Genomic DNA, 57,671 nt, shown 5'->3' with positions numbered 1-57,671 from the left:
CATGGGCGGTATCGGCTATCTGGTCCTGCCCGTGGCACAATTTCCCGACATCACCCCACCGGTTGTCAGTGTGTCCACAACGTATACCGGTGCAAACGCCGAAACTGTTGAAAATACCGTCGCTGCGCCAATTGAAGCGCAGGTAAACGGCGTGGATGACATGATCTATATGACGTCCACGTCTTCGGACAACGGTAGCTATTCGCTGAATATTACCTTCGAAGTGGGAACCGACCCAGACATCGCCTCAGTCAACGTGCAGAACCGCGTGGCGCAGGCGATGTCCTCGCTTCCGGCCGAGGTGACGTCATCGGGTGTGGTCACGCAAAAGGCGTCGACCAACATGCTGTTGCTGGTCACTCTGACCTCGCCGAATGGTACTTATGACAGTGTGTTCTTGTCGAACTATGCGTCGATCAACCTCAAAGACGCGTTGGCGCGTATTCAAGGTGTCGGCAAGGCGGACGTTCTGACCAATCTGGAATATGCCATGCGGATCTGGATGGACCCGGATCAGATGGCGGCTTTGTCGATCACGCCGGGCGACGTGATCAACGCCATTCGCGAGCAAAACGTCGAAGTATCGGCAGGGTCAATCGGGGCGCCTCCGGTTCCTGAAGGGCAAACCTTTCAGTACACGATCAAGACCAAGGGTCGTCTGACCTCGGCCGATGAATTCGGAGAGATTGTCATTCGCACCGGCGATGCAGGGTCAATCGTTCGGGTCAGGGATATTGCACGTGTGGAACTGGGCGCAGAATACTATGCGGCCTCGGGTTTTTTCGACAGCGTTCCAGCAACTGTTCTCGGCATCTACCAAGCCCCCGGTGCAAACGCGCTGGCGGTCTCTGAACGCGTTGAGGCAGAGCTTGAGCGCCTATCGCGCACATTCCCATCCGATGTGGAATATGGCGTCCCCTTCAACACCACGGACTTTGTGGAACAATCCCTGAATGATGTGGTCTCAACCCTGATTTTGACCTTCACCCTGGTCATTTCCGTTGTGTTCGTCTTCCTTGGCAGCTGGCGCGCGACAATTATTCCCGCGGTCGCAATCCCGGTCTCACTGATCGGGACATTCGCATTCCTGCTGTTGTTCGGAATGTCGTTGAACACAATCTCGCTGTTCGCCCTGGTTCTGGCTATCGGGATCGTGGTGGACGATGCAATTGTTGTTGTCGAAAACGTTGAACGGATCATCGCAGAGGAAGGGTTGCCGCCCGCCGAGGCAACCCGAAAGGCGATGGGGCAGATTACTGGCCCGGTCATCGCAACCACGTTGGTTCTGCTGGCCGTGTTTGTGCCGGTGACGTTCATGCCCGGCATCTCAGGGCGGCTGTATTCACAGTTCGCCGTGACGATCTCAACCGCGGTTGTGATCTCATCCATCAACGCGCTGACGCTGTCTCCAGCCTTGTGCGGGCTGGTTCTGCGGGCACGTTCCGGTCCCCCCAAAGGGCTGTTGGCCGTCTTCGAAAACTTCATCGGCACCGTTCGGGGCGGCTATGTCGCAATTGTTCGTAAACTGCTGATCCTGCCTGTTATTGGACTTGGCATCATCGTCGCGTTGGCAATGGGCGGCGGGACGATCATGTCGAACACATCCAGTGGCTTCCTGCCGCTTGAGGATAACGGATATCTTTTCGTCGACATCCAACTGCCCGATGCGGCCACGTTGGAACGGACCGAGGTCGTCTCGGCCCGTTTGGATGAGCAGATTCAGCAAATCCCCGGTGTATCAAGTACAGTTCTCATCAACGGCTACTCGATGCTGAACGGGACCATCACCAACGGAGCCGCAATCTTTGTAAACCTCATCAACTGGGACGAGCGTCAGGAGGAAGACCTGAGCGCCAACGCGATTCTTGCGAAAATCCTGGCCATTGCCAACGGTGAGTCCGCGGCCTCGGTCGTTGCGTTCAATCCGCCACCCATTCAGGGTCTGGGCATGTCGGCCGGTGTTGAAATGGAGGTCCAGCAAACCGGTGGCGGGTCGCCGCAGGATTTGGCTGCGGCCGTGGGATCGTTTGTCTACGCGGCGAACCAGAGACCCGAGATCGGTCAGTCTTACACGACGTTCCGGGCAAACGTGCCGCAGTTGTTTGTTGATCTGGACCGCGAGAAAGCCAAAACGCTGCAAGTGTCGGTGGCCGAAGTATTCCAGACCATGCAGGCGCAATTGGGTTCGTACTACGTGAACGACTTCAACCTGTTCGGTAGGGTCTATCGCGTGATGATCCAGGCCGACGGCAGTTATCGCGACAATGTCGAGGATATCTCGAACCTTTATGTTCGTTCCACGACGGGTGAGATGGTTCCTCTGGGAACACTGGTCGATGTAGAAAACGTATTAGGCCCAGTTCTGCTGAAACGGCACAACCTGTTCCGCTCAGCCACTGTTACGGCAGTTCCTGCGCCAGGTCTTTCAACGGGTGACGCCATCGCCGTGATGACCGAAGAATCCACGACCGCCCTGCCCCCGGGTTACGCGTTCGAATGGACAGGTACCGCGCAACAGCAATTGGCGACGGGCGGGCTTGTCGTTGTGATCCTGGGTCTTGCGATCATGTTCGGATATCTCTTCCTAGTTGGCCAATACGAAAGTTGGAGCATGCCGGTTTCCATCCTGCTTTCGGTAATCGTTGCCCTATTCGGCGCGGTGGCTGCGGTTGCTGTCGTTGGCAGCGATATCAACCTGTATACTCAGATTGGGATGATCATGCTTGTCGGCCTCGCATCGAAGAACGGCATTCTGATCGTCGAGTTCGCGATGGAGCAACGGGCCCAAGGTTTGTCGATCAAAGAGGCCGCCGCCGAAGCCGCGTTTCAGCGTTTCCGCGCGGTGATGATGACCGCATTGTCGTTCCTGCTGGGTGTGGTCCCGCTGCTGGCGGCCAGCGGTGCAGGCGCGGCCAGCCAGAAGGCCATCGGCGTGGCCGTGTTTGGTGGAATGCTGGCAGCAACGCTGGTTGGCGTCATTCTGGTGCCGGTTCTATACGCGTTGATGCAAAGCCTCAGGGAATGGATCAAGGGGTCAAAGAACGATCCCGGACCATCCGAGGAAACAGCCTAGGCTTAACGAAAAACCCCGCCTGTCTGGCGGGGTTTTTTCTAGGCGGCAGCTTGCCTACGTTGGTCCATCCAATCCTGAATGCGCGCGACCTGATCTGCACTTAGTCGCAGACCAAGCTTGTTGCGACGCCAAACGACATCTTCGGCCATACGCGCATACTCTTTGTCCATCAGCCATTGCAGTTCCCGCGCGGTCAGCGTAGCGCCAAAATCTTCTCCCAAATCCGCGGCGGTTTTCGCATCCTCCAAAATATCTCGAGCCTCGGTCCCATAGGCCCGTACAAGGCGTTCGGCCCAAGCGCGGTCCAAGAAGACAAAATCTTCCTCTAGACCGGCGACCAAATCCTGCACCCCATCAACCGAAAAGTCTCCTCCGGGTAAGGCAACGCCTGCGGTCCACGGGCCGGGCAGATCCGGAAAATACTCGGCCACTTTCTTAAGCGCGCATTCCGCCAACCGTCGATAAGTTGTGATCTTGCCGCCAAAGACATTCAGCACGGGCGCCCCACCCTGCGCATCGACTTTAAGCGTATAGTCCCGTGTCGCCGCAGTCGCGCTGCTGGCACCGTCATCATAGAGCGGCCGCACCCCGGAATAGGTCCAGACGATCTCATCGCGCGTCACAGGGGTTTTGAAGTACTTCGTGGCGAAGGCGCACAGATACTCTTGTTCTGCTTCGGTACAGACTGGAAGCTCGGACGGGTCCGGATGATCCTGATCTGTTGTCCCGATCAGGGTGTAGTCACGCTCGTACGGAATGGCAAAAATGATCCGGCCATCCTCCCCCTGGAAGAAATAGCATTTGTCGTGGTCGAACAGTCTGCGCGTTACGATATGGCTGCCGCGAACCAATCGGACACCTTCACGCGAGTTCACACGGATTTTCGTCTGGATAATGTCGCCAACCCAGGGACCACCCGCGTTGATCAGCATCTTTGCCTTGATCACCCGCGTTTCTTCACTGTCCCGATTGCGAACCGTAACCTGCCATAGATTGCCAATGCGCTCGGCTGACAGAACCTCGGTTCGAACCATGATCTTTGCACCGCGCGCCTCAGCGTCGCGGGCATTAAGTACGACCAGCCGTGAATCTTCGATCCAGCAATCCGAATACTCATAGGCGGTTTCGAACTTGTCCTGCAAAGGCCGCCCCTCAGGCGCGCTTTTTAGATCCAACGAAGCAGTTCCGGGCAGGATTTTTCGCCCACCCAGATGGTCATACATGAACAATCCCAACCGGATCAGCCAAGCCGGGCGGCGTCCTTTCATCCAGGGCATCACAGTACTCAGAAGGCGCGAGGTTGGCGTTTCGGAATCAAAGCGCATATCCGCGTGATACGGAAGGACAAAGCGCATCGGCCAACTGATATGCGGCATCGCCCGCAGCAGGGTTTCGCGTTCGATCAAAGCCTCGCGGACAAGGCGGAACTCAAAATACTCAAGATACCGCAACCCACCATGAAACAACTTGGTTGACGCAGACGACGTCGCCGACGCCAGATCGTTCATCTCAGCCAGCGCCACCGAAAGCCCGCGCCCAGCCGCATCCCGCGCGATGCCGCAGCCGTTGATACCGCCGCCAATGATGAAAAGGTCGAAAACCTGTTCGTTTGTCTGTTCCATAGCTGGATGATTCCCACTTCAAAGCGAAACGCGCGCTCATTAACCGTATCGACCCTCGTTTGGTCAATGCTATTCTTCGTTTATGTTCGTTATGCCGCAATTTGAGGATAAATCTACGGCTGAAGGTGAAGATTATGTTGCGCCTCTAGCAAAAACGAACATAAACGAACCCAAGCAGTAGGAGCAAACCGTGTCCCTTTCCTTTCGACAGTCGGATATCCTGAACATTGCCCGGCAAGACGGACGTGTGATGGTCGAAGACCTTGCCGCTCGGTTCGATGTCACGGTTCAGACCATCCGCCGCGACCTGTCCGAACTGGCGGATATAGGGAAACTGGACCGCGTTCATGGCGGTGCCGTTTTACGCTCGGGCGTTTCCAATATCGGCTACGAAGACCGCCGCGCAATGAACGCCGAGTCCAAAGCCCTGATCGCGCAGCACTGTGCACAGGATATCCCCGATGGTGCATCGATTTTCCTGAACATCGGCACCTCAACCGAGGCGGTAGCCCGACAATTGTTGGGACACAAAGACCTGATGGTGGTGACCAATAACATGAATGTCGCCAACATACTGGTCGATAACCCCAACTGTCAGATCGTTGTGGCGAGCGGTGTTTTGCGGCGATCAGATGGGGGGTTGGTCGGCAATCTGACGGTCGCAACCATCGAGCAGTTCAAATTCGACTTCGCGATCATTGGATGTTCTGCCCTGGATACTGCCGGAGACCTGTTGGATTTTGACTTTCAAGAGGTGCGCGTCAGTCAGACCATCATCGCTCAAGCCCGCCGGACATGTTTGGTGGCAGATCAAACCAAGTTTCAACGCACTGCGCCCGCAAAGATAGCCTCGCTGTCTGACTTGGATACGTTCTACACGGATCAACCTCTGCCCACAGGACTGGCGGAAAAATGCACGGAGTGGCAAACGCAGGTAAAGATCTGCTCCTGAGCTCCGGGTTGTTTCAACGCGCATGAAAGACAGTCCGGCTTTATTGCCGGTACGTACCTACAAGCTACAAATTCATTGACGAACGCGGCTGCAACGGCTGAGATTGGGGCAACCTTCCCGAAAGGAGGCTTACCCATGGGGTTACTAGGGCAGTCGCTGGACTATTATGACTATCTGACGTTTCTGGCGCTGATACTTTTGCTCGCCGCAATTATGGCGCTGTTTCTATTCCTCATGGGCCTGCCGGGGCGCATAGCGATCAAACGTAATCATCCACACGCAGAATCCGTGAAGATCATGGGATGGATGGGGTTCTTAGCCATCGTCCCATGGGTCCACGCCTTTATCTGGGCATTTCATGACAGCGCCACCGTAGATATCCGCCGAATGCCAGATGATGAGCGGGACGCTGTTCGCAAAGAGATCAAGCGACTTGGCGGAACCCTGACCGATGAATACAGCGACCCGCTGGATCCTGAACAGACCAAGAAAAGCTAAGGCCAAAGGAAGTCAAAAAATATGTTTGTCGCCCTAGGCATTACACTATTCTACCTGATTTTCGTCTGGTTCATTTTTTTCAAAGCGAAATGGCTCAAGTTCAACATCGCCTGGGGGATCGTATCTTTTTGGGTCGGCGCGCATCTGTTGTTGGTTTTCTTGGTTGCTCTGCGTTTTTTTCAGCCATTTTCGATCGACAGCCACGTTGTTCGCTCGACCATCCAGATTGTTCCACGTCTGACCGAACCAACAATACTCAGCGAAGTGTTGGTTGAACCAAATACCGAGGTGAAGAAAGGCGACCCCCTTTATCGCTTTGACGACACGGTCTTTTCATTAGAAGTGGCCGAGGCCAGCGCGCAGCTTGTTGCGGCCGAGCAGAACGCCAAAATCCTTGAACAGGACGTGATAGCGGCATCCGAAGCCATTGAACGCGCCAATGCGCAGCTGGCCTATGCGCTGACCCAGCAGGCACGGTACGAAAACCTCGTACCCGCTGGCGGCGCGCGGCAGGATGAACTGGATCGATGGAACGAGCAGGTCACAGAAGATCAGGCACTGGTCAAGGAAGCCGAAGCAAATCTGGAAAAGGCACGGCTGGCGCAAGAGTCACAGATTGACGGCGTGAATACAGGTATCCTGCAGGCGCAGGCGCAGTTGGACAAAGCGCAGTATTTTCTCGACAACACGGTGATCTACGCACCCGAAGACGGCATGATTGTGTCACAACAAGCTCGCCCGGGCCTCGTTGTGGGCGACATTCGGCTGGGCGCAATTGCCAGTTTTGTCACCAAGGACAACCCGTACATCCTGGCGACATATCGCCAGCAAAACCTGAAATTCGTAGAACCGGGGCAAGAGGTTGAGGTGGCGCTTGATCTCTATCCCGGTGAGATACTGACAGGAAAGGTCGAGGCGATCTGGTGGGCGACACGCCAAGGTCAATACCTGCCCTCGGGCCGCCTGCCCGGCTTCGAGATTCCGAAGCTACCGGGACGCATTGCGGTGCAAATTTCGGTCGATGTCCCGGATAGCCACACCCTTCCAGCCGGCGGGCATGCCGCAGTTGCCATCTATACCGGCCAAGGCAAAAGTTTCGAGTTCCTGAGGCGCATCAATATCCGCCTCTACTCTTTCGCCAATTTCATCCGACCATTGGATATCTGAGGAAATGCCATGATCCGGGCCAGACTTCATAGCAGACTGATCGGCACCGTCCTGTGTGGGGCGATTCTGGCAGGATGCGCTCCGGTTGGGCCTGATTTTGTGCGCCCGAATTCTCCGGTCGTGAAGGAATGGATTGAGGTGAACAGTCCCAGCGCAGGTCCAAGCGGGCTAACCTCGCGCAGTGCTCCGGTGGTGAGATGGTGGGAAACCTTCAACGACCCAACGCTGAATAAGCTGATCGCCGAAGCCTATGCCCAAAACCTCGACCTGCAAGTTGCTGGTGCTCGCGTATTACAAGCACGCGCACAACTGGGTATCGCTTTTGGTGAATTGTATCCTCAATCGCAGGCGATCGGCGGCTCAATCGAACGGCGGCAGCTCAGCGACAACTTGGGACCGATCTCGGATATTCAGAGGATTATTCCTCTGGACACCGAGTTTTCAACCTCACAGGTTGGCTTCGACGCACAATGGGAGTTGGACGTCTGGGGCCAGCAACGGCGCGGCGTTCAGGCGGCGCGCTCTAATCTGGCGTTGCAAGTTGCCAATTATGACGACGCGCTTGTGACACTGACGGGGGATGTGGCTGCGCTTTACGTCAATATCCGGGCATTGCAGGAATCTCTGGCCATCGCGCGCGAAAATATCCAATTGCAACAGGAATCCGCCGATCTGACTCAGTTGCGTTTCAACAACGGAATCACGACCGAGTTGGACGTGCAGGAATCCACCGCCCTGCTGAACAACACAAAAGCACTGGTACCGGAAATCGAAAGCGATCTGCAACAGGCCAAGAATGCGCTTGCAGTTCTGCTTGGGACCACACCTTCCCGAATGACAGGTCTGCTGGGCAATTCGGGTCGGATTCCATCGGCCCGCACCAACGTCGCTGTTGGCGTTCCAGCCGAGTTGCTTCGCCGTCGCCCGGATGTGCGCGCAGCTGAGCTTGCGGCAGCCACCCAATCAGCCCAAGTCGGGATCGCGATGGCCGATCTCTACCCGCAGTTCGTTCTGTCGGGGGCGATTGGATTACAGGCCTCGGGCGGGCGGGATCTGTTTTCATCCGCCAGCTCAACCGGGTTGGCCAACGCCGGGGTAGTTTGGAATGTTTTGAATTATGGTCGAATTCAGAACAACGTACGTGCGCAGGATGCGGCGTATCAGGCTTTGATAGCCAACTATCAGAACACTGTTCTGACCGCGTATTCCGAAGTGGAAAGCGCGATGGTGGCGTATGCACAGTCTCGCAAGCAAGTCGGCTTTTATGAAAACAGTGTCGCGGCTTCGCGCAAGGCCGCGCAGATTGCGGTGGATCAATATCGCGATGGAATTGCCGACTATTCTCGCATCCTGAATACGCAGACCGTGCTGCTGCGGTCTCAGGCCAATCTGATCGCGTCTCGGCAGCAGGTATCCAGCAATCTGGTCGCTGTATACAAGGGGCTCGGTGGCGGCTGGCAAATACGGCAGAGTCAGGAATTCCTTCCCGAAACAGTGCTAACCGAAATGGCGTATCGCACCGACTGGGGCGACCTGCTGCAAAACACGCCCACCCGCGCCAGTCTCAACTAGCTGCTATTTCGTCAGGCCGCGCAGACCACCCGAGACAAGAACGTTCACCTCGTACAATATCCGGGGCGCTGCCAATCCGCCTGGGCTGGCCAGATAGTTCGGGCTCCATTCCGGGTCGAATTTTTGTTTGAAGGAGCGCAACCCCTCAAAATGATAGAACTGTTCACCATGTTCATAAACAAAACCGCCGACGCGGTTCCAGAATGAGGCAAGCTGCCGACTTTCGATCCCTGAAAACGGTGCAGCCCCCAGTGAAAACCACTGAAACCCCTGCTCGGCCCCCCATGACATCATTTCAGCAAACAAAGCATCCATGACAAAGCTGGGACTGTCGGGCTCATACCGCATCAGGTCCAGTGACAGTTCGGATTTATGACCGCCTTGGAACAAATTGGCAAAGGCAACAATCTGACCCGTATCCCCATTGCGCAGCACAGCGTGATCAAAATACGAAAGGTATTCATCATCAAAGCCGCCAAGGGCAAAGCCTTTCTCTGCGCCCGCCTTGTTTTCAAGCCAGTCGTCTGACACCTTGCGCAGTTCGGGCAGGATCGCGGCCAGTTTTTCTTTCGGGATGATTTCAAACACATACCCCTCCCGCTCAGCCCGGTTCTTTGCCTGTCGGAACCGCTTGCGGGATTTCCCATCGAGCGAAAAGTCTTTTAGCGGCACCCGTGCGACCTCACCGATTTTCAGAATAGACAGGCCAAGGTCCAGGAATGTCGGCAGGTATTTGGTAGAAACGCTGTAGAATGCGCAAAGCTTACCTTCCCGGTCCGCCATCTCGCGCAGTTGCCAGATCAGCTGCTTACCTGTCGTTTCGTCGCCTACAGGCTCACCCTTGCTGATTAACGCGTTTCCGGTGTCAGCGTAGGCCAGAAACGCGCTATCGTCCGGCGCGATCAGGAACTGTTTGTCTCCGGTCAACGAAATCTGCGCCTCGGTATCTTCGCTTTCTAACGCCAAACGTTCCACCACTGGTGGTATTTCAGTCCGTACTGGCTGAGGTATTTCCCGCCCGAACAAAGAGTTAACAGCAACAACGCCAACAATGACCGCGACCACGAGGCTAGAGCGCAAAAAGCGCGAGGCGTCACCACTCCAGGCGAATTCCCACCACAATGCGTTCTGGTACTCGACATGCGAATAGGCAAATAACCCGATCCAGAAGATCACTGCCAACAAGGCGATCACGCTGACCAGCCACGGAATGTTCAGTCGAAAAATTGAGGCACCGCTGACGCGATAGAACGCATCGCGAAACGTGGCGAGCACGGCAGTAGAGACCAGCATGCCGATGGCTTCATGCGTATCCAACCCCTTGGTCAAAGAGGCAACGCATCCAGCCACCATCAGCAGCATCGCAACGACCCAAGCGCGATAAAGTTTGCGGAACAACCCGCGAGAGACCAGGATCAGCAAAACGCCGACAGTGCTGCCCGCCAGATGTGACGCCTCGACAAAGGACAGCGGCAGGACGTCACGCAGCACGCCAAGGCCTTGGCTGCTGGACGGCAAGGCCCCCGAAACCAGCAGAATGATCCCCGCCACGGCAGTCACACCTGCTGCAACCATAGGAACGATCGGCCGTATCGCACGGTAGATCCATATTGCTGCACCGCTGATGTGATGGCGGTGCGTCAGCGCCGAGGCCACAGCAATCGCAAGGCTTGCAACAGCAAAGGGTAGAAACGTGTAAACCAACCGATACAGCAGCAAGGCCGCGATGACGTCAGACCTGCCAGAGGCACCCAGACCTGCGATCAATGTCGCCTCGAACGCGCCAATTCCGCCGGGCGCGTGGCTGAGAATGCCGACTGCAATCGCGCCTATGAAAATCGTAAAGAAATAGGGATACCCGACCCCCAGATCATTGGGGAACAAGGTATACAGCACCATCGAAGCGCCAAACAGGTCTCCGATTGCGGCCAGGGTTAGCAGGCCGGCGAGTTTGCCGCCCGGCAGGTTGAACCCGAACCCGCCATAGGCAAGCTTACGTCCGCCCTTTGCAAGCCAGATGAACAGCGCTGCAAGTGCGGCAAGCAAGCACATCCCGATCACGGTCTCGGTCGTATCGCTGATCGGCAAAATCTTTGATATTCCATCCGGGTGCAGAGTGAACAAAATGCCCAGCAAAAGCACCAGCCCGGACCAAAACGCGATCCATGACGTCGCAATGACACCCGCAACACGGCTAAGGTCCAGCCCAAGCGAGGCATAGATGCGGTAGCGGATCGCTGTTCCGGTGATGTACGAGAATCCAAGGCAGTTGGACACGGCATACCCGCTTGCCCCGGCCATTCCCGCAACGGTCAGAGGCACCTCTCCCTTTGCTACGCTCTGCACGGCGAATACGTCATACATGGACAGCGACAAGAAGCTGAAACAGGTCCAGCCCAAGGCGATTGCCAAGACTGTCCAATGCGTATTCGCCACATCCGCCTGAACGTCGGCCCATTTTACATGCTCGGACAGTTCATGCAGAACGACAAGCGCGATCAGTGTGACCAGTATCGGGACCGAAATCCGCACTGCGGGCTTTTCCAGAAACCCGGCCGCGCGCTCGGCAAGACGTACAGCCCAAAGCTCTTTGTCAGTCTCCTGCGTGGTCATGGTCTTCCCCTGCTCTGAGGCACTGCAACGATCCCGCGCGCGGATGGGCGACGCCGGGCAACTCTTGCACAAATTCCTTAAAGCTCAAAACACTGCGATGGTTCAGACACGACCTTTTCGCGTGGATAGAAGCAGATTGGTCTCGGACCGGGTGATCCCCTCCATCCGTCGGATCAGGAAAAGAACTTCGTCAAGTTCGGCGAGGGTCTCGGTCCCGATCTCGGCGATCAGGTCCCAACTGCCGTTTGTTGTATGCACGGCGCGTACTTGGCGCAGGGCGGCAATGCGTGCCATCGTTCGCTCGGTCCCGCGGCCTTCGATCTCAAGCATCATCAGGCCACGCACAGGGCTTTCAGCTACATCCTGCCGGGTAAGCACGGTAAAGCCCACGATCTCGCCTGACTGCTTGAGACGCTGCAAACGGCTGCGCACCGTTGTGCGGGTCACACCAAGTGTTTCTGCCAATTCTGAAAGCGATGCCCGCGCATCGCGATGTAAGGCATTTAGCAGCTTGCTGTCCAAATCGTCCAAGGCGCGTATCCAATTCGTATGAGACGGTTTCATTTTGATCAATTTGCCCTCTTTTCGCAAGGCAACGTGCAGGTCTAAACAAACATATGGACAATAAACACGTTATATTGGTCGGCGCTCCGATGGATGCGGGAAAGCGCCGTCAGGGCTGCCGCATGGGGCCAGACGCCTATCGGGTGGCTGGTCTGGATCAAGCCTTGATTGATCTGGGGCATAAGGTTTCAGACATCGGCAATGTTTCCCCCGACAAAACAGATGTGCCTGTACACGATCACCTGTTTGCCCTGCCAGACGTCATCGGCTGGACCCGCGCGCTAAGCCGCGCGGCGCAGGACTCAGCCGCGAAGGGTTTACCCATCTTCATGGGTGGCGATCACGCATTATCCATGGGTACTGTTTCAGGCATGGCAGCCCACGCCGAAAAGGTGGGCCGCCCGCTATTCGTGCTGTGGCTCGACGCCCATAGCGATTTCCACACGCCCGAAAGCACCGGTAGCGGTAACCTTCACGGAACTCCGGTGGCGTATTTCACGGGCCAGCCCGGTTTTGACGCGTTTCCCCGCGTGACCAATCCAGTTCCGACAGATCGGGTGGGTATGATCGGCTTGCGTTCGGTCGATCCCGCCGAACGTGCGCGGCTAGAGAAGGATCACGCAATGCTGGCCGACATGCGCAGCATTGATGAACACGGTATCAAAGCCCCCCTGATCGCTTTCCTTGACCGTGTCCGTGCAGCGAATGGCTTTTTGCATGTCTCGTTGGATGTCGATTTCCTGGATCCCTCCATCGCGCCCGCCGTCGGAACAACCGTACCCGGCGGCGCAACCGAGCGTGAGGCGCATCTGGTCATGGAACTTCTGCACGAAAGTGGCCTCGTCTGCGCGCTGGACCTTGTGGAGTTGAATCCGTTCCTTGACGAACGCGGCCGCACCGCAAGGTTGATGGTTGATCTTGCGGCCTCATTGTTGGGCCGCCGCATCTTTGACCGCCCGACCCGGAGCTTTTGATGCATTCCCAGCGGACCGCCTTTCAGACCTTGAACATCAAGACCGACGCCACCCCGCCGATAGGAGACCACGATGCAACCTTCCGATAAGGCGCTTGTGCCTTTTGTATCCGTCGACAACATGATGCGGCTTGTGCATCACGTCGGGGTCGAGCGGATGATCACCCAGATAGCTGCCCAGATCGAATCTGACTTTAAGCGGTGGGAAAGCTTTGACAAAACTCCGCGTATTCCCGCGCATTCACCGCATGGCGTGATCGAGCTTATGCCAACGTCTGACGGTGAAGCCTATGGTTTCAAATACGTCAACGGCCATCCGAAGAACACGTCCGAAGGGTTGCAGACGGTGACCGCATTTGGCCTGCTGGCAGATGTATACACTGGCTATCCCACCCTTCTGACCGAAATGACCATGCTGACCGCACTGCGAACAGCCGCGACATCCGCGCTGGTCGGCAGCTATCTGGCACCCAAATCCTCAACGGTCATGGCGATGATCGGCAACGGAGCCCAGTCAGAGTTTCAATGCGTTGCCTTCAAGGCAATGTGTGGGATCAAAACGGTACGCCTGTACGACACTGACAGTAACGCAACCAAGAAATGCGCTGAAAACCTTCAGGGAACAGGGCTGAGCGTCGTTTCCTGCTCAACCCCGGAAGAGGCGATAGAGGGCGCACATATCATCTCGACCTGCACGGCTGACAAAAAATACGCAACGATCCTGACCGACAACATGGTTGGCCCCGGCGTGCACATCAACGCCATAGGGGGCGACTGCCCGGGCAAGACCGAATTGCACAAGGATATCCTTCTGCGGTCGGACATCTTTGTCGAATATCCAGAACAGACACGGATCGAAGGTGAGATTCAGGCATTGGAGGACGATCACCCAGTGACCGAAATGTGGAAGGTCATGACCGGTCAAGCCGAAGGCCGTCGCGATGATCGCCAAATCACTCTGTTCGACAGCGTTGGCTTTGCGATCGAGGATTTCTCGGCCCTTCGTTACATCAAGTCCACAATCGAAGGCACTGATTTTTATGAGCCATTGGACATGCTGGCCGATCCAGATGATCCACGCGACCTGTATGGGATGCTGATGCGGGCAAGCTAAAAAGACCCGCAAATGGCAGTACTCAGCCCCCGGCCCATCGCCGGGGGCTTTTTCTATCCGGCCAATGACGGCAGGTACAGAACGATGCCAGGGAACGCCACGAGCAAAGCAATGGTGACACCATCCGCGATAAAGAACGGCGTAACGCCTTTGAACACATCCTGAACGCTCAGATCAGGGCGGACGCCGGCGACTACGAAGCAATTCAAGCCGATGGGCGGAGTGATCAAACAGAACTCAGCCATCTTCACAACCAGTATGCCGAACCAGATCGCACACATCGGGCCGGACATGCCAAAGGTGCTTTCTGCGGCGCTGACCGTCTCTCCCCCGTTCAATGCCATAACTGCCGGATAGACAACGGGCAGCGTGAGCAGCAGCATTCCGATAGCGTCCATGAACATACCCAGCACTGCATAGGCCAGAAGTATGCAGATCAGGATCAGCATCGGCGCCATTTCCAATGAGGTGATCCAATCCGAAAAGGCCCCCGGCAAATCAGCAAAGCCCAGAAAACGCACATAGATCAGCACGCCCCAGATGATCGAAAAGATCATCGCGGTCAGCTTAGCGGTTTCCAGCAGGGCGGATTTCAACTCGGTCCAGCGCATTCCGTGGAAAACGGCAAAGCAGAAGACGATGAAGGCACCGATTGCGCCGCCTTCCGTTGGGGTGCCCCACGCTTTTTCACCGAAAGGATTATAGACAAAGCAGATGATGATCAGGATCACGGCAACGATCGGGAACGCGCCGGGCAATGCAGCAAAGCGCTGTTTCCATGTGAAGCCTCTGACCGGAGGGCCAACAGTTTTGAAGAAGACCGCGATGCCAACGATCAGAAGCCCGTAAATCACTGCCGAAAACGCGCCCGGAATGAAGCCCGCCAACAAAAGCTTTCCTACATCCTGCTCAACAATGATGGCATAAATCACAAGAATGGCCGAAGGCGGGATTAGCGAGGCCAGCGTCCCACCGGCAGCAACGACCCCGGCTGCGAATTGCTTGTTGTACCCGACCTTGAGCATTTCCGGGATGGCGATCCGGGCAAAGACAGCCGAGGTCGCGACCGACGCGCCGGATACCGCGGCAAACCCGGCCGTCGCGAACACTGTCGATACAGCCAATCCCCCCGGCACCCACGCCACCCAACGTTTTGCGGCCTCGAATAGCGCGCGGGTGAGACCTGCGTAATAGGCTAGGTACCCAATCAGGATAAAGGTCGGGATGAGGCTTAGAGTATGGGCGGCCACTTTCGAATGCGGTACCTGCCCCGCCGTTTTGACGGCGACTGTCAATGCGCGCCCAAAACGATCCGGCTCGTATCCGAATTTAGCCCAAAATATCCAGACCAGTCCGACAAGCCCGGCAAGACCAGCGGCAAAAGCCACCCGCATGCCCGTGACAACCAAAACCAGAAGACCGCCTGTGACCCACAGGCCAATGTCTATCGTGTCCATGCGTTAGTCCTGCCCTTCGAATTGTTCTGCCTCGGCAGCGGCTTGCGCCGCCGCATCCTGGATCAGAGGTACGGCGACCGGATGTTCCAGACCCAACAGAAAGGCGCGGCCATACCCCCAAACCTGCAGCATCAAACGCGCGCACAGAACCGAAAACGCCACCGGCGCCAGCAGCTTGGCAGGCCATAGCGGGATACCGATGTCGATTGAACTGTCGCGGCTCCAGAGTGGGGCACCAAAATCAAATGACCGGTCAAAATGGGACCAACTGCCCCAGACCAGCGCCAGCATGAGCACAAGGATGAGGATAATCGAGATCAGCTCGAACAGCCAAAGCGCGCGGCCATTCAGACGTGAAATCATGATGTCCATGCGGATATGACCACCGCTGCGCTGTACATAAGAAATACCCAGGAAAGCTATCAAGGGCATGGCCTGTTCGATCCAGTCCACGTAGCCGGGTAGTGGTGCATTGATCGCATTACGCCCGCTGACGGAAACAACCGCAAGCACCATGAGGCCAAAAACGGCCAGACCGCTGATCAATGCCAAAAACTGCTCTAACTTCAACAAGTGACGATCCAGCCGACTAAGGAGGCTGCCGTCTTCAAGCACCGTGGCCTGTCCTGCCATTCCGGTGATCCCCTATTATTGGTATCGGTGTTCGGGTGCCCGGTCAGGCACCCGAAGCTGGCTATTAGTTTCCACCGCGCTGCTGTTTCAGCGTGGTTTGTACCAAATCATACAGATCCTGTGCCGGAAGACCCTGGGCGGACATATCCGCGATCCACTGTTCCCGAATCGGATCGGCCGCTTTGGTACGGAACTCTTGGATCACGGCCTCATCGATTTCGACTTTCTGCACGCCTTTCTCAGTCAGAACGCCGTCCCACTGTTCAAGCAGGCCACCATAGTTGGCAAGGTAGTGGTCAATGGCTTCGTCAATCGAGCTGTTGAGCGCTTCGCGATGCTCGGCAGGCAGCGACTCGTACGCGTCAATGTTCACCACAACCGGACAATTGACGGTGCCGGGGTTCAGGTTGGCGGTCCACCAATCGGCCTCGTTGATGGTGCCAAATGACAGATGGGCGTGCTGCGCGAAGGCAACTGTATCAACGACGCCCGATTCCATCGCATTAAAGGCTTCGGTTGCAGGAACCGAAGTTGGTACGCCTCCGACCGCCTCGAATGCCTGGCCCAGACCACCTGTGGCGCGAACGCGCATTCCTTCGAATTCCGCCAGTTCGTCACGGGGTTCGCCAGTGCCCACAAGGTTGTATTGCGGCATCGGCGAGGTCATGATGATGCGCGCATTCCACTGCGCCATTTCATCCTTAACCGCTGGGTGGTCATAAACCGCATGGCTGACCGCCACTTCCTCTTCCAGGGTGTTTACGCCCAGAAACGGCAGCTCAAGCACGGTGATCGCGCGGTTCTTGTCGCGATGATACCCAGCGCAGAATTGGGCCATTTCGAACGCGCCAATCTCAATCCCGTCAAGGTTTTCGCGTGGCTTCGACAGGCCGCCATAGCTGACGTTGATCGTAAAATCACCGTTGGTCTTTTCACTGACCAGTTCAGCCAGCTTTTCGACATGTTCGGTAAAGGCGCGCCGTTTGCCCCAGACCGATGCGTTCCATTCGGTTGCTGCGGCCTCGGACACGAAAGCAACGCTTACGGCGGCGACAGCAGCACCGCTCAACATTTTCTTCATCATGATTTCTCCCTTTTTTGCGCTTCTTGCATAAGCGCTTGGGCTAAGGCTAGCGCCAACATCGGAAGGTGCCAACCCCAGACGCGCGCATGCGACCACGGTGGCTGCCAGCGCTAACAACTAAAAGGTGAGTCATAGATGTAAAAATTCACGACCGACAGTCACTAAATCTGCGGTAAAAATAGTAACACGTAACATATTGTTTTGTTTCGTTTAATCGCGGCCACCTTGGTTTATTTTACAATTTTTTACAGTCTGGAAAAATTTATTTACAAATAAACCCAAGGATATCGGTAATTTATTTCATTGTTTTCAGAACCGCTTATTATCCTCGACGGGGAGGATACGGGTCGACATCGCCCGTTCCACGGGCAAGATTCGGCCCAGTGAAATGAAGCCTAGAGGGAGGAGCCTCAGTATGACAACCGCTGCCCAGGCAGGTTCTAAAGTGTATCCGCCATCCGCCGAAACCGCTGCACGCGCCCATGTTGATGCAAAAAAATATGCTGAAATGTACAAGGCTTCGATTGAAGATCCTGTGGCCTTCTGGGGTGAACACGGAAAGCGTGTCGATTGGATCAAGCCCTATACCCAGGTCAAAGATGTCAACTACGACTTCGGTTCGGTTGGAATCAACTGGTACGCTGATGGCACATTGAACGTGTCAGCCAACTGCCTCGATCGTCATCTGGAAACTCGTGGCGATCAGACCGCGATCATCTGGGAACCGGATGACCCAAGTGATGACGCGCAGCACATCAGTTATGCTGAGCTTCACCGCCGCACATGCCGGATGGCGAACATCCTGGAAACGCTGGGCGTACGCAAGGGTGATCGGGTTGTCATCTACCTGCCAATGATCCCCGAAGCCGCTTATGCAATGTTGGCCTGCGCACGCATTGGCGCGATCCATTCCATCGTGTTTGCTGGATTCTCTCCGGATGCGCTGTCCGCACGGGTAAACGGTTGCGACGCGAAAGTTATCATCACCGCTGATGAAGCACCGCGCGGTGGCCGCAAGACACCACTGAAATCGAACGCGGACGCCGCCATGCTGCACTGTAAGGACACGGTGAAGTGTTTGGTGGTCAAGCGCACCGGCGGTCAGACCACATGGGTCGACGGACGCGACTACGACTACAACGAAATGGCGCTTGAGGCGGATGATTACAGCGCACCTGCCGAGATGAACGCCGAAGATCCCCTGTTTATTCTATACACCTCGGGCTCGACCGGTCAGCCGAAAGGCGTTGTGCATTCCACCGGCGGGTACCTTGTTTATGCCGCCATGACGCACGAGATCACCTTCGACTATCACGAAGGCGATGTTTACTGGTGTACCGCGGATGTCGGTTGGGTCACTGGGCACAGTTACATCGTCTATGGTCCGCTGGCGAACGGTGCCACCACGGTGATGTTCGAAGGCGTCCCGACATATCCGGATGCCTCGCGTTTCTGGCAGGTCTGCGAAAAACACAAGGTGAACCAGTTTTACACCGCACCGACCGCGATCCGCGCGCTTATGGGTCAGGGCAAGGAATTCGCCGAGAAGTGTGATCTGAGCGATCTGCGCACACTGGGCACCGTGGGGGAGCCGATTAACCCCGAAGCCTGGACCTGGTACAACGAGGTCATCGGCAAAGGCAAATGCCCCATCGTCGACACGTGGTGGCAAACCGAAACTGGCGGTCACCTGATGACCCCCCTGCCCGGCGCGCACGCGATGAAGCCGGGTGCCGCAATGAAACCGTTCTTTGGCATTCAACCGGTCGTTCTTGACCCGCAATCGGGCGTCGAGATCGAAGGCAACGGGGTTGAGGGCGTTCTGTGCATCAAGGACAGCTGGCCTGGTCAGATGCGGACTGTTTGGGGAGACCATGAGCGGTTCGAAAAGACCTATTTCTCAGATTACAAAGGCTACTACTTCACCGGGGATGGATGCCGCCGTGACGAGGATGGCGACTATTGGATTACCGGCCGCGTAGATGATGTGATCAACGTCTCGGGTCACCGTATGGGTACTGCCGAGGTGGAAAGCGCACTTGTGGCGCATGCCGCCGTGGCTGAGGCCGCAGTTGTTGGCTACCCTCACGAAATCAAGGGGCAAGGCATCTATTGCTACGTCACCCTGATGAATGACCGTGAACCGTCAGACGAGCTTGTGAAGGAACTGCGCACTTGGGTTCGAACCGAAATCGGACCAATTGCCAGCCCGGACGTGATCCAATGGGCACCGGGTCTGCCCAAAACCCGTTCCGGCAAAATCATGCGTCGTATTCTGCGCAAGATTGCTGAAAACGACTTTGGCGCCCTCGGTGACACGTCGACACTGGCCGATCCGTCGGTTGTCGAAGACCTGATCGAAAACCGTGCGAACAAGTGAGGATGTGATGGACGCTGCCACGACCATATCTCCTGCCGTTCTGATCCTTCTCGGCCCTCCGGGTGCCGGGAAGGGCACGCAAGCCCGGATGCTTGAGGACAAGTTCGGACTGGTTCAACTCAGCACCGGTGACTTGTTGCGCGAAGCTGTCGCTGCAGGGACCGAAGCTGGCAAAGCCGCCAAGGTCGTGATGGAGGCCGGTGAACTGGTCAGTGATGAGATTGTCATCGCCATCCTGCGCGATCACATGGCCCAGCCGGATTGCGCAAAAGGAGTCATTTTGGATGGATTCCCGCGCACCACCGTACAGGCCGAGGCGCTGGACGACCTGCTGGCTTCGTCCGGTCAAAAGATCAATTCGGCCATCAGCCTCGAGGTTGAAGATGCGGAAATGGTGATCCGCATCTCGGGGCGCTACACCTGCGCCGGCTGCGGCGAAGGATATCATGACAAGTTCAAGCAGCCGGTAGAAGACGGCATATGCGACAAGTGCGGCCACACCGAATTCAACCGCCGTGCGGACGACAACGCTGAGACAGTCGCATCCCGACTGACCGCGTATCACGCACAGACCGCTCCGCTGATTGACTATTACAAAGCCCAAGGCGTGCTGAAAGGCATTGATGCCATGGGCCAGATCGATGACATCGCCCGCGACCTCCAAGGGGTCGTGAGCGAGGTTATGAACTAAGGGGAGGAGACGAGCCGCAAGGCTCTGATCCAACAACAGAATACTTCAATGGACCCGCCTTGGCGGACCAGAGAAGTTTTGCCTGACGTCACGGGGCGTTTGGCACATTCGAGAAGCGGTCCGACGCACTGGAGGAGTTGGGCAAGGACTGCCAAACGAGAACAAGGAGGAACCCGCAATGGCGGATCAATCAACAGACTCCGCGCAGACTGCCCAGGCCGATAAGGGCTATTGGCAGGCCAACCTGCGTCTCATCTACATCAGCCTCGCGATCTGGGCGCTGGTGTCGTTTGGATTCGGCATCCTGCTGCGTCCATTGCTATCGGGCATCGCTGTAGGCGGCACCGACCTGGGCTTTTGGTTCGCTCAGCAGGGATCAATTCTGGTCTTTTTGGTGCTGATCTTCAACTACGCCTGGCGCATGAACAAGCTGGACGCCGAACACGGCGTGGATGAGGAGTAAACCCAATGGACCAGTTTACCATCAACCTGCTGTTTGTTGGCGCGTCCTTTGCGTTATACATCGGCATCGCGATCTGGGCCCGCGCGGGTTCCACATCGGAATTCTACGCCGCCGGTCGCGGCGTTCATCCCGTCACAAACGGTATGGCGACTGCGGCGGACTGGATGTCCGCGGCCTCGTTCATCTCGATGGCGGGCTTGATCGCCTTCACCGGCTATGACAACTCAACGTTCCTGATGGGTTGGACCGGTGGCTACGTTCTGCTGGCTCTGCTGCTTGCGCCCTACCTGCGTAAGTTCGGCAAATACACCGTCTCGGAATTTATCGGCGACCGTTTTTACAGCCAGACCGCACGTATCGTTGCGGTGATCTGTCTGATCGTTGCGTCGGTGACCTACGTTATCGGTCAGATGACCGGCGTGGGCGTGGCCTTTGGCCGCTTCCTCGAGGTGTCCAACACATCCGGTCTGCTGATCGGTGCCTGTGTGGTGTTTGCCTACGCGGTGTTTGGCGGGATGAAAGGCGTGACCTATACTCAGGTCGCTCAGTACTGCGTGCTGATCACAGCCTACACCATCCCGGCGATCTTCATCTCGCTACAGCTGACCGGCACGCCGGTTCCGGCGTTGGGTCTGTTCAGCGACACTGCAAGTGGTGAGCCACTGCTGACCAAGCTGAACGCCATCGTGACCGAGCTGGGCTTTGCCGAGTATACGGCGCATCACTCGAACACGCTGAACATGGTGCTGTTCACACTGTCGCTGATGATCGGTACTGCCGGTCTGCCGCACGTGATCATGCGCTTCTTCACCGTGCCGAAAGTGTCTGACGCCCGCTGGTCCGCTGGCTGGACGCTGGTCTTCATCGCGCTGCTGTACCTCACTGCTCCTGCGGTTGGCGCAATGGCGCGTCTGAACATCAGTGACATGATGTGGCCGAACGGTGGCATTGAAGGTGGTGCGGTTGCTGTCGAAGATATCGACAACGATCCGCGTTACGACTGGATGAAGACGTGGCAGAAAACCGGTCTGCTGGACTGGGAAGACAAGAACGGCGACGGTAAAATCCAGTACTACAACGATCAGAATGCTGACTTGCAGGCGATCGCTGAGGAAAAAGGCTGGGTTGGAAACGAGTTGACCAAATTCAACCGTGACATCCTGGTTCTGGCCAACCCCGAGATTGCCAACCTTCCCGGTTGGGTGATCGGTCTGGTCGCTGCCGGTGGTCTTGCGGCTGCTCTGTCAACCGCTGCGGGCCTGTTGCTGGCGATTTCGTCGGCTGTTTCGCACGACCTTGTCAAAGGTGCGATCAACCCGCAGATCTCGGAAAAGGGTGAGCTTCTGGCCGCTCGGATCGCGATGGCTGCAGCAATCGTTGTCGCGACCTATCTTGGTCTGAACCCACCGGGCTTCGCCGCGCAGACAGTGGCCTTGGCCTTTGGTCTGGCGGCTGCCTCGATCTTCCCGGCGCTGATGATGGGGATCTTCTCGACCCGCATCAACAACACCGGCGCGGTCGCAGGTATGTTGGCCGGTCTGGTTGTGACCCTTGTCTACATCTTCCTGCACAAGGGCTGGCTGTTCATTCCGGGCACCAACTCGTTCGACGATGCTGACCCGCTGTTGGGCCCGATCAAGTCGACCTCGTTCGGTGCTATCGGTGCGATGATCAACTTCGCAGTCGCATATGTTGTCGCCGGCATGACCAAGGAGACTCCGCAGGAGATCAAGGAACTGGTCGAAAGCGTCCGTATTCCCCGTGGCGCGGGTGCAGCTCAGAGTAAATGAGCATGATGCGGCATATGGATAACCTCCAAGTGCCGCGTTTTTCGACCAACTTTTCCCGCCCGGCATTCCACCGGGCGGGATTTTTCCACCAGAAACCAAGGATCGACTGATGCCTTTGTCCCATGACCAGATCACCCGGTTTCTGAAATCCGTACACCCGTACGACGCTCTGCCCCCCGAGACGCTGGACGATCTCGCAAAACAGATCGAGGTGTGGGAGGTAGACGAAGGTTTCCCTGTCTACGAGCTTGGCAACACTTTGCCCGGCGTATTTGTGATTTACGAAGGACAGGTGCAGATTACGGATGAAAACGGCGCTGTTGTTTCGCAACTGGGCCTGCGAAATTCCTTCGGCGAGCGCGGTCTGATGAAAGACGGCAAAGCCGCAACCCACGCACATGCGCACACGCCATCTGTACTGATGGTGCTGCCCCCCAATGTGGTGCGCGGATTAATCGACGAACATGACGTCGTCGCCAAGTTTTTCAACCGAACACGAGGCGACCGGGTCAGCCCGCAGAGCCTTGCCACCAGTTCGATCGACGTGCTGATGGCGCATAACCCGGCCACCTGCCCCCCGACTATGCCTGTAAACGAGGCCGCGCGCGTGATGCGCGACCGCCATATCTCGTCACTATGTGTGACCGAAAGCGATGGTCTGCTGGGAATAGCGACCCTGCGTGACATATCAGGAAAATACGTGGCAGATGGGATGCCTGCGGGTACTCCGGTTTCGGAAATCATGACGCCAAACCCTATCACGCTGTCGCCGTCTGATATCGGCTCGGACGTTTTGCACGTGATGATGGAGCGTGGGATTGGTCACATACCGATCTGTGAGGGCGGCAAGCTAATCGGGATTGTGACGCAGACTGACCTGACTCATTATCAGGCGGTTAACTCGGCCGAGTTGGTACGCCGGATCGCACACGCCAATTCGGCGGATGAAATGGCGCAGGTTACCGCAGAGATTCCGCAGCTGTTGGTACAACTGGTCGCTGGCGGGAACCGGCACGAAATTGTCACCCGCCTGATCACCGATATCGCGGATACCGCAACCCGTCGTCTGCTTGCGTTGGCTGAACAGAAACTTGGCCCGCCACCAGTGCCATATCTGTGGCTGGCTTGCGGCTCTCAGGGACGGCAGGAACAGACCGGAGTCTCGGATCAGGACAACTGCCTGATGCTGGATGACAGCGTGACCGAAGGCGACATGGCCTATTTCAGAGATCTGGCTAAGTCTGTTTCCGACGGATTGGACACTTGCGGATATTTTTACTGTCCCGGAGACATGATGGCGACCAATCCGCGTTGGTGCCAGCCACTACGCGTTTGGCGCGACTATTTCAGCGGCTGGATCGCAAAACCCAATCCCGAAGCTCAGATGCTGGCGTCGGTGATGTTCGATCTGCGCCCAATCGGTGGTGCGTTCGAACTGTTTGAAGACCTTCAGGCGGATACGCTGGCAGCGGCCAATGCGAACTCGATCTTCGTGGCGCATATGATTTCAAACTCGTTGAAACACACTCCGCCACTTGGCTTGCTGCGCGGCTTTGCGACCATTCGGTCGGGTGAGCATCGCAACACGCTGGACCTTAAGCACAATGGCGTTGTGCCTGTCGTCGATCTGGCCCGCGTCTACAGCCTGCAGGGTCAACTGACCGAGGCCAACACGCGCGCCCGGCTAAAAGCCGCCGAAGCGGCAAATGTCCTCAGCCCGTCCGGTGCGCGGGACCTATTGGACGCTTATGACCTGATCGCGGAAACGCGGCTGGAACATCAGGTGAGGCTGGTAAAGTCCGGTGAAAAACCCAACAACTATCTTCCGCCATCCGCTTTGTCGGACTTTGAGCGAAGTCATCTACGCGACGCTTTCGTTGTTGTAAAAACGATGCAATCTGCCGTGGGCCATGGCAAAGGTATGCTGGGCTAGACAAGAAAATAAACGGGTGCAATCGCCCGGAATTCGGAGAGATATATGTTTCTGGAACTGATCGGCACAATCTTTGCGGGCTTTGCCTTTGCCGGAGTGGCCATGCTGGTGAACAAACTGACGGGCGGTCGCCTGCCCCGCTGGTCAGCGCCCGTCGCCGCGGGGTTGGGCATGATCGGAGTGACGATCGCCAGTGAGTATTCGTGGTACGACAGAACTTTTGATCCTTTGTCTGATCAATTGGTAATCGTTGAAACGATTGAAAGCCGGGCCTTGTATCGCCCGTGGACCTACGCAGTGCCATTCGTTATTCGGTTTTCCGCGATTGATCCAGCTTCGGTCCGCACCAATGAAAAGGTTCCTGACCAGCGGCTTGTGGACCAGTATTTCTTTGGTCGCTGGGAAAAGGTTAGTAAACTGCCAGTAGCGGTCGACTGCGCCACCAACAGGCGCGCCAGTCTCGCCGACGGGGTTGAGTTCGGTGAAGATGGTCGATTACTGAACGCCGACTGGCTGAGTGTCAGTGCTCAAGACCCAATCATTGAGGTCACCTGCGGAGTGTAACATGCTAAACCGGTTAAGCCTGCGCGTACGCATTTTTCTGTTCTTCTGCCTTTTGGCCGTAGGTGCGCTTGCCGTAAGTTCTGTTGCGCTTTGGATCAGTTACCTGCGCGTCGCTGACCCGTCCCTTGTCAATGCGTTCATCATGGCCGAAATCCTGATGGGGTTTGGGTTCATCGCCCTGATTATCGCTGTTTGGCTTCTGTTTGACGACAATGTTGCGAAACCCATCGAACGCTTGTCAGCACAATTGCGGGCGCGTGCTCATGCAGGTGTCAGCACTGATGTCGACACGCAAGCCGCGCGCTATCTTGGCGATCTTGCGCCTGCTGCGGCGGGGTTGGCCGAGCAACTGTCTGGGAAAACCCTGGATGTCGCCCAAGCCGTTGCAGCCGAAACCGCCTATCTGACAGCCGAAAAAAAGCGACTGACGGCGCTGTTGACCGAGATACCTGTGGCGATGGTTCTCGCCAGTCCAACGCATAGGATCGTCCTTTATGACGGGCAAGCCGCCGGCGTTCTGGCCCAAATCGCGCATCCTCGTCTAAACGCGTCCTTGTTCGAATACTTGCAGCGCGGACCTTTGGAACAAGCCCACAAGAAACTGTCGAAATCCGGGTTTGAAATCGACTGTACGCTCACCAGTGTCGACGGCGCGCAAACCTATTCCGCGCGGATGAAACCATTGGGCGATGCGCCCGGTTACTTGCTGATTTTTGACGAAAGCGCCGTGAATATCTCACCCGAAGAGGCGCGTCCCCTGGTCTATGACTTCGACCTGTTGAATAGTACGGATAGTGGTCAGTTCGAAACCCTTGCATTGCAGGAACTGTGCTTTGTGGTGTTCGACACCGAAACCACCGGGCTGCTGCCGCACAAAGATGAAATTGTCCAGATCGGAGCGGTTCGGGTCGTCAATGGCCGCATCGTGGACGGCGAACATTTAGACATGCTGGTCGATCCCGGTATGCCGATCCCGCCAGCCTCAACCAAAGTCCATAAAGTCAGCGATCACATGGTTCGGGGCGCGCCGGATATTGTCGAGGCAGGTCGCACCTTCCATCAGTTCGCCCGGGATGCGGTGATCGTCGCCCATAACGCACCATTTGACATGGCCTTTTTGCGGCGCCACGCCAAGCGAATGGAGGTCGAATGGGATCACCCCATTCTGGACACGGTTCTTTTGTCTGCGGTTCTTTTTGGTGCCAGCGACAAACACACATTGGATGCCTTATGCGATCGGCTTGAGATCACCATCCCGAATGAGTTGCGGCATACGGCGCTGGGTGATGCTGTCGCGACGGCGCAAGCCCTGGTCAAGATGCTGCCAATGCTGCAAGCCCGTGGAATGGCGACCTTTGGTGCCGTCGTGGAAGCGACCCGCCAGCATGGCCGCCTGCTGGAAGACATGAATTAAACCTCGACACCTTCAACTGTGTTGTCAGCTTTTCATGGACAAACTTCGCAGGTCGTGGCACCTGAAACACGACGACTGCAAGAGCGCAAAATGACAGAAAAAAACTTCACCCCCACACCGGATCAAGTCTTGTCTTATCGTGAGGCTCTGGGGTGCTTTGGAACCGGCGTTACGGTAATTACGACGGATACGGGGAATGGGCCGCGCGCGATTACCGTGAACTCTTTTTCGTCGGTGTCGCTGGACCCGCCATTGGTGCTGTGGTGCCTCGCCAAGGATTCCCATCGCTTCAACTCATTCAACGCGTGTCAGCACTATTCCGTTCATGTAATGGCTGAGGATCAGCAAGAACAGGCTTTGCAATTCGCCCGCGATGGGCTGGACTTCTCGCATATGGATTGGGCGCTGGATCACAAAAGACGCCCGCAATTGGCCGAATGCCTGGCGCGGTTTGACTGCAAGCTTCACAACAAACATGAGGCCGGCGATCACTTGATCATCATTGGTGAGGTGGAACGCGTAATGTACCGCAAAGGCAAAGGCCTGATTTTCAAACGCGGCCAGTTCGGCGGGTTCGCGGACCAGATTTAACCGTCACTCATCGGCCGAGCCGTGAACGGCCAGCGCCTCAAGCTGGGTTTCTTGCGGTGTGATTGTCCGGAATGCCTCATGAACGCCGGTTTCGGAAAGCTCGCGTGCCACGGTCAGCAACGTGTTTGGCGCGTGTTCCTCGCACAGATCGCACATTTGTGCCACTTCTGCCCGCGCCACTCCTAACGCCGCCTCCACTGAGGGCGCGCCGTAGAACTGCACAAAATGCTCGGCAAGGTTTTTCGTGACCTGATCCAGTTCGGCCTCTTCAATCTGCGTAACCGCGACAAATGTCACACGTCCAAAGGTTTCGACACCAAGCCAGCCATTCGAAAAAGCCTGTCGCGCCTTACCTTCCAGATCGGCCTGCCCCCAATTCGAGAATTCGAACCCGCCCGAGATGCACCACTCGCCGGTTCGCGCCGGAGAGTGAAACACGTTCATATCGCTTTCGTCGAAATGGATTGCTCGGGCCAGTTTCATCATCAGTTCTCCAACAATTCGGTCAGTGGCCGCAGTCTGGTCTGTGAACCGTCACGGATCAACATTCCGAACCGTTCGTCCGTGCCGAGGAATACGCCCCCCTCACGCGGCTCACCCACACCCTGCAACAGCCCCATCCATTCGCCATGCAAAGGGGCATTACCATCCTCTTGCCAGCGGTTGAGCCAAGTCAGCATATGACGCGACCAGCTTTCGACCAACTGCACGGCAGAGACATCGGCACAGCCTTCGTCGTAAAGTGCTGTCACATCCGGCGTTTTCCCCGGATCTCCGCCGGTTTGCAGCAATGCCAGGTCCCAGCCGACGACGAGCCAAGCAGGCTCGATCTGGGGATCGGTGGTCGACGCGGCGACGTGGAACATCCCACATTTCGCACCGTTCACATAGATCAGACCATCCCACCCCAGATGTACGGCAACCTCGGGTGGCGCCAATGCACCCAGTGCGTTCTGAAAACCAACGGCACATAGCGGCAACATCACCATGGCATCCTGCAAGGGCACTTCGGGTGCAAAGACGATGGCAGCGCGGAGGTGGTCGGCCTGAATGTTATAGACGACTGTACCGCCATCGCAGCCAAGCGCCGCCATGGCCTGCGCGCGCTCGAACGGGTCCTCTCCTCCCTGCGCGGGATGGCCCATCAACAAGGGAGGAAAGACCGGTTTGTTCATGCGTTGCCCTTGGCAATCAGATCGCGGGCGATTTTACGGAATGCCTCGGCCTGCGGGCTGTCGGGCTTTGTGACCACGATGGGGGCACCTCCGTCGGCGGCCAAACGAATGTCCAAATGCAGCGGAATTTCACCCAACAAAGGAACGCCCAGCGCCTCAGCTTCTGATGCGACACCGCCATGACCAAAGATATGCTCTTCATGCCCGCAGTTCGAACAGATATGGGTCGACATGTTTTCGATCATTCCAACGATCGGCGTTTTCAGCTGGTTGAACATGTCGATCCCTTTGCGGGCGTCGATCAGGGCCACGTCCTGCGGGGTTGAAACGACAATGGCGCCATCCACCATGAATTTCTGGCTCAACGTCAACTGGACATCGCCAGTACCGGGAGGCAGGTCCACGATCAGCACATCAAGCGCGCCCCATTGTACCTGTTTCATCATCTGTTGCAGCGCACCCATCAGCATCGGGCCACGCCAGACTACCGCCTGCCCTTCGTTGGTCATCAGGCCCATCGACATCATGGTCACACCATGATTACGCAGCGGCAGGATCGTCTTGCCATCAGGGCTGGCCGGACGGCCCGAGACCCCAAGCATACGAGGCTGCGACGGGCCATAAACATCCGCGTCCAACAGGCCGACACGCCGTCCTTCAGCCGCCAAGGCGCAGGCAAGGTTGGCCGAGACGGTCGACTTACCGACGCCACCCTTGCCCGACGCAACAGCAATAATCCGATCAACACCCGGCACAGCCTGCGGTCCGGTTTGCGAAGGTTTTGGTTTGGGTTTCAAATCCGGCGGTGCCTTGTCGGAATGCGCAGTCATCATCGCGGAGACGTTGGCCACGCCTTCAACCATCTGCGCGGCTTGTTCCGCAGCGGCCCGAACAGGTTCCATACGCTCCGCCTGCTTCGGGTCGATCTCAAGCACGAACCGAACGGTGCCGCCGTCCACGTTCAACGCACGTACAACACCCGCGCTGACGATATCCTGACCAGAGACAGGATCGGTGATCTTCTTAAGGTTTGCCAGAACCGCGTCACGAACACTCATGCCTGTACCCCGTTCGTCTGCCCAACCTTGTGGCTGATTTTCATTGCATGTGTCTCCGTCTTTTTCTGTTCAATTGACGCATTTGGGGCCGGGCCGCTAGATTAGGCCATGCGCTTTGTCCTTTTGTGCCTGACCCTGACGCTCTCTGCCACCCCCTCTTTGTCGCAAGAGGCGCTGGGGCTTGCCGCCCCGGCTGAGGTGAAAGAGTCCGGTCTGTTGCAACATATTCTTCCACGCTTCTCGCTCAAGACCGGGATACGCGTTATTGCGGATGATGCGGGTGTTTTGCTGTTGGAAACGGCTCCTCCGGGTGATCCGGTCTTTGCACGCGCCGGTGTGGTCTATCACCTGCGGATCGAAAGTGACGCCAGGCATGAGCGATTCCGCGACTGGCTGTTGTCCGATATCGGCAAAAATACGGTTGAAAGCTTTACGCCGGAACAAGGCGCACCCTTCTCTGCCAGTTTCGAAGCCGCAGCGACCCAGCAGGAAACCGCTGTCGATGGCGATGCACTTCGGGGCGAGGAATTGTCGATGACCCATTGCGGACGGTGTCACGTGATAGGCCCACGGAACCGGATGAACGGGCTGGGCTCGACCCCCTCTTTTGCGGTGCTGCGCGCGATGCCAGATTGGTCCGAACGGTTTGAAGCCTTCTTCGCCCTTAATCCCCACCCCGCGTTCACGCAGATCGACGGGCTGACGCCGCCTTTCGACCCCGAGCGCCCGTCACCCATCCATCCGGTCCAAATGACCTTGGAAGAGCTTGAGGCGATTCTGGCTTTTGTGTCGGTTATCAAGGCGGCTGAACTTGGCGCCCCGCTAAAGCTTCAGTGATCCTTTCTGTCTGAGAAGTAGTCTTCGGTCGTGACGACCTTGGGCTTCGGTTTTGATTGGAACGGGTTGTCGTCGTGCTGGAACTGCACTTTCACGCGGCAGTTGTCGCACATCTGGATCATCCGCGCTTGTTCTGAGGTGGCGAACATCGGATGCGTGCCCGACAGCTTTTCCATGATCCGCTCGATCGTGGACTTCACCCCGAACAGGGCACCACATTCCACGCAGGCAAATGGCTCTTCCTCGTTCAGAACCTGTTGCGACAATGCCGCGTCGCTGAGATCAAGTTGCGGAACTAAAGAGATCGCATCCTCGGGACAGATGCCCCTGCATAAGCCACATTGCAGACAGGCGTCCTGTTGAAAGTTCAATTGCGGCTTGTCGGGGTTGTCGATCAACGCGCCGGATGGGCACAGTGACACACAGCTCAGGCACAGCGTGCAGGCATCCGTATCTACTGCAATGGCTCCATAGGGCGCGTTATCTGGCAACGGCAAGGGCGCATCTGCCTGAGGGTTCAGCGCCTGCGCCGACAGCCGCGTGATTTGCCGGCGATTGCCCAACGGCAAGACCGGATCGACCAAGGGCGGTGGTACGTCCTGCGCATACAGCAATTCTGACATTGCATCCGGGTCGGCCTCATCAATCAGCCCTATCCCATTCGGCCCGGCAATGGCATGCGCAAGCGCTAGCTCTCGATTCAGCGCCTCGCTTTCAGTAGTCGGGGCCAAAAGGATGTCGACACGTGCAAAGCCATGGGCCAGCGCGGCCAACATCTCGGCGTGGCCGAAGCCCGAGATCACGCTCAGTTCCAACGGGATGACGTCTGCTGGCAGGCCGAGCCCGAACCGCGCCGCAAGCCGGATCATCTCGGTCCCATGTGCATCATGCACCAGCAACCGAGGCGCCTTGCCCCCTGCGCGCCGATACGTGCGTGCCAAAATATGCATCCGCGACAGAACGGCGGAAACTGGCGGGTCTTCATAGGTGATGGCAGTTGAGGGGCACAGGGCCGCGCAGGCTCCGCATCCGGCGCACACCATAGGGTCGATCGACACGTGCTCACCCGCCGGAATGATTGCACCCGTCGGGCAGATATCCAGGCAATTGGTGCAGGCAACTTGTTCGGCACGGGAATGCGCGCAGAGTGTCTCTTCCAACCGAACGTAAAGCGGCTTTTCGAACGTGCCGACCAGTTGGACTGCCAAGAAGGCAAGACGCTCGACCGCGACCAAATCTTTGGGATCGGCACGCAAATACCCCTCGCGCTTGGCGGGGGCCTGAACGAACGGAGTGCCACCGGTCAGGTCAAGAACCATGTCGCAGGATGAAAGCGCACCATCGCGCGGTTCGGACCAGCCGAAGGCCCCGCGACCGCCCGGTTCAAGCTGCTGCAATCCATCAAAACGCAATGAAAACCCGCCCAGTGCACCGCTCACAGACCGCAACTGCCCTCGCACCACGTCAAAGCTGCGCGTGATCGGCGGCGCATTGTCAGTGATCAGCACTGTAACGGCCAGCGTATCAGACAGTCTTTTCGCCAGATCAAAGGCCGGTTCACCGGGACCAACAATAAAACAGGTGCCCTCGCTGATCACGTCAACGCTGCGCGTGATTGGCTGAGGCAGCAATGCCTCGGCAGCCAGGGCGGCCATCTTGGGGGCTGCTGCGCTGCCCTGATCAGACCACCCGGCTCGGTCGCGCAGATCCACAAAGGCGGGCGGGTCGACTTCCAGTTCGTCGGCAAGGGCGCGGAACACGTCCTGTTCCTGACCGCAGGCAATAAGGACCTGCTCTTCTTCTTGCAAGGCTTGTGACACTAACCCCAGCTGATCGGTGCATAGCGCGGTGTGAATTTTAGAGCATTCAACATCGCAGGAACCTGCAATCCGGTCGCCGTCAACGGTTTGACTGCCTGCGCAATCACAAAGCAAAAGTTTGGTACTCATATCCTCCCCCGGACACATTCCCTACGCAGTGCACATTAACCCGTGTTGCCGCATAGGCAATCCGATTGACAGAAACCAGCGATGATTATGAAAATAAACGATTCAATTCCTGATAATTGAAGTAAGGAATTTGCTTGAAAATTATACGCTTCAGCAGAATTGATGCTTGGCACAAAGCCCGATTGTGTACCATAGTGGACGCAAGGGAAGGCAGGGGAGAGCCTTTCGAGGAGGAGCCAGTGGCCAAGGCCGCAAGCCAGACTAAAATTCCAATCGGCGTCGTTGTGCGCAAAACACCCGGCGTTACCCGCTGGGCCAAGTGGAATTGGCGCGCTGTCGCCGTTTTACCCGGTGCCGGACCAGCAGACTGGCGCGAATTGCGCCGTGAAGGTGACGCAGTGGAATACCATGCAGCCACCCTGCCCCTGACACTTTGGGCGGATGAAACCGAAGCCTACATGGTCAACCTGTCCGATGGCCAACCCTCAATTTATCTGGTTCTGCGCGATGCGCTTGATGGTGAGCGTCCGATGGATGCGGTCCTTGTCACGGCATCCCCGTTCGAAGGGCAGGACTATGCCGATACCGGGGAAGAAATAGTCGAGAAAATCCCGATGACCGATGGCCTGATCGCCTGGGTCAGGGATTTTGCGCTGGAACATCACCGTGACGAGGTTTTTGTGAAACGCCGCCGTGACAAAAAGCGGACCGATCTTGTGGAAGACGGCAAGGGGGACGCCCGTATCCGGCAGGCCTCAGACGTTTACCGCGCTCCGCGGAGGATTGCGCAATGACCCAAGCCCGCGATTTCTGGTCCCGTCGCAAGGCCGCTGTTCAAGCCGAGGCCGAAGCCGAAGTGATCGCGGCCGAAGACCAAGCCATTGCCGCACAACAGGCCGAGTTGAAGGAAAAAAGCGACGCCGAGATATTGGCTGAGTTCAACCTGCCTGATCCCGATCAGTTGCAAGCCGGAGATGACGTCTCGGGCTTTATGGCCAAGGCTGTGCCAGACCGCCTGCGCCGCCGCGCGCTGCGGCGTTTGTGGCGGCTGAATCCGGTTCTGGCCAATGTCGACGGGCTGGTCGATTACGGCGAAGATTATACCGACGCTGCGTGCGTGATCGAAAATATCTCTACGGCCTATCAGGTCGGCAAAGGCATGCTGGCCCATATCGAAGCGCTAGCGGCGCAAGCTGAAGAACCTCAGCCAGAAGAAGACACAGCCGAACCGGACGCGGACCCCGAGTTGCTGGAAGAGCCTAGCCCGACGCCCGTTATTGTCGCTGTGGCTGAGGACACCGAAGAGGTTGAATTGGCCCCTACCCCACGCCGCATGAAATTCGAGTTTGAAGGATAGCCTTATGACCGCAAACAACGCGCAACAACTTGATGTCTCGTCCGAGGATCGCCTGCGCGCGGATTTCTATAACTTTCTTGGACTTCTTCTGGCTGCCCCGCCGGATCAAATGCTGCTGGATCAGGTCGCTGGCCTGACCGGGGACGATACCGATCTTGGACAGGCCATTCAGGCCATGGCGCGTGTGGCAAGGGTCACCAAACCCGCCGCCGCGGAACGCGAGTTCAATGCCCTGTTCATTGGGCTGGGACGTGGCGAGCTGCTGCCCTATGCCAGCTTTTATCTGACCGGCTTTCTGAACGAAAAACCCTTGGCGCAGCTGCGCAAGGACATGGCCGCACGCAGTATCACGCGGGCCCAAAACGTGTTCGAGCCAGAGGACAATATCGCCTCATTGATGGAAATGATGGCGGGCATGATCGTTGGCCGCTTTGGTGCGCCTGCAACATTGGCGGATCAGAAGGCGTTCTGGAACAAACATATCGGCCCCTGGGCCACGCATTTCTATGCGGATCTGGAAGCAGCCGAAGCATCGGTACTTTACGCATCTGTCGGCACGGCCGGTCGGGTGTTCATGGAGATCGAGCGCGAGGCGTTTCGAATGACGACAGCCTGAATTGCTGTCCTTCACCGGCGCCTTTTTGGGCGTCAAACTGCAAATGGGAAAGGAGATGCCCATGAGCAAGACCAAGGAAGAAGGCGCAACGCGCCGCGACTTCCTCAAACTGGCCGGAACCGCAGCACCCGCTGCCGTAGCCGCCGCCAGCCTGACCGGAAAGGCCGAAGCAGCCGAGCTGCCAACGGACGAAACCCGGATGCAGGACACCGCGCACACGCGCGCATACCTCGACAGCGCCCGGTTCTGACCCGGACGTTGTCACACCCGGCAGACGGTTGCGATTGGCCCTGACGTCGGCATCAACAGCACCAAGCCAGCCATGCAGATCATGGCCAGCAAGGGAGGAGAAAAATGCTTAGGAAAAAGACCAACGGGGTTGCGAGACGCCCCCAGCGGACAAGTATCCTGTCCCAGATCGGCGAGAAAACCGTCGATCGCCGCGCATTCCTGCGTGGCTCGGGCCTGACGATTGGCGGCCTTGCCGCGATCAGCGCCACGGGTGGAACCGTGACACAGGCCAATGCCGCCGCCACAGCCACCGGCGCGGTCAACCTAGTGAAATCGGTTTGCACGCATTGTTCGGTCGGTTGCACCGTGGTTGCCGAAGTATCGAACGGCGTCTGGATCGGTCAGGAGCCGGGCTGGGATAGCCCGTTCAATTTGGGTGCCCACTGCGCCAAGGGGGCCTCGGTTCGCGAGCACGCCCATGGCGAGCGCCGCCTGAAGTACCCGATGAAAAAAGAAGGCGGAGAGTGGAAACGCATCAGCTGGGAAGAGGCGATCAACGAGATCGGCGACGGCATGATGAACATCCGCCAGGAATCCGGACCAGACAGTGTGTACTGGTTGGGGTCTGCAAAGCACAACAATGAACAGGCCTATCTGTTCCGCAAGTTCGCCGCCTATTGGGGCACGAACAACGTGGACCACCAGGCCCGGATTTGCCATTCAACCACGGTTGCGGGTGTTGCGAATACATGGGGCTACGGCGCCATGACCAACAGCTACAACGACATCCATAACTCAAAAGCGATCTTCATCATCGGCGGCAACCCGGCCGAGGCGCACCCCGTCTCGCTGCTGCATGTTCTGCGCGCGAAAGAGCAGAACAACGCACCGCTGATTGTTTGTGACCCGCGCTTTACGCGCACCGCGGCTCATGCGGATGAGTATGTCCGGTTCCGTCCCGGCACAGACGTTGCCCTCATCTGGGGGATGCTGTGGCACATCTTCGACAACGGTTGGGAGGACAAAGAGTTCATCCGTACCCGTGTCTGGGGAATGGACCAGATCCGTGAAGAGGTCGCCAACTGGACGCCAGAAGAAACCGAGCGCGTGACGGGTGTACCCGGTTCACAGCTGAAGCGCGTGGCGCGCACATTGGTGAACAATCGCCCCGGCACAGTGATCTGGTGCATGGGTGGTACGCAGCACACAAACGGGAACAACAACACCCGCGCCTACTGCGTTCTGCAACTTGCACTCGGTAACATGGGCACGTCCGGCGGTGGCACCAACATCTTCCGCGGCCACGACAACGTGCAGGGCGCGACGGACCTTGGTGTTCTGTCTCACACCCTGCCCGGCTACTATGGCCTGTCAAAAGGTGCATGGGCCCATTGGGCACGCGTCTGGGGTGAAGACCCAGAATGGCTGTCTGGTCAGTTCGCTTCGATCAAGGACAAGGACGGCAAGGACAAGCCGCTTCAAAACGAACGCGGCATTCCGGTGTCTCGTTGGATCGACGGTGTTCTGGAAGACCCGGCAAACATGGACCAGGACAACAATGTCCGTGCCATGGTTCTGTGGGGTCACGCTCCGAACTCGCAAACGCGGGGACCGGAGATGAAGACGGCGATGGAGAAGCTGGACATGCTGGTCGTAATTGACCCGTATCCCACCGTTTCGGCCGTCCTCCATGACCGCACCGATGGCGTCTACCTCTTGCCCGCGTGTACGCAGTTCGAAACCCGTGGCTCGGTCACGGCGTCGAACCGATCGCTACAGTGGCGCGACAAGGTGGTTGATCCGTTGTTTGAAAGCCTGCCGGACGAGGTCATCATGGCCAAGTTCGCAAACAAGTTCGGCTGGGCGGACCGTCTGTTCCGTAATATCGAGATGGAGGACCCAGAGACCCCCAACGTTGAAAGCATCACGCGTGAGTTCAACAAAGGGCTTTGGACCATCGGCTATACCGGTCAGTCGCCGGAACGTCTGAAAAGTCACATGGCCAACCAGCACACGTTCGACAGAACAACGCTGCAGGCTGTGGGCGGTCCGAATGACGGCGAGTATTACGGCTTGCCCTGGCCCTGCTGGGGAACGCCGGAAATGGGCCATACGGGGACACCGAACCTTTATGATATGTCCAAACCGGTGGCCGAAGGTGGCCTGACCTTCCGCGCGCGCTTTGGCGTGGAACGGGATGGTGACAACCTGTTGGCCGAAGGGGTCTATAGCGTTGGGTCGGAAATTCAGGATGGATATCCCGAATTCACGATGCAGATGCTGATGGACCTTGGCTGGGACGGTGACCTGACAGCCGAGGAACGCGCGGCCATCGACGCCGTTGCGGGACCAGAGACCAACTGGAAAACCGACCTGTCCGGCGGTATCCAGCGGGTTGCGATCAAGCATGGCTGTGCGCCCTTCGGGAACGCCAAGGCCCGCGCGGTCGTCTGGACCTTCCCGGACCCGATTCCACTGCATCGCGAGCCGCTCTATACCAACCGGCGCGATCTGGTGGCGGACTATCCAACTTACGAAGACCGTCAGGCTTATCGCCTACCGACCCTTTATGCTTCGATCCAGAAGAACGACTTTTCAAAGGATTACCCGATAATCCTCACGTCAGGTCGTCTGGTTGAATATGAAGGCGGCGGGGATGAGACGCGGTCAAATCCATGGCTGGCCGAGCTTCAGCAGGACATGTTCGTCGAGATCAATCCACGCGATGCCAACAACCTTGGTATTCGCGACGGATCACAGGTTTGGGTGGAAGGTCCGGAAGGAGGCAAGGTCAAGGTGATGGCGATGCTGACCAACAGGGTCGGTGCCGGCGTGGCCTTCATGCCATTCCACTTCGGTGGCCATTTCCAGGGAGAGGACCTACGGGCGAAATACCCGAAAGGTGCCGATCCTTATGTGCTGGGTGAAAGCACCAACACCGCCCAGACCTATGGCTACGATTCAGTGACCCAGATGCAAGAGACCAAAGCGACTCTGTGCAAAATCTGGGCAGCGTAAGGGAGGAAAAGAGAACATGGCAGCAAGAGCAAAATTTCTCTGCGACGCCGAACGCTGCATCGAGTGCAATGCCTGCGTCACCGCGTGTAAGAACGAACACGAGGTGCCGTGGGGCGTGAACCGCCGCAGGGTGGTGACGATCAATGACGGTGACCCGGGCGAACGCTCGATCTCGGTGGCCTGTATGCATTGCTCGGACGCGCCTTGCATGGCGGTGTGCCCGGTCGACTGCTTCTATCAGAACGAAGAAGGGGTCGTCCTGCACTCCAAGGACCTGTGCATTGGCTGCGGCTACTGCTTCTACGCGTGCCCCTTCGGCGCGCCGCAGTATCCGCAGGCGGGCAACTTCGGATCACGCGGCAAGATGGACAAATGTACCTTCTGCGCCGGTGGCCCCGAAGAAACGCACTCAACCGCAGAGTTCGCAAAATATGGTCGCAACCGGATTGCAGAAGGCAAACTGCCCATCTGCGCCGAGATGTGTTCCACCAAGGCCCTGCTCGCCGGTGACGGCGACGTTGTGTCCGCCATTTACCGTGAGCGAGTTGTCGCGCGCGGCTTTGGCTCGGGCGCATGGGGCTGGGGCACGGCTTACGACCAGAAAGACGGCTAAGGCCGCTTTCCGTAAACCAAACAGGCGACCTGCATGCGTGGGTCGCCTGATCAGGGATTTTGACCGAGGTTCAGATGTTCCGCTTATTCATCGCATTGCTGTTTACCATTGGACTGGCACAAGCCACCATCGCGCAAACCAACGAGACAGAGGCGCCAGCCACTACAAACGAGCGTACCTCGACCGGTGGCGCAACCACGTTAGAGGATATCCTGGCCCGTCAGCGCGGTGAAAAAGTGGATGACAGCTACCGATCGCAAAACACCGGCCAAGGCAATGTTGAGGGCCTGCTGGGGCAGTTCGGAACGCGCGGTGTCGCCTCGGACAGCGATGTCTACCGTGCGTTGCGCTACGGGTCGGCAGATGTAACAGTGTCGTCGCGCGGACCCGCCGACAGCGTTCTGATTCAGGACGGTGGTATGTGGTGGATGGCATTTCGCACCGGTCCGCTACGCGAATACGGAACGTATATCATTGCTGGAATGCTGGCCATCCTCGTGCTGTTTTTCCTGCTGCGCGGGAGAATTCGCATAGATGGGGAAAAGACAGGCCGGACCGTGCTTCGCTTTAACGGGTTTGAACGTTTCGGCCACTGGTTGTTTGCGGGCTCATTCTTGGTGTTAGGAATAACGGGCCTGCTGACGCTTTATGGCCGCGACTTCCTGATCCCGATCTTTGGAAAAGAAGGGTTCGCGACTATCGCGCAGGGCTGCAAGTGGCTGCACAATAATCTTGCCTGGGCGTTTATGCTGGGGTTGGTCATCATCACCGTGAATTGGATCGCGCACAACATCCCCAACCGCACCGACTTGAAATGGCTGGCCGCCGGAGGTGGGCTATTCACCAAAGGCAGCCATCCGCCCGCCAAGAAATTCAACGCTGGCCAAAAGGTGATCTTCTGGGCCTGTGTCCTACTGGGAATATCGATCAGCCTGTCGGGCCTGTCGCTTCTGTTCCCGTTCGAATTGCCGATGTTCGCCAAAACCTTCTCGGTCGCAAATGCCACGGGTATTCCCCAGATGCTTGGCCTGAACCTGCCGACGCAAATGTCCCCGCAAGAAGAGATGCAATACGCGCAGCTCTGGCACGTGATCGTCGCCTATATCTTCATCGCCATAATCATCGCGCATATCTACCTTGGCTCTGTCGGGATGGAAGGCGCGTTCGATGCCATGGGCACCGGCGAAGTTGAAGAACAATGGGCACGCGAACATCACTCGCTGTGGTTGGAAGAGGTGCAGGAAAAAGAAGCCGGCAAAGCAGCGGCCTCGCCTGCAGAATAGATGCGCTGGTTGGCCGTTGCACTTGCTCTGATCCCCCTGCCCGCCTTGGCCGAGTTCTTTACGCTCAAAGGTCACGGTGGACCGATCATGGGGATCGCGACCGCGCCTGACGGGCGGATCGCAACGGCAAGCTTCGATAATTCCGTTGGCTTGTGGTCGGACGGGAAGCCGGAATGGCTTGAGGGGCACGAGGCCGCTGTCAACTCTGTCTCTTTCAACGGGCGTGCGATCTACTCAGCCGGGGATGACTTTACCTTGCGCCGCTGGCCGGGTGGCGAGGTTGTTGGCCGTCATAAGGGAAAGATCGTGGGTCTCGCGGCCTCGAAAACTCACGTGGCAACGGCAAGTTGGGACGGCACCATCGGACTTTGGCCCGAGGACGGTTCAAGCGCACATACCCTAACCATCGGTAGCGGGGTTAACGCTGTCGCCTTCTCTTCCGATGGCGCCACATTGTATTCCGCCGGTATGGATGGAACCTTGCGGATTTGGGACGTGGCCAGCGGCGAGGAAACCCGGCGTCTGGTCGAACATGGCTTTGGGATAAATGAGCTTGTTCTGAACACCCAAGACAACTGGATTGCCTATGGAGCGGTTGACGGTGTGACGCGCATATTGGATCTGAATACCGGAGAAGAGCGCGATTTTACCCTTGGCCGCCGTCCAATCCTGGCCCTGGCGCTGAGCCCGGATCGCACAATGCTGGCCGTGGGGGATGGTGAAGGTTACATCATGATCATCGACACGCAGGACTGGCGTATCACACAGGATTTCCGCGCCACCCTGCGCGGGCCGGTTTGGGCTTTGGCGTTTTCTACCGACGGACGGAACATTCACGCAGGCGGTATTGATGAGGCGATGTACAGCTGGCCTGTGTCGGCACTCGGCGATCAGGGGCAAATGGCTGCGATGGAGCCAAGTTTCCTGAAAAACCCGGAAGAGATGAGCAATGGTGAACGCCAGTTTGCCCGCAAATGCTCGATCTGTCATAGCCTGACACCGGATGGGGAAAGACGGGCGGGTCCGACATTGCATGGCGTCTTTGGCCGAAAGGCTGGAACTCTGCCGGGATATTTCTACTCGGATACGCTGCAAGACTCTGATATCATTTGGAATGACGATACAATAAATACCCTTTTCGACGAAGGGCCAGACCATTACATTCCGGGGTCAAAGATGCCGATGCAACGGATCACACAGCCGAAAGACCGAAACGATTTGGTTGCCTTTCTGCGCCGTGCAACGGCACCGGAGAACGCAACCGGAGGAGACCGATGAAAGCCTTTATGGCCGCTGTGGCCGTAATGGTCGTGATTACCGCTGCGGCACCTTTTGCGCTGCAACAGATGGGATTCAGCGCGGCGGATGTGGGATCCGGATCCGCTGTGCGCCTCGACTAAATGTCTGAATACCTGACGACGAAAGAGCTGGCCGACCTGCTGCGCATTGGCGAGCGGAAGGCCTATGACCTTGCTTCATCTGGTGAGGTTCCCTGTGTGCGCGCCATGGGCAAGCTGCTGTTTCCGAGGCCCGAGGTTATCGCATGGCTTAATGCCTCACGCTCAGGCCCGCAGGTTGCAGAACCTCCCCTGCCCCCGATTGTCGCAGGCAGCCATGATCCGTTGCTGGATTGGGCGCTGCGTGAAAGTGGATCGGGTCTGGCGACGTATTATGACGGATCGTTCGATGGGTTGGACCGCCTGAAGGATCGCAGCGCACAAGCCGCGGCGCTGCATATTCACGAAGACAACGGCTTTAACACACAGTCCTTGCGTGCCAATCTCGGTGAGGCTCCGGTTGTTCTTTACGAAATCGCGCAGCGACAGCGCGGGCTGCTTCTGTCCCTGGAAGCCACGGGCATCTCCGGATTTTCCAAATTGAAAGGACGGCGGGTGATCCTGCGTCAGGACAGCGCCGCCAGTCAGCGGTTATTCGACACGCAGCTTGAAGCCCACGGGCTGACGCGCGACGATCTGGACACTCTACCCACCGCTGCCCGCACCGAAGAAGAACTGGCCATTGCTTTGCACGACAGCAAGGCCGAGGTTGGGTTCGGACTGGGTGCCTTGGCTGGGCTCTACGATCTGAAATTCGTCCCGACCCATTCCGAGCGTCTGGATCTCGCCATCTGGCGACGCGCCTATTTCGATGACCCGATGCTGAAGCTGCTGGGCTTTCTGCAATCAGAACGTTTCAGCATCCGCGCCGCCGAATTTGGTGGCTATGATCTGTCTGGATTGGGAACAATCCACCACAACGGCGCCAGCGGCTGAAGCGTTATTCTGCGTTCGGAAAAAACAACTGCTGACCGTCCAGCTTGTACGACGCGATCGCCTCCTGACCATGCGGACCGATGAGCCAGTCGATGAACCTCTGACCTGCAGCGGCGCGAACATGAGGGTGCTTTTCCGCGTTCACAAGAATGACACCGTACTGATTGAACAAACGCGGATCGCCCTCGACCAGAACCTCAAGATTGTCCTTGTTCCCGAAGGATTGCCATGTGGCGCGATCCGTCAGCACATAAGCCCCCATTCCGTTTGCCACATTCAGCGTCGCCCCCATTCCCGAGCCGGTCTCTCTGTACCACGTCCCTGATGCCGCTGTGGGGTCGGCAGCTGCGGCATCCCACAGGCGCATCTCTGCTTTGTGCGTGCCGCTGTCATCCCCGCGCGAAGCAAAGGGCGCTTCTGCCTCGGCGACCGCAGTCAGTGCTGCCACAATATCTGTGCCGCCCTTCACCTGTGCCGGATCAGACTTCGGCCCGACCAACACAAAGTCGTTGTACATCACGTCGAACCGCTGAACGCCCCAGCCGTCGGCCACGAATTTCTCCTCGGCTGGTTTGGAATGCACCAGCAGCACATCCCCATCCCCGTTAATCGCGTTACGGATCGCCTGACCAGTGCCAACAGCAACCACCCGGACATCTATGCCTGTTTCAGCCTCAAACCCCGGAAGGATATAGTCCAATAGGCCCGAATTCTGGGTCGAGGTCGTCGATTGCACTACGATAAACGGCTCTTCGGCGCTCGCCGCTGTCGCCGTCAAACCGACAGCAATCAAGCTTGCCTGAACAATGTTCCGGATCATTTAGAACTCCAATTTCAAATTAAGTAACCAACCCGCCTGCCAGATATCGGCGCGCGGCATCGCTTTTGGGGGCATCCAATACCTGTTTCGCGGCGCCGTGTTCAACCACCCGACCGCCCTGCATCATTACGATGTCGGCAGCCAATCGTCGGGCCTGACCGATATCATGCGTCACCATCACGATACGCACGCCCCGGGATGAGGCCCGCTGAACCATCCGTTCGATCATCTGCGTGGCGCTCGGGTCAAGCGCGCTGGTGGGTTCATCCAGAAACAGCGTCTCGGGGTTGAGCGCGAGGGCGCGCAGAATGGCTAGGCGTTGCGCCTCGCCCCCAGACAACGACCGGGCAGACTGCCGAGCCTTTCCATCCAGCCCACCTTCGGTCAGCAAATCCTGGATGCGGGTTTTCCGTTCACTGCGGGGCAAGCCTTGGCGTTTCAGGACAAAGTCCAGGTTTGCCGAAACAGACCGGCGCAGCAAGACAGGCTGTTGAAACACCATCCCCTGTCGCGCTTTGTGTTCAGCGTTCAGGGGCACGCCATCCTGCATCACCTGGCCACGATCGGGTACGATCAACCCATGAAGACACCGCAGCAAGAGACTCTTGCCCGCCCCGTTCGGCCCAAGGATCAGGGTTGGTCCTGGCCCGTCGAGGTTCAAACTGGGTACGTCCAGCAACGCCTTACCTTTGCGCGTAATCAGTACGCCCCCCACCGACAGGCAACTTGCCATATCTGAAACCAGGTCACGCATGGCGCAGCCCTTCCTGTTCGGCCCGCAAGCTGAGTGTGCTGACCATGGCAGTCACGGCAACCGCGATGCCGATCAGGATCGCACCAAGTGCCAGCGCCAGCGCCAAGTTGCCCTTGGACGTTTCAAGCGCGATTGTCGTCGTCATCACCCGCGTCACATGGTTGATGTTCCCGCCCACGATGATCACCGCCCCGACCTCAGCAATGGCGCGCCCGAAACCAGCCAAAAGCGCCGTTACCAGCGCCAACCGCGCATCCCACAACAAAACCGGGACCGAGGACAGCCGCGACACGCCCAACGAGCGGAGCTGTTCCGAATACTCCTCAGCCAGCATCTCGATGACTTGGCGGGTCAGCGCCGCGATGATGGGGGTGACCAGAACCACCTGTGCGATGATCATGGCGGTTGGCGTGTACAGTAGCTCCAAAACTCCAAGCGGACCCGAACGCGACAACATCAGATACACCAGAAGCCCCACAACGACAGGAGGGAGACCCATCAGGGCGTTCATCAGAACGATCAACACACGCCGACCGGGAAACCGCGCAACCGCCAAGGCGGCCCCCAACGGCATGCCGATCAGCGCAGAAATCAGAACGGCGAAAAGCGAAACCTTCAGGGACAACAGCACAATCGCCCAAAGCTCTGCATCCCCGTTCAGGATCAAAGCAATGGCTGCGTTGAATTCTGCTGCAAAGTTTTGCATTTTCTACCCATAAATAGGATATTCGCGTAAAATGCGCCAATATTCGTAAGAATACTACCCGTTTCCCAACACATGTACAGTGTCAATTCCTGTGCACCAAAAGGAAACGCGGCCCCAGTTGGGACCGCGCCAGTTTCGGAATTTGCCAAAGATCAGTTCAGGGCCGCATCGGTAATCGTGTGTGTCCACGCGCCCTCGGGCTGCTTGGTGATCACAGGATCGGATCCGCCGGCCAGCAGAGTATCCACCGTGCGCTGAAAGTCCGCCTCTTCGAGCGCGCCGTTTGAACCGGCAGTCAGCTTGGCAATCTCGCTCATCATGCGCTTCTGATGTTCTTCCGTCTGAGCACCGGTCGCATCATTCTCCAGCACGATTTCAGCGGCTTCATCCGGGTTTTCCTCGGCGTATTTCCAGCCTTTCATCGAGGCGCGAACAAAGCGTTCCATGCGGTCCACAAATGCTGCATCGCTCAGGTTTTCCTCAAGAACATACAAACCGTCCTCAAGCGTGGCGACGCCCTGTTCCTCGTATTTAAAGGTGACAAGCTCATCCGGGCTTACACCGGCGTCGATCACCTGCCAGTATTCATTATAGGTCATGGTGCTGATGCAATCGGCCTGACGCTGCAACAGTGGATCGACGTTAAAGCCCTGTTTCAGAACCTCAACACCGTTCTCGCTCTTGCCGCTGGTGTCGATGCCCAACTGGCTCATCCAGCTCATGAATGGAAATTCATTACCGAAAAACCAAACACCCAGCGTGCGGTTTTTCAGATCTTCCGGCGAAGAGATGCCAGCGTCTTTCCAGCACGTTAGCATCATTCCAGAGCTTTTGAACGGCTGCGCGATATTGACCAGCGGCAAGCCCTTTTCACGTGCGGCCAGAGCGGCAGGCATCCACTCAACGGTGACATCGGCGCCACCGCCTGCAATCACCTGCGTCGGCGCGATATCCGGACCGCCCGGCAGGATCGTAACATCCAGCCCCTCTTCTTCGTAAAACCCTTTGTCCTTGGCGACATAATAGCCCGCGAACTGTGCCTGCGTGACCCACTTTAATTGCAGCGTTACTTCATCCGCTGCCAAGGCCGTACTGGCTGCCAGGCTGAAGGCAGCAATCGCCCCGCTGAGTAGCTTATTCATCTTCGTTTCTCCTAGTTGTTGTTAGTGCCCCGTTTTCGAGGTCTTTTTTGATCTTTGTTATCCGCGTTGCGACGGGTGCCAGAAGGTTACCGCCTTTTCGATCATGGCCACCAAGCCGTAAAACGCCGTCCCGGCCAAGGCGGCCACGACGATCTCGGCCCAGACCATATCCAGCGAAAGCTGCCCAACGCTGGTTGAAATCCGAAACCCCATACCCAAGGTCGGCGAACCAAAGAACTCGGCCACGATAGCGCCAATCAGCGCAAGAGTGGTAGAAATCTTTAGCCCATTGAAAATAAACGGCATCGCCGCAGGAAGACGCAGCTTTAGGAAGCTCTGCCAATAGGTCGCGGCGTAAGTCTCCATCAAGTCGCGCTGCATGGCCGTGGCTTCTCGGAGGCCGGCTACGGTGTTTACCAGCATCGGAAAGAACACCATCACTACAACCACCGCCGCCTTGGAGTGCCAGTCGAAACCGAACCACATAACCAAAATGGGGGCGGTTCCCACGATAGGCAGGGCTGCGACGAAGTTACCGACCGGCAGCAACCCAAGCCGCAAGAAATCCCACCTGTCCACGGCAATCGCGACCAAAAAGGCCGATCCGCACCCGATGATGTAACCGCTGAGCGCCCCTTTGATGATTGTCTGAACAAAGTCAGCCCAAAGAATTGGCAGGCTGTCTGCAAAACGCACTGCAATCAAGGATGGCGCAGGCAGGATGACCAGGGGTACATCAAGCCCCCGCACCGTCAGTTCCCATATCCCTATGATCGTAAGACCAAAGATAAGGGGTGCTAGAAACCGCACAGTCGGCGTATCGGCATAGGGTCCGCTTGCCAGACGACTATTTACCCACCAGCCGAACAACCACAGAAGGATTGCGCAGAAAACAAGTATCATTGCGCCATCCCCATCCGTTTCAGAACCGAACGCTCGATCAGGCCCAGCAGACCAACAAGACAGGCTGCCAATATTGCTGCGGCAAACAGGGCTGACCAGATCTGCACGGTCTGACCGTAATAGCTTCCTGCCAGCAGACGCGCGCCCAGACCGGCAACCGCCCCGGTCGGCAGTTCACCAACAATGGCTCCGACGAGTGAGGCCGCGATGCCAATCTTTAGCGAGGTAAACAGGTATGGCATGGACGCAGGCAGGCGCAGCTTCCAGAACCCCTGCGATTGGCTGGCGTTATAGGTGCGCAAAAGGTCCAACTGCATCGCATCGGGGCTGCGCAACCCCTTCACCATTCCAACAACGACCGGGAAAAAGCTGAGGTAAGCCGAAATGATCGCTTTGGGAATGATCCCCTGAATGCCCACAGAATACAGGACCACGATGATCATCGGCGCAAGAGCGATGATCGGTATGGTCTGGCTGACGATGGCCCAAGGCATGACCGACAAGTCCATCACGCGGCTATGCACGATCCCGACGGCCAGCAGAATGCCCAACCCCGTACCGATGGCAAATCCAAGCATTGTGGCGCTGAGCGTCACCCAAGAGTGGTAGATCAAGGACCTTTTCGAGGTGATCTTTTTCTCGACCGTGCTGTCCCACAACTCCTCAGCCACCTGATGCGGTGCAGGCAGACGTGGGCGGTCCTGCTCCCACGTTTCGTCAATTGCAAAGCCGTTGTCGAAGATCAGCCCAAACTCATTCATATCTCGCCGATCGGCCGCGTTAGGCGGATCGACGGATTCTCCGGCCCGTTCAAGTTCGGTCAGCACACCCTTGATGTTCATCGGCACGCTGGCCGCATACCAGAACAGAACAATAACCCCCACAACGGTCAAGACCGCCCAGAATGCCCTAATCCCCGTACTAGTCATCCGAATGCCCTGCCCTCAGACCTTCACGAACCCGATGCGCAACTTCGATGAATTCAGGGCTGTCCCGAATGTCCAAAGGTCGCTCCTTCGGCAAAGGGCTGTCGATTACATCCGTAATCCGTCCCGGCCGCGGGCTCATCACAACGATCTTCGTGCTGAGATACACGGCCTCAGGGATTGAATGAGTCACAAACCCGATGGTCTTTTCAGTTCGCGCCCACAGCGCCAGAAGCTGTTCGTTCAGGTGGTCGCGCACAATCTCATCCAGCGCCCCGAAAGGTTCATCCATCAGTAGAATATCCGCATCAAATGCCAGTGCCCGAGCGATGCTGGCACGCTGTTGCATGCCACCTGACAACTGCCACGGGAACTTGCCGCCAAATCCATTTAGATCAACAAGATCCAGAACCTTGCTCACCCTGTCTTCTTGCTCGGCTGACGCGTATCCCATGATCTCAAGCGGCAGTTTGATGTTTTTGGCGATGGTCCGCCACGGGTACAACCCCGCTGCCTGAAACACATACCCATAGGCCCGGTTTCGCCGCGCCTCATCCGGTGTCATGCCATTGACAGTCAAAGTGCCCCCGGTTGGCGTTTCAAGCGCTGCGATACACCGCAAAAAGGTCGTCTTGCCACAGCCCGAGGGGCCGATGAAACTGACGAACTCACCTTTGTCGATCGACAGGTTCACGTCCTTAAGGGCGTGAACCGGCCCGTCATTTGTCTGGAAGGTCAGATCCAGCCGTTTTGCCTCAATTACGGGCTCGCTCGTACTTTCAGTATTCATCCCACTGCCTTGAAATTATTATCTTTACGCGGCAACAATAGTTACTGGCCTGCACTAAACCCCCGTCGCAGGGATGCCCGACCGTTCGACCGGCCTTGGGGCCGTAAGCTCTTTCCAAGTGCTCAGTGCCTTGTTGACGGTGGTGTTGGCTTCACGCGCAACAAACTTGCCATGACCTTCCTGTGTTTTGATCTCGCCATCATGCACGGCCACCTGTCCGCGGGTCAGGGTAAAGCGTGGCAGGCCTTTGACTTCTTTTCCCTCAAACACGTTGTAGTCAATCGAAGACTGTTGCGTTTCGGCGGTGATCGTCTTGCTCTTTTCGGGGTCCCAAACGACGATATCCGCATCAGCACCCACAAGAATTGCGCCTTTTTTCGGATAACAGTTCAATATCTTAGCGATATTTGTTGAAGTAACGGCAACGAACTCGTTTGGCGTTAACCGACCGGTATTCACACCGTGGGTCCAAAGCATTGGCATCCGGTCTTCCAGACCGCCAGTGCCATTCGGGATCTTGGTGAAATCGCCGACGCCATAGCGCTTTTGCTCAGTCGTGAACGCACAGTGATCTGTGGCCACGACGCTCAGCGAGCCCGACTGCAGCCCCGCCCACAGGCTATCCTGGTGCTGCTTGTTGCGGAACGGAGGGCTCATAACACGCCTCGCGGCATGATCCCAATCCGGATGCGCATATTCGCTGTCGTCCAGTGTCAGGTGCTGGATCAGCGGCTCTCCCCACACGCGTTTGCCTAGCATCTTCGCCCGGCGGATGGCCTCATGCGCTTCTTCACACGAGGTATGCACCACGTAGAGCGGCACGCCCGCCATATCAGCGATCATGATGGCGCGGTTCGTGGCTTCGCCTTCGACCTGTGGCGGGCGTGAGTAGGCGTGCGCCTCGGGGCCAGAGTTACCCTCGGCCAACAGCTTGGCTTGCAACTCGGCCACGACATCACCGTTCTCGGCATGCACCATCGCGATACCGCCCAGCTCCGCCAACCGCTTGAATGACGCGAACAGCTCATCGTCATTCACCATAAGCGCGCCTTTATAGGCCATGAAATGTTTAAACGTATTGATTCCACGCTCTTCCACGACTGTCTTAATGTCGTCAAACACCTTCTCACCCCACCAGGTCACAGCCATGTGGAAGGAATAGTCACAGTTTGCGCGGGTCGATTTATTATCCCAGCGTTTCAAGGCGTCCAGCAGACTTTCCCCGGGGTTGGGCAAAGCGAAATCCACCACCATCGTCGTGCCGCCAGCCAAGGCCGCCCGCGTCCCGCTTTCGAAATCATCGCTGGAATACGTTCCCATAAACGGCATCTCAAGATGCGTATGCGGGTCGATGCCACCTGGCATCACATAGCAACCCGTCGCGTCCAGTTCCTTGTCGCCTTTCAGACCCATACCGATTTCGGTGATCACGCCATCTTCGACCATCACGTCTGCCTTGTAAGACAAGTCCGCAGTGACGACGGTGCCGTTTTTGATAACTGTGCTCATTTTAATCTCCCTAACGCGGTCTTCGCCGCTTGTTTTGTTAGCCTGCCGTCTCGTGGGGAACGCCCGCCAGAGGACAGCTGGTCCAGATTATTCCACGATTTCCGCAGTCTCGACGACGGCATAAAACAGAACATCTGCCCCGGCCGCGGCCCAGTCTTTGCTTATTTCTTCGGCCTCGTTGTGGCTCAACCCGTCAACACAGGGGCACATGACCATGGCCGTCGGTGCCACGCGGTTGATCCAGCACGCGTCATGACCCGCACCCGAGATGATGTCGGTATGCGAATAGCCCAGTCTTTCTGCTGCGTCACGTACGGCGGACACACAGCCCTCATCGAACTTCACAGGATCAAAACCGCCGACCTTCTCGAATTCGATCTGCAGACCCATCTCGTCGACGATATCCTCAGCAGCGACGCGCAGACGATTTTCCATATCGGTGATCACGTCCAACTCGGGCGAGCGGAAATCGACCGTGAAGACCACCTTACCCGGAATCACATTGCGCGAGTTCGGATATACGTCGATATGGCCAGCAGCGCCCACTGCATGAGGGGCATGGGACCACGCGATTTCATCCACCTTCTCAAGAATTCGCGCCATCGCAAGGCCAGCGTTCTTGCGCATCGGCATCGGGGTCGACCCGGTATGGGCATCCTTGCCTGTCACAGTGATCTGCGTCCAGCTAAGACCTTGGCCATGCGTGACCACACCAATATCTTTGCCTTCTGCCTCAAGGATTGGTCCTTGCTCGATATGAAGCTCAAAGAAGGCGTGCATCTTGCGTGCGCCAACCTCTTCATCACCTCGCCAGCCAATGCGCTGCAACTCGTCGCCGAATTTCTTACCCTCGGCATCTTCGCGGTCGTAAGCCCAATCCTGCGTGTGCATCCCAGCAAACACGCCCGAAGATAACATCGCCGGCGCATAACGCGTGCCTTCTTCATTGGTCCAGTTGGTTGCCACAATCGGATGCTTGGTCTTGATACCAAGATCGTTCAGCGTCCGTATGATCTCTAATCCGCCCAGCACGCCCAGCACGCCATCATACTTTCCACCGGTTGGCTGTGTGTCCAGGTGCGACCCGACATACACCGGCAGCGCATCTGGATCGGTTCCAGCACGGTGCGCAAACATGTTGCCCATCTGGTCCAGCCCCATGGTGCAGCCCGCATCCTCACACCATTTCTGAAAAAGCGCGCGTCCATCGGCATCTTCATCCGTCAGCGTTTGACGATTATTACCGCCTGCAACACCCGGGCCTATCTTTGCCATCTCCATCAGGCTATCCCACAACCTGTCGCCATTGATTCTGAGGTTCTGCGCCGGAGCTGCCATTGGTGTCTTCCCTGTTGCTTGCGATTTGGCTCGCTTGTGGTGTCTTGATTTGACCATATGGTCAAACTCACGCTATCACGGGTTCGACGTCAGTCAAGAAATTGCATGGTGCCGCCAGAAGTTTCGGCGCTATTTACCCGCGCATGGCAAAAAAAGAGACACGCTGAAAACATGCCCAAGGATCGTGCCCCGACCCGGATACAGAAAAAGAATCGCGCCACGATTCTCAATGCCGCCCTGAACGTGTTCTCAGCACATGGGTTTCGTGGGGCGACAGTCGATCAGATTGCAACAGAAGCCGGGCTGAGCAAACCGAACCTTCTGTATTACTTCCCGTCAAAAGAAGCGATTCACACTGCGCTGCTGTCAGGCTTGCTTGAGACATGGCTGGCACCGCTGCACGATCTGGACGCGGACGGCGAACCGATGGAAGAAATTCTGTCTTACATCCATCGGAAACTGCAAATGAGCCGCGAACTGCCCCGCGAAAGCCGCTTGTTCGCCAACGAGCTTGTTCAGGGTGCGCCTCGCATTCACGACGCCTTGTCAAACGACCTCAAGGTGTTGGTCGACGAAAAAACTACGGTTCTGACAGGATGGATGGATCAGGGTAAAATCGCGCGGCTGCATCCCTATCACCTGATCTTTTCGATCTGGGCCCTGACGCAGCATTACGCCGATTTTGATGTTCAGGTCCGTGCCATTCTGGGTGACGAGGACCCGTTCGACGGGGCAGAACCGTTTATCGACACGCTGTATCGTAAGTTGTTGACGCCATAAAGAAAAGGGCCACTCACCGGCCCTTTTCTGTGTCTTCCGTTTAAATCACTCGGCAGCTTTTGCCATCGGGTTGTTCGGGTGCGTTGTCCAGTTGGCGTAGTTTGGCTGAACCTCCAATCCGGTGCGCGGATCGACCTCTCCGGCCTCCATCGGCACCATTGAGATACACCCGTCCACCGGACACACATCCACACACAGGTTACAGGCGACGCATTCTTCGTCTTTGACCTCGAACACGCGGTCCGCAGACATCGAGATCGCCTGGTGGCTGGTGTCTTCGCATGCGGCATAACAGCGGCCACACTTGATGCATTGATCCTGATCGATCTTGGCCTTGGCCACGTAGTTCAGGTTCAGATACTGCCAGTCAGTTACGTTTGGCACCGCAAGGCCCACAACCTGCGAGACGTCCGTATATCCTTTTTCGTCCATCCATTTAGACAGGCCAGTCGTCAGTTCATCGATGATCTTGAAGCCGTAGGTCATCGCAGCCGTGCAAACCTGAACCGTGCCGCAGCCCAGTGCTATGAACTCGGCCGCATCGCGCCAGGTGGTCACGCCGCCAATACCCGAGATCGGCAAGCCATGCGTCGCCTCAGCGCGCGAAATTTCCGACACCATCGACAAGGCAATCGGCTTCACCGCGGGTCCGCAATAGCCGCCATGGCTGCCCTTGCCGTCGATCGAGGGTTCCGGGCTGAAGGTATCCAAATTGACACTGGTGATCGAATTGATCGTGTTGATCAGTGACACCGCATCCGCGCCACCATTTCTTGCGGCTGCAGCAGGCTTGCGGATATCGGTGATGTTGGGCGTCAGCTTCACGATGACCGGGCGGTCATAGTATTTTTTGCACCAACGCGTGACCATCTCGATATATTCCGGGACCTGCCCAACGGCCGAACCCATTCCACGCTCGCTCATCCCATGCGGGCAGCCAAAGTTCAGCTCGATACCGTCCGCGCCGGTTTCAGCCACGCGCGGTAGGATGGCTTTCCACGCCTCTTCCTCACACGGCACCATGATCGAGGCGATAAGCGCACGATCCGGGTAATCGGCCTTGACCCGCGCCATCTCTTCAAGGTTCACCTCAAGCGGGCGGTCGGTGATCAGTTCGATGTTGTTCAGGCCCAGCAAGCGCCTGTCTGCGCCATAGATCGCACCATAGCGCGGTCCGTTGACATTCACGACCGGCGGCCCCTCAGAACCCAGAGTTTTCCAGACGACACCGCCCCATCCGGCCTCGAATGCGCGGCGGACGTTGTATTCCTTGTCAGTTGGCGGCGCCGAAGCCAGCCAGTACGGGTTCGGGCTTTCGATACCCAGAAAGTTTGTCTTCAAATCAGCCATTTATCCGGCCTCCCTGATGCAGATTTGCATCTTTGTCTGTCAGTTTCACGCTGTCAGGCTCGCATGGATATCCATCGCGGCATCGCGGCCCTCGGCAACGGCTGTCACCGTCAGGTCTTCTCCGCCGGCGGCGCAGTCCCCTCCGGCCCAGACACCGGCTATCGAGGTGCGCCCGGCCCCTGTCACGGCAATTTTGCTACCGTCCAGTTGCAGCCCTTCCGGTGCGCCCTCCAGCGTCTGGCCGATAGCCTTCAGAACCTGATCTGCGGCCAGTCGCACTGTTTCACCAGTACCTTTGAGTTGACCGTCGTGACTGGAAGTATACTCCAATTCGATTTCAACAGCCGCACCGTTTCCATGTATGGCGACGGGCTGGACGTTGGTCATGATCTTTACACCGTGCGAAGCCGCCAGGTCTTGTTCATAGCGGCTGGCCCCCATGGCATCGCGACCACGGCGATAGGCTATGGTGACATTCTCGGCCCCCAACAACTTGGACTTTACCGAGGCGTCGACTGCGGTCATCCCGCCACCGATCACCACAACATTGCGCCCCACCGGCAGATCCGCCAAATCTGAGGCCTGACGAACATCTGAGATGAAGTCGACCGCAAACCGAACACCGTCTTTTTCGGCCCCGTCTGCACGCAAGGCGTTCACGCCCGCGAGACCAATGGAGAGGAAAACCGCATCGTAGTTTTCGATCAGGCCGTTCAGTGAGACGCCCTCACCCAGCACTGAACCCGTCTCAATGGTAATGCCACCGATTTTTAACAGCCAGTCAACCTCGGCCTGCGCAAAGTCATTGGTCGATTTGTATGCGGCAATGCCATATTCGTTCAGGCCACCCGGCTTGGGCTTGCCTTCATGGATCACCACGTCATGCCCCAGCATCGCAAGCCGGTGCGCGCAGGCAAGACCAGCAGGACCCGCCCCGATAACGGCGATCGTCTTGCCAGTTGGCGCAGCCCGGCTAAACGGATGACTGCCCGACGCCATGACACTGTCGGTCGCGTAACGCTGCAAGCGGCCGATCTCGACCGGAGCGCCCTCGGCAGTTTCGCGCACACAGGCTTCTTCGCAAAGTGTCTCGGTCGGACACACGCGGGCGCACATACCGCCTAGAATGTTCTGCGCCAGAATGGTCTCTCCCGCCGCTTCGGGTTGACCTGCCTGAATCTGCCGCATGAACAGCGGAATATCGATGTCTGTCGGACAAGCAGTCACGCACGGCGCATCATAGCAGAAATAGCATCGATCTGCGGCCACAGCGGCCTCATGCGCGGCCAATGGCGGATGCAGATCCGTAAAATTCGAGGTCAGCTCATCGCTGGAAAGCCGCCCGGAAACAATGCCGGAGGCCATCTGGCCCTGTGCCATCGCTCTACTCCCTGTAGATATGTTTGTTGTTGTATCAGCTTGCCACATTCTAATTTTTTATCAATTGGTAAAATTTATAAATGCCCAAAAAAATCCGAAAACCCGAAAAATCTCTTGGTTTTTCGACGAAAACGCTCATTTTTCCACCAACCGATGAATCCGTATCAACATTGCGGTAGCGGCTGAACCGCAAGCGCGGCCTTCGTATCAGGTTTTCCCTCATCAGGTTTTGACGGACCCCGCTGCGTATTGTAGGTCAAAACGCGCAGCGCCGGTCATCGGCAAGAATTCCGAAAGTCAACCGATGCAGGCCAGTACACCGAAGTTCAACATCGTCATCATTGGGCAAAACAATCGCCTTCAATACGAAGCGCTGCTATTTGCAGCCTCGTTGCGCCACAGTTCACCGAGTTTTTCTGGCCGTCTGTTCGTGGCGTTTCCGAACCCCGGCCCGCGCTGGCGACAGGATCCGAGTATTCAGAATGAAGATGTGCTGAAGGCTTTGCGCCAGCTGGACGTCGAAATCCTGCCATTCGACAGCTCCGTGTTTGGCGACAGCTACCCCCATGGCAACAAGATCGAGGCACTGCTGGCCCTGCCCGAAGGTGAGCCTTTTGTGTTCTTCGACAGCGACACGCTGATCACTGGGGAGCTGACCGCTGTTCCGTTTGATTTTGACCGCCCTGGTGCCTCGCAAAAGGTGGAAGGGACATGGCCCAAACCGACCCTGTATGGACCCGGTTTCGATGGTATTTGGCGCGCGCTTTATCGTCGTTTTGAACTGGATTTCGAAAGCTCGCTGGATACCAGTCAACCAATCAACCACTGGCGGAGGTATTTGTATTTTAACGCCGGCTTTTTCTATTATTACTGCCCTCGCCAGTTTGGCGAACGCTTTTTGAGCTATGCCCGCACCATCCGGGATGAAGATATCCCCGAGCTGATAGGTCAAACCCTAGACCCATGGCTGGATCAGGTCGCCCTGCCATTGGTCATCCACTCATTCGGAGGGGGGCGAGACGCCCTCCCCCCGGGTCTGCTGGATGGATCGGTAAGCTGCCACTATCGCCTGTTTCCCCTGCTCTACGCGCGCGAGAGCGACCATGTGGTCGAGGTGCTGGAAACCGTGGTGGCCCCTAACAGGGTCAAGAAGGTGCTCAAAAGCTATGACCCAATCAAGAAGCTGGTCCTGCAGCGCAAGGGCCACAAGATCCGCGACCTTTTTGACCGCGGTAACCTGCCCAAGCGCGAGCAGGCCATACGCAACTCGATCAAGAATAACGGCCTTTGGATGCGATGACAGGAATGTTGTACGTGCGCGCGCAATCGCCTAGAGATTCTGCAACCTACATCCCAACAGGAGATTTTGACGATGTCAGACGGCCCTACCTACGGTTTTGACACGCTACAGATTCATGCGGGCGCTCGCCCCGATCCGGCAACCGGTGCGCGGCAGACACCGATTTACCAGACCACCGCTTATGTATTCCGTGACGCCGACCACGCAGCGGCCCTTTTTAACCTGCAAGAGGTCGGGTTCATCTATTCGCGGCTGACCAATCCAACCGTGGCAGTGCTGCAGGAACGTGTCGCCACGTTGGAAGGTGGCGTGGGCGCGGTCTGCTGCTCCTCGGGCCACGCGGCGCAAATCATGGCGCTGTTCCCGCTGATGGGACCGGGCTGCAACGTGGTGGCGTCAACTCGTCTGTATGGTGGCACCGTCACGCAATTCAGCCAAACGATCAAACGCTTTGGTTGGTCGGCCACGTTTGTGGATACCGACGATCTTGACGCGGTAAAGGCCGCTGTAGACGAAAACACACGCGCAATTTTCTGTGAATCCATCGCCAACCCTGGCGGCTATGTCACCGATATCCGCGCCCTTGCGGATGTGGCCGATGCGGCGGGCATTCCGCTGATCGTCGACAACACCTCGGCCACGCCTTACCTGTGCCGCCCGATTGAGCACGGCGCGACACTGGTGGTGCATTCGACCACTAAATACCTGACCGGAAACGGCACCGTCACCGGCGGCTGCATCGTGGATTCTGGCAAATTCGACTGGTCTGCAAATGACAAGTTCCCGTCGCTCAGCGAACCGGAACAAGCTTACCACGGGTTGAAATTCCACGAGACCTTCGGCCCGCTGGCCTTCACCTTCCACGGGATCGCCATTGGTCTGCGCGATCTGGGCATGACCATGAACCCGCAGGCGGCGCACTACACGCTGATGGGGATCGAAACCCTGTCGTTGCGGATGGAGCGACATATTGAGAATGCGCAGAAGATCGCTGCTTGGCTTGAGGCCGATGACCGCGTTGAGTACGTGACCTATGCCGGTCTGCCGTCCTCGCCCTATTACGACCGCGTTAAGTCGCAGTACAAAAAGGGTGCCGGTGCGCTGTTTACCTTTGCGGTGAAAGGTGGCTACGACGCCTGCGTCAAACTGGTGAACGCACTGGAAATTTTCAGCCACGTGGCCAATCTGGGCGACACGCGGTCGCTGATTATCCATTCAGCCTCGACCACGCACCGCCAGCTCAGCCCCGAACAGCAAGAGGCCGCAGGCGCAGGTCCCGGTGTGGTGCGAGTCTCCATCGGCATCGAAGACGCGGATGATCTGATCGCCGATCTTGATCAGGCGTTGGCCAAAGCGACGGCCTAGGACATGGGCGGGCAAACGTCCGGGCTATTCCGGGCGTTTGCCACCGACGCCCTTCGACAGTGAATGGCTGAAACAATGCGTTCGAAGCCTTGCTGTCCGTAAACAAGATTAACCCGTCAAGCCAACCGCAAATCTGCTGATGGCTTGAGCTTTTGGCAAGGGTTACTCGGCAATCCCGAATTCCATCGACACGTTGACCGAGACTGAAATCTCACCACTCGCAACCGGGACTCCTCCGGCCTCTGAAACATCCATTGCGCGCATCATTGGTGCGGGGCGGACACCGCCGACCTGCTCACTAATCTGTTGCACCGGACCCAGCGACACGTTCGCCGCTTGTGCCAGTTGTTCAGCCTTTGCCATGGCTTCGGCAACTGCTTTAGCCCGCGCTTCAGCCTGTAAAGGCGTCGGGTCCTGAACACCGAAAGTCAGGCCGCGAAAATCGTTTGCACCGTCCTCAATAACTCCGTCCATGATTGTGCCCAGCTGAGCCAGATCACGGACCCGGACCTGAACAGTGTTGGAGGCGACAAAACCTGAAATCTCAGGTCGATCACCGGTCGAGGTATTCCGCCCGGACCAGACCGGAGACAGCGACAGGTCGCGGGTTTGTACGTCGCGCGCCTCAAGCCCCATGTCCTCTAGCCGTTTCAGGATCAACGACACCGCATCAGATGTCGCCTGCATCGCATTTGAGGCCTGCGGGTCTTCGTTTGTTACGCCCACAGTAATGGTCGCCATATCCGGTGCAGCTTGCACAATGCCGGATGCATCCACCGTGATGCGACGTTCTTGCGCATGGGTCATGCCTGCGACCGTAACGGCCAGCAGTGCGGCCAGAAAAGCGCTTTTCTTCAAGATCTTCCCTCCAATTTCTTCATGCTATACATGGGGCTGCAGGGTCAGACCAAACAAGGGGAGAATTTGGGTTTGCCTTCCCCTCGGCAATATCCTGCTTTAATGTCTGCTTGCGAACGAAAAGTCGTTTGCATTGATGCTGACAAATATGGTTCCTCGGGAATATGAAACCCGCCTTTGCGCTGTCTTTTT

General features: G+C 57.2%; 52 protein-coding genes (2 of these 52 running past the window's edge). 30 read left to right on the top strand and 22 right to left on the bottom strand.

Annotated elements, in window-relative coordinates:
- On the top strand, positions 1 to 3,073 hold the 3' portion of the coding sequence (locus ACXAET_RS03555) for an efflux RND transporter permease subunit (RefSeq protein WP_475181211.1). Its footprint begins 65 nt before the window's first position; the window shows 3,073 of its 3,138 coding nt (coding positions 66-3,138); its start codon lies off the left edge, out of view; its stop codon occupies positions 3,071 to 3,073.
- 38 nt (positions 3,074 to 3,111) lie between these two features.
- Here the strand turns inward: ACXAET_RS03555 and glpD are convergent, their stop codons facing one another.
- Positions 3,112 to 4,695, bottom strand: coding sequence for a glycerol-3-phosphate dehydrogenase (glpD, locus tag ACXAET_RS03550; RefSeq protein ID WP_475181208.1), 1,584 nt, complete (start codon positions 4,693 to 4,695; stop codon positions 3,112 to 3,114).
- A gap of 190 nt (positions 4,696 to 4,885) precedes the next feature.
- Here glpD and ACXAET_RS03545 point away from each other — a divergent pair, with 190 nt between their 5' ends.
- The 4 genes from ACXAET_RS03545 to ACXAET_RS03530 all read left to right on the top strand — a co-directional run bounded on the left by ACXAET_RS03545 (position 4,886) and on the right by ACXAET_RS03530 (position 8,884).
- Positions 4,886 to 5,647, top strand: a complete 762-nt coding sequence (locus ACXAET_RS03545) for a DeoR/GlpR family DNA-binding transcription regulator (RefSeq protein ID WP_475181205.1) — start codon at positions 4,886 to 4,888, stop codon at positions 5,645 to 5,647.
- A 135-nt stretch (positions 5,648 to 5,782) separates the two neighbouring features.
- Complete coding sequence (locus ACXAET_RS03540; protein WP_475181202.1) at positions 5,783 to 6,145, top strand: DUF3302 domain-containing protein; 363 nt, start codon at positions 5,783 to 5,785, stop codon at positions 6,143 to 6,145.
- A 21-nt stretch (positions 6,146 to 6,166) separates the two neighbouring features.
- Positions 6,167 to 7,312 (top strand): HlyD family secretion protein, encoded by a 1,146-nt coding sequence (locus ACXAET_RS03535; RefSeq protein ID WP_475181201.1) that lies wholly within the window; start codon positions 6,167 to 6,169, stop codon positions 7,310 to 7,312.
- 9 nt (positions 7,313 to 7,321) lie between these two features.
- A complete protein-coding gene (locus tag ACXAET_RS03530) occupies positions 7,322 to 8,884 on the top strand; it encodes an efflux transporter outer membrane subunit (protein WP_475181199.1) in 1,563 nt (520 codons plus the stop codon).
- Positions 8,885 to 8,887: 3 nt separating this feature from the next.
- Here ACXAET_RS03530 and mprF read toward each other — a convergent pair whose 3' ends face one another.
- On the bottom strand, positions 8,888 to 11,497 hold the full coding sequence (gene mprF, locus ACXAET_RS03525; protein ID WP_475181196.1) for a bifunctional lysylphosphatidylglycerol flippase/synthetase MprF: 2,610 nt from the start codon (positions 11,495 to 11,497) through the stop codon (positions 8,888 to 8,890).
- Between the two features lie 102 nt (positions 11,498 to 11,599).
- Positions 11,600 to 12,028, bottom strand: a complete 429-nt coding sequence (locus tag ACXAET_RS03520; RefSeq protein ID WP_475187076.1) for an Lrp/AsnC family transcriptional regulator — start codon at positions 12,026 to 12,028, stop codon at positions 11,600 to 11,602.
- A gap of 86 nt (positions 12,029 to 12,114) precedes the next feature.
- On the opposite strand from ACXAET_RS03520, the gene rocF reads away from it, so the two are divergent.
- Both rocF and ACXAET_RS03510 read left to right on the top strand, forming a co-directional pair.
- The gene (rocF, locus tag ACXAET_RS03515; protein WP_475181194.1) at positions 12,115 to 13,035 is read left to right on the top strand and encodes an arginase; all 921 of its coding nucleotides are present in this window, start codon (positions 12,115 to 12,117) and stop codon (positions 13,033 to 13,035) included.
- A 72-nt stretch (positions 13,036 to 13,107) separates the two neighbouring features.
- Positions 13,108 to 14,148, top strand: a complete 1,041-nt coding sequence (locus tag ACXAET_RS03510) for an ornithine cyclodeaminase (protein WP_475181191.1) — start codon at positions 13,108 to 13,110, stop codon at positions 14,146 to 14,148.
- 53 nt (positions 14,149 to 14,201) lie between these two features.
- On the opposite strand, the gene ACXAET_RS03505 is transcribed toward ACXAET_RS03510, so the two are convergent.
- The 3 genes from ACXAET_RS03505 to ACXAET_RS03495 form a co-directional block, all read right to left on the bottom strand.
- Complete coding sequence (locus ACXAET_RS03505; RefSeq protein WP_475181189.1) at positions 14,202 to 15,605, bottom strand: TRAP transporter large permease; 1,404 nt, start codon at positions 15,603 to 15,605, stop codon at positions 14,202 to 14,204.
- 3 nt (positions 15,606 to 15,608) lie between these two features.
- Complete coding sequence (locus tag ACXAET_RS03500) at positions 15,609 to 16,238, bottom strand: TRAP transporter small permease subunit (RefSeq protein ID WP_475181188.1); 630 nt, start codon at positions 16,236 to 16,238, stop codon at positions 15,609 to 15,611.
- Between the two features lie 64 nt (positions 16,239 to 16,302).
- Entirely contained in the window at positions 16,303 to 17,319 is a 1,017-nt protein-coding gene (locus tag ACXAET_RS03495) for a C4-dicarboxylate TRAP transporter substrate-binding protein (RefSeq protein WP_475187073.1), read from the bottom strand.
- A gap of 418 nt (positions 17,320 to 17,737) precedes the next feature.
- On the opposite strand from ACXAET_RS03495, the gene acs reads away from it, so the two are divergent.
- From acs to ACXAET_RS03455, 8 genes are all read left to right on the top strand, one after another.
- Positions 17,738 to 19,702: an acetate--CoA ligase gene (gene acs, locus ACXAET_RS03490; RefSeq protein WP_475181185.1), complete on the top strand. Its 1,965-nt coding sequence runs from the start codon at positions 17,738 to 17,740 to the stop codon at positions 19,700 to 19,702.
- Positions 19,703 to 19,709: 7 nt separating this feature from the next.
- Complete coding sequence (locus ACXAET_RS03485) at positions 19,710 to 20,393, top strand: adenylate kinase (RefSeq protein ID WP_475181183.1); 684 nt, start codon at positions 19,710 to 19,712, stop codon at positions 20,391 to 20,393.
- 178 nt (positions 20,394 to 20,571) lie between these two features.
- Positions 20,572 to 20,856 (top strand): DUF4212 domain-containing protein, encoded by a 285-nt coding sequence (locus ACXAET_RS03480; RefSeq protein ID WP_475181181.1) that lies wholly within the window; start codon positions 20,572 to 20,574, stop codon positions 20,854 to 20,856.
- A gap of 5 nt (positions 20,857 to 20,861) precedes the next feature.
- On the top strand, positions 20,862 to 22,646 hold the full coding sequence (locus ACXAET_RS03475) for a sodium:solute symporter family protein (RefSeq protein WP_475181178.1): 1,785 nt from the start codon (positions 20,862 to 20,864) through the stop codon (positions 22,644 to 22,646).
- A 109-nt stretch (positions 22,647 to 22,755) separates the two neighbouring features.
- Positions 22,756 to 24,579: a DUF294 nucleotidyltransferase-like domain-containing protein gene (locus ACXAET_RS03470; RefSeq protein ID WP_475181176.1), complete on the top strand. Its 1,824-nt coding sequence runs from the start codon at positions 22,756 to 22,758 to the stop codon at positions 24,577 to 24,579.
- A 45-nt stretch (positions 24,580 to 24,624) separates the two neighbouring features.
- Positions 24,625 to 25,143 carry a hypothetical protein gene (locus ACXAET_RS03465; RefSeq protein ID WP_475181173.1) on the top strand — a complete coding sequence of 173 codons (519 nt, stop codon included), beginning with the start codon at positions 24,625 to 24,627 and terminating at the stop codon, positions 25,141 to 25,143.
- A 1-nt stretch (position 25,144) separates the two neighbouring features.
- The gene (locus tag ACXAET_RS03460; protein WP_475181172.1) at positions 25,145 to 26,557 is read left to right on the top strand and encodes a 3'-5' exonuclease; all 1,413 of its coding nucleotides are present in this window, start codon (positions 25,145 to 25,147) and stop codon (positions 26,555 to 26,557) included.
- 90 nt (positions 26,558 to 26,647) lie between these two features.
- On the top strand, positions 26,648 to 27,148 hold the full coding sequence (locus tag ACXAET_RS03455; RefSeq protein ID WP_475181171.1) for a flavin reductase family protein: 501 nt from the start codon (positions 26,648 to 26,650) through the stop codon (positions 27,146 to 27,148).
- A gap of 3 nt (positions 27,149 to 27,151) precedes the next feature.
- Here ACXAET_RS03455 and ACXAET_RS03450 read toward each other — a convergent pair whose 3' ends face one another.
- The 3 genes from ACXAET_RS03450 to ACXAET_RS03440 are packed head-to-tail and all read right to left on the bottom strand — an operon-like array spanning position 27,152 to position 29,381.
- Entirely contained in the window at positions 27,152 to 27,631 is a 480-nt protein-coding gene (locus ACXAET_RS03450) for a DUF6505 family protein (protein ID WP_475181168.1), read from the bottom strand.
- A gap of 2 nt (positions 27,632 to 27,633) precedes the next feature.
- Positions 27,634 to 28,323 carry a biotin/lipoate--protein ligase family protein gene (locus ACXAET_RS03445; protein ID WP_475181166.1) on the bottom strand — a complete coding sequence of 230 codons (690 nt, stop codon included), beginning with the start codon at positions 28,321 to 28,323 and terminating at the stop codon, positions 27,634 to 27,636.
- Complete coding sequence (locus ACXAET_RS03440; protein WP_475181163.1) at positions 28,320 to 29,381, bottom strand: Mrp/NBP35 family ATP-binding protein; 1,062 nt, start codon at positions 29,379 to 29,381, stop codon at positions 28,320 to 28,322. Before ACXAET_RS03440 ends, ACXAET_RS03445 begins: the two co-directional genes overlap by 4 nt.
- Before the next feature lie 108 nt (positions 29,382 to 29,489).
- On the opposite strand from ACXAET_RS03440, the gene ACXAET_RS03435 reads away from it, so the two are divergent.
- Positions 29,490 to 30,218, top strand: coding sequence for a c-type cytochrome (locus tag ACXAET_RS03435; RefSeq protein WP_475181161.1), 729 nt, complete (start codon positions 29,490 to 29,492; stop codon positions 30,216 to 30,218).
- Here the strand turns inward: ACXAET_RS03435 and ACXAET_RS03430 are convergent.
- Positions 30,212 to 32,167, bottom strand: coding sequence for a 4Fe-4S binding protein (locus tag ACXAET_RS03430; protein WP_475181156.1), 1,956 nt, complete (start codon positions 32,165 to 32,167; stop codon positions 30,212 to 30,214). The two genes, ACXAET_RS03435 and ACXAET_RS03430, sit on opposite strands and share 7 nt — an antisense overlap.
- 239 nt (positions 32,168 to 32,406) lie before the next feature.
- On the opposite strand from ACXAET_RS03430, the gene ACXAET_RS03425 reads away from it, so the two are divergent.
- The 10 genes from ACXAET_RS03425 to ACXAET_RS03380 all read left to right on the top strand — a co-directional run bounded on the left by ACXAET_RS03425 (position 32,407) and on the right by ACXAET_RS03380 (position 41,558).
- A complete protein-coding gene (locus tag ACXAET_RS03425; protein WP_475181152.1) occupies positions 32,407 to 32,961 on the top strand; it encodes a DUF3305 domain-containing protein in 555 nt (184 codons plus the stop codon).
- Entirely contained in the window at positions 32,958 to 33,524 is a 567-nt protein-coding gene (locus ACXAET_RS03420) for a DUF3306 domain-containing protein (RefSeq protein WP_475181147.1), read from the top strand. Before ACXAET_RS03425 ends, ACXAET_RS03420 begins: the two co-directional genes overlap by 4 nt.
- 4 nt (positions 33,525 to 33,528) lie before the next feature.
- Positions 33,529 to 34,140 (top strand): TorD/DmsD family molecular chaperone, encoded by a 612-nt coding sequence (locus ACXAET_RS03415; RefSeq protein ID WP_475181143.1) that lies wholly within the window; start codon positions 33,529 to 33,531, stop codon positions 34,138 to 34,140.
- A gap of 61 nt (positions 34,141 to 34,201) precedes the next feature.
- Positions 34,202 to 34,390 carry a ubiquinol-cytochrome c reductase iron-sulfur subunit N-terminal domain-containing protein gene (locus ACXAET_RS03410; RefSeq protein ID WP_039530250.1) on the top strand — a complete coding sequence of 63 codons (189 nt, stop codon included), beginning with the start codon at positions 34,202 to 34,204 and terminating at the stop codon, positions 34,388 to 34,390.
- A gap of 104 nt (positions 34,391 to 34,494) precedes the next feature.
- The gene (locus ACXAET_RS03405) at positions 34,495 to 37,389 is read left to right on the top strand and encodes a formate dehydrogenase subunit alpha (protein WP_475181135.1); all 2,895 of its coding nucleotides are present in this window, start codon (positions 34,495 to 34,497) and stop codon (positions 37,387 to 37,389) included.
- Between the two features lie 16 nt (positions 37,390 to 37,405).
- Positions 37,406 to 38,002 carry a formate dehydrogenase FDH3 subunit beta gene (gene fdh3B / locus ACXAET_RS03400; RefSeq protein WP_039530246.1) on the top strand — a complete coding sequence of 199 codons (597 nt, stop codon included), beginning with the start codon at positions 37,406 to 37,408 and terminating at the stop codon, positions 38,000 to 38,002.
- Between the two features lie 74 nt (positions 38,003 to 38,076).
- Positions 38,077 to 39,285, top strand: coding sequence for a formate dehydrogenase subunit gamma (locus tag ACXAET_RS03395; protein WP_475181126.1), 1,209 nt, complete (start codon positions 38,077 to 38,079; stop codon positions 39,283 to 39,285).
- Positions 39,286 to 40,563, top strand: coding sequence for a c-type cytochrome (locus ACXAET_RS03390; protein WP_475181122.1), 1,278 nt, complete (start codon positions 39,286 to 39,288; stop codon positions 40,561 to 40,563).
- On the top strand, positions 40,560 to 40,685 hold the full coding sequence (locus ACXAET_RS03385) for a hypothetical protein (RefSeq protein WP_475181120.1): 126 nt from the start codon (positions 40,560 to 40,562) through the stop codon (positions 40,683 to 40,685). Before ACXAET_RS03390 ends, ACXAET_RS03385 begins: the two co-directional genes overlap by 4 nt.
- On the top strand, positions 40,686 to 41,558 hold the full coding sequence (locus tag ACXAET_RS03380; RefSeq protein ID WP_475181116.1) for a substrate-binding domain-containing protein: 873 nt from the start codon (positions 40,686 to 40,688) through the stop codon (positions 41,556 to 41,558).
- A 4-nt stretch (positions 41,559 to 41,562) separates the two neighbouring features.
- On the opposite strand, the gene ACXAET_RS03375 is transcribed toward ACXAET_RS03380, so the two are convergent.
- The 9 genes from ACXAET_RS03375 to ACXAET_RS03335 form a co-directional block, all read right to left on the bottom strand.
- Complete coding sequence (locus ACXAET_RS03375; RefSeq protein ID WP_475181111.1) at positions 41,563 to 42,378, bottom strand: ABC transporter substrate-binding protein; 816 nt, start codon at positions 42,376 to 42,378, stop codon at positions 41,563 to 41,565.
- Between the two features lie 19 nt (positions 42,379 to 42,397).
- Positions 42,398 to 43,132 (bottom strand): ATP-binding cassette domain-containing protein, encoded by a 735-nt coding sequence (locus tag ACXAET_RS03370; RefSeq protein WP_475181107.1) that lies wholly within the window; start codon positions 43,130 to 43,132, stop codon positions 42,398 to 42,400.
- A complete protein-coding gene (locus ACXAET_RS03365; protein WP_475181104.1) occupies positions 43,125 to 43,838 on the bottom strand; it encodes an ABC transporter permease in 714 nt (237 codons plus the stop codon). Before ACXAET_RS03365 ends, ACXAET_RS03370 begins: the two co-directional genes overlap by 8 nt.
- 152 nt (positions 43,839 to 43,990) lie before the next feature.
- Positions 43,991 to 44,980, bottom strand: a complete 990-nt coding sequence (locus ACXAET_RS03360; protein WP_475181100.1) for an ABC transporter substrate-binding protein — start codon at positions 44,978 to 44,980, stop codon at positions 43,991 to 43,993.
- A gap of 57 nt (positions 44,981 to 45,037) precedes the next feature.
- Positions 45,038 to 45,883 (bottom strand): ABC transporter permease, encoded by an 846-nt coding sequence (locus ACXAET_RS03355; protein WP_224890435.1) that lies wholly within the window; start codon positions 45,881 to 45,883, stop codon positions 45,038 to 45,040.
- Complete coding sequence (locus ACXAET_RS03350; RefSeq protein WP_475181092.1) at positions 45,880 to 46,812, bottom strand: ABC transporter permease; 933 nt, start codon at positions 46,810 to 46,812, stop codon at positions 45,880 to 45,882. The genes ACXAET_RS03355 and ACXAET_RS03350 overlap by 4 nt, the downstream gene beginning before the upstream one ends.
- Positions 46,805 to 47,599, bottom strand: coding sequence for an ABC transporter ATP-binding protein (locus tag ACXAET_RS03345; protein ID WP_475181089.1), 795 nt, complete (start codon positions 47,597 to 47,599; stop codon positions 46,805 to 46,807). Before ACXAET_RS03345 ends, ACXAET_RS03350 begins: the two co-directional genes overlap by 8 nt.
- 54 nt (positions 47,600 to 47,653) lie before the next feature.
- The gene (gene hydA / locus ACXAET_RS03340; protein ID WP_475181087.1) at positions 47,654 to 49,108 is read right to left on the bottom strand and encodes a dihydropyrimidinase; all 1,455 of its coding nucleotides are present in this window, start codon (positions 49,106 to 49,108) and stop codon (positions 47,654 to 47,656) included.
- Between the two features lie 87 nt (positions 49,109 to 49,195).
- Positions 49,196 to 50,446, bottom strand: a complete 1,251-nt coding sequence (locus ACXAET_RS03335; protein WP_475181083.1) for a Zn-dependent hydrolase — start codon at positions 50,444 to 50,446, stop codon at positions 49,196 to 49,198.
- Positions 50,447 to 50,617: 171 nt separating this feature from the next.
- On the opposite strand from ACXAET_RS03335, the gene ACXAET_RS03330 reads away from it, so the two are divergent.
- Positions 50,618 to 51,226, top strand: a complete 609-nt coding sequence (locus ACXAET_RS03330) for a TetR family transcriptional regulator C-terminal domain-containing protein (protein ID WP_475181080.1) — start codon at positions 50,618 to 50,620, stop codon at positions 51,224 to 51,226.
- A 45-nt stretch (positions 51,227 to 51,271) separates the two neighbouring features.
- On the opposite strand, the gene preA is transcribed toward ACXAET_RS03330, so the two are convergent.
- Together preA and ACXAET_RS03320 are read right to left on the bottom strand one after the other, a co-directional pair.
- Positions 51,272 to 52,576: an NAD-dependent dihydropyrimidine dehydrogenase subunit PreA gene (preA, locus tag ACXAET_RS03325; protein ID WP_475181076.1), complete on the bottom strand. Its 1,305-nt coding sequence runs from the start codon at positions 52,574 to 52,576 to the stop codon at positions 51,272 to 51,274.
- A gap of 45 nt (positions 52,577 to 52,621) precedes the next feature.
- On the bottom strand, positions 52,622 to 53,956 hold the full coding sequence (locus ACXAET_RS03320) for an NAD(P)-dependent oxidoreductase (RefSeq protein ID WP_475181073.1): 1,335 nt from the start codon (positions 53,954 to 53,956) through the stop codon (positions 52,622 to 52,624).
- Between the two features lie 304 nt (positions 53,957 to 54,260).
- On the opposite strand from ACXAET_RS03320, the gene ACXAET_RS03315 reads away from it, so the two are divergent.
- Entirely contained in the window at positions 54,261 to 55,256 is a 996-nt protein-coding gene (locus ACXAET_RS03315) for a hypothetical protein (protein WP_475181069.1), read from the top strand.
- A 72-nt stretch (positions 55,257 to 55,328) separates the two neighbouring features.
- The gene (locus ACXAET_RS03310) at positions 55,329 to 56,621 is read left to right on the top strand and encodes an O-acetylhomoserine aminocarboxypropyltransferase/cysteine synthase family protein (protein ID WP_068334724.1); all 1,293 of its coding nucleotides are present in this window, start codon (positions 55,329 to 55,331) and stop codon (positions 56,619 to 56,621) included.
- Positions 56,622 to 56,783: 162 nt separating this feature from the next.
- Here the strand turns inward: ACXAET_RS03310 and ACXAET_RS03305 are convergent, their stop codons facing one another.
- Entirely contained in the window at positions 56,784 to 57,479 is a 696-nt protein-coding gene (locus tag ACXAET_RS03305) for an SIMPL domain-containing protein (RefSeq protein ID WP_068334721.1), read from the bottom strand.
- Positions 57,480 to 57,643: 164 nt separating this feature from the next.
- On the opposite strand from ACXAET_RS03305, the gene ACXAET_RS03300 reads away from it, so the two are divergent.
- On the top strand, positions 57,644 to 57,671 hold the start of the coding sequence (locus ACXAET_RS03300) for a hypothetical protein (protein WP_475181060.1). It continues 1,997 nt past the right edge of the window; the window shows 28 of its 2,025 coding nt (coding positions 1-28); the start codon lies at positions 57,644 to 57,646; the stop codon falls past the right edge of the window.

The sequence above is a fragment of the Ruegeria sp. AWH4_226 genome (assembly GCF_056159225.1).
The sequence above is the reverse complement of the archived record's forward strand: the minus strand, read 5'-3'. Positions and strand labels throughout refer to the sequence as shown.

Bases quoted from the DNA above. Each gene is read 5' to 3' on its own strand.
- glpD (WP_475181208.1), bottom strand. From the start codon at position 4,695: ATGGAACAGACAAACGAACAGGTTTTCGACCTTTTCATCATTGGCGGC.
- ACXAET_RS03540 (WP_475181202.1), top strand. From the start codon at position 5,783: ATGGGGTTACTAGGGCAGTCGCTGGACTATTATGACTATCTGACGTTT.
- ACXAET_RS03535 (WP_475181201.1), top strand. From the start codon at position 6,167: ATGTTTGTCGCCCTAGGCATTACACTATTCTACCTGATTTTCGTCTGG.
- ACXAET_RS03530 (WP_475181199.1), top strand. From the start codon at position 7,322: ATGATCCGGGCCAGACTTCATAGCAGACTGATCGGCACCGTCCTGTGT.
- mprF (WP_475181196.1), bottom strand. From the start codon at position 11,497: ATGACCACGCAGGAGACTGACAAAGAGCTTTGGGCTGTACGTCTTGCC.
- rocF (WP_475181194.1), top strand. From the start codon at position 12,115: ATGGACAATAAACACGTTATATTGGTCGGCGCTCCGATGGATGCGGGA.
- ACXAET_RS03510 (WP_475181191.1), top strand. From the start codon at position 13,108: ATGCAACCTTCCGATAAGGCGCTTGTGCCTTTTGTATCCGTCGACAAC.
- ACXAET_RS03505 (WP_475181189.1), bottom strand. From the start codon at position 15,605: ATGGACACGATAGACATTGGCCTGTGGGTCACAGGCGGTCTTCTGGTT.
- ACXAET_RS03500 (WP_475181188.1), bottom strand. From the start codon at position 16,238: ATGGCAGGACAGGCCACGGTGCTTGAAGACGGCAGCCTCCTTAGTCGG.
- ACXAET_RS03495 (WP_475187073.1), bottom strand. From the start codon at position 17,319: ATGAAGAAAATGTTGAGCGGTGCTGCTGTCGCCGCCGTAAGCGTTGCT.
- acs (WP_475181185.1), top strand. From the start codon at position 17,738: ATGACAACCGCTGCCCAGGCAGGTTCTAAAGTGTATCCGCCATCCGCC.
- ACXAET_RS03485 (WP_475181183.1), top strand. From the start codon at position 19,710: ATGGACGCTGCCACGACCATATCTCCTGCCGTTCTGATCCTTCTCGGC.
- ACXAET_RS03480 (WP_475181181.1), top strand. From the start codon at position 20,572: ATGGCGGATCAATCAACAGACTCCGCGCAGACTGCCCAGGCCGATAAG.
- ACXAET_RS03475 (WP_475181178.1), top strand. From the start codon at position 20,862: ATGGACCAGTTTACCATCAACCTGCTGTTTGTTGGCGCGTCCTTTGCG.
- ACXAET_RS03470 (WP_475181176.1), top strand. From the start codon at position 22,756: ATGCCTTTGTCCCATGACCAGATCACCCGGTTTCTGAAATCCGTACAC.
- ACXAET_RS03465 (WP_475181173.1), top strand. From the start codon at position 24,625: ATGTTTCTGGAACTGATCGGCACAATCTTTGCGGGCTTTGCCTTTGCC.
- ACXAET_RS03460 (WP_475181172.1), top strand. From the start codon at position 25,145: ATGCTAAACCGGTTAAGCCTGCGCGTACGCATTTTTCTGTTCTTCTGC.
- ACXAET_RS03455 (WP_475181171.1), top strand. From the start codon at position 26,648: ATGACAGAAAAAAACTTCACCCCCACACCGGATCAAGTCTTGTCTTAT.
- ACXAET_RS03450 (WP_475181168.1), bottom strand. From the start codon at position 27,631: ATGAAACTGGCCCGAGCAATCCATTTCGACGAAAGCGATATGAACGTG.
- ACXAET_RS03445 (WP_475181166.1), bottom strand. From the start codon at position 28,323: ATGAACAAACCGGTCTTTCCTCCCTTGTTGATGGGCCATCCCGCGCAG.
- ACXAET_RS03440 (WP_475181163.1), bottom strand. From the start codon at position 29,381: ATGAGTGTTCGTGACGCGGTTCTGGCAAACCTTAAGAAGATCACCGAT.
- ACXAET_RS03435 (WP_475181161.1), top strand. From the start codon at position 29,490: ATGCGCTTTGTCCTTTTGTGCCTGACCCTGACGCTCTCTGCCACCCCC.
- ACXAET_RS03430 (WP_475181156.1), bottom strand. From the start codon at position 32,167: ATGAGTACCAAACTTTTGCTTTGTGATTGCGCAGGCAGTCAAACCGTT.
- ACXAET_RS03420 (WP_475181147.1), top strand. From the start codon at position 32,958: ATGACCCAAGCCCGCGATTTCTGGTCCCGTCGCAAGGCCGCTGTTCAA.
- ACXAET_RS03415 (WP_475181143.1), top strand. From the start codon at position 33,529: ATGACCGCAAACAACGCGCAACAACTTGATGTCTCGTCCGAGGATCGC.
- ACXAET_RS03410 (WP_039530250.1), top strand. From the start codon at position 34,202: ATGAGCAAGACCAAGGAAGAAGGCGCAACGCGCCGCGACTTCCTCAAA.
- ACXAET_RS03405 (WP_475181135.1), top strand. From the start codon at position 34,495: ATGCTTAGGAAAAAGACCAACGGGGTTGCGAGACGCCCCCAGCGGACA.
- fdh3B (WP_039530246.1), top strand. From the start codon at position 37,406: ATGGCAGCAAGAGCAAAATTTCTCTGCGACGCCGAACGCTGCATCGAG.
- ACXAET_RS03395 (WP_475181126.1), top strand. From the start codon at position 38,077: ATGTTCCGCTTATTCATCGCATTGCTGTTTACCATTGGACTGGCACAA.
- ACXAET_RS03390 (WP_475181122.1), top strand. From the start codon at position 39,286: ATGCGCTGGTTGGCCGTTGCACTTGCTCTGATCCCCCTGCCCGCCTTG.
- ACXAET_RS03385 (WP_475181120.1), top strand. From the start codon at position 40,560: ATGAAAGCCTTTATGGCCGCTGTGGCCGTAATGGTCGTGATTACCGCT.
- ACXAET_RS03380 (WP_475181116.1), top strand. From the start codon at position 40,686: ATGTCTGAATACCTGACGACGAAAGAGCTGGCCGACCTGCTGCGCATT.
- ACXAET_RS03375 (WP_475181111.1), bottom strand. From the start codon at position 42,378: ATGATCCGGAACATTGTTCAGGCAAGCTTGATTGCTGTCGGTTTGACG.
- ACXAET_RS03370 (WP_475181107.1), bottom strand. From the start codon at position 43,132: ATGCGTGACCTGGTTTCAGATATGGCAAGTTGCCTGTCGGTGGGGGGC.
- ACXAET_RS03365 (WP_475181104.1), bottom strand. From the start codon at position 43,838: ATGCAAAACTTTGCAGCAGAATTCAACGCAGCCATTGCTTTGATCCTG.
- ACXAET_RS03360 (WP_475181100.1), bottom strand. From the start codon at position 44,980: ATGAATAAGCTACTCAGCGGGGCGATTGCTGCCTTCAGCCTGGCAGCC.
- ACXAET_RS03355 (WP_224890435.1), bottom strand. From the start codon at position 45,883: ATGATACTTGTTTTCTGCGCAATCCTTCTGTGGTTGTTCGGCTGGTGG.
- ACXAET_RS03350 (WP_475181092.1), bottom strand. From the start codon at position 46,812: ATGACTAGTACGGGGATTAGGGCATTCTGGGCGGTCTTGACCGTTGTG.
- ACXAET_RS03345 (WP_475181089.1), bottom strand. From the start codon at position 47,599: ATGAATACTGAAAGTACGAGCGAGCCCGTAATTGAGGCAAAACGGCTG.
- hydA (WP_475181087.1), bottom strand. From the start codon at position 49,108: ATGAGCACAGTTATCAAAAACGGCACCGTCGTCACTGCGGACTTGTCT.
- ACXAET_RS03335 (WP_475181083.1), bottom strand. From the start codon at position 50,446: ATGGCAGCTCCGGCGCAGAACCTCAGAATCAATGGCGACAGGTTGTGG.
- ACXAET_RS03330 (WP_475181080.1), top strand. From the start codon at position 50,618: ATGCCCAAGGATCGTGCCCCGACCCGGATACAGAAAAAGAATCGCGCC.
- preA (WP_475181076.1), bottom strand. From the start codon at position 52,576: ATGGCTGATTTGAAGACAAACTTTCTGGGTATCGAAAGCCCGAACCCG.
- ACXAET_RS03320 (WP_475181073.1), bottom strand. From the start codon at position 53,956: ATGGCACAGGGCCAGATGGCCTCCGGCATTGTTTCCGGGCGGCTTTCC.
- ACXAET_RS03315 (WP_475181069.1), top strand. From the start codon at position 54,261: ATGCAGGCCAGTACACCGAAGTTCAACATCGTCATCATTGGGCAAAAC.
- ACXAET_RS03310 (WP_068334724.1), top strand. From the start codon at position 55,329: ATGTCAGACGGCCCTACCTACGGTTTTGACACGCTACAGATTCATGCG.